Source organism: Microbacterium sp. MYb62, assembly GCF_002979475.1.
In the GTDB taxonomy this organism is placed as follows: domain Bacteria; phylum Actinomycetota; class Actinomycetes; order Actinomycetales; family Microbacteriaceae; genus Microbacterium.
Genome location: NZ_PCOY01000022.1, coordinates 1 through 55,807 on the forward strand (window position 1 = coordinate 1; position 55,807 = coordinate 55,807).

At 69.5% G+C, this 55,807-nt stretch carries 56 protein-coding genes and 1 tRNA gene (1 of these 57 cut by a window edge); 17 read left to right on the top strand and 40 right to left on the bottom strand.

Annotated features, from left to right (window positions below):
• Positions 1 to 97: 97 nt before the first annotated feature.
• Positions 98 to 778, top strand: a complete 681-nt coding sequence (locus CQ042_RS16675; RefSeq protein WP_105671578.1) for a YqaJ viral recombinase family protein — start codon at positions 98 to 100, stop codon at positions 776 to 778.
• Positions 779 to 803: 25 nt separating this feature from the next.
• On the opposite strand, the gene CQ042_RS16680 is transcribed toward CQ042_RS16675, so the two are convergent.
• Genes CQ042_RS16680 through CQ042_RS16700 form a run of 5 tightly spaced genes read right to left on the bottom strand, consistent with a single transcriptional unit; the run spans position 804 to position 3,819 of the window.
• Positions 804 to 1,301, bottom strand: a complete 498-nt coding sequence (locus CQ042_RS16680; RefSeq protein WP_105671579.1) for a hypothetical protein — start codon at positions 1,299 to 1,301, stop codon at positions 804 to 806.
• Positions 1,298 to 1,930 carry a hypothetical protein gene (locus CQ042_RS16685; protein ID WP_105671580.1) on the bottom strand — a complete coding sequence of 211 codons (633 nt, stop codon included), beginning with the start codon at positions 1,928 to 1,930 and terminating at the stop codon, positions 1,298 to 1,300. Before CQ042_RS16685 ends, CQ042_RS16680 begins: the two co-directional genes overlap by 4 nt.
• Positions 1,927 to 2,544 (bottom strand): signal peptidase I, encoded by a 618-nt coding sequence (locus CQ042_RS16690; RefSeq protein WP_105671581.1) that lies wholly within the window; start codon positions 2,542 to 2,544, stop codon positions 1,927 to 1,929. Before CQ042_RS16690 ends, CQ042_RS16685 begins: the two co-directional genes overlap by 4 nt.
• Positions 2,545 to 2,573: 29 nt before the next feature.
• On the bottom strand, positions 2,574 to 3,191 hold the full coding sequence (locus CQ042_RS16695; RefSeq protein ID WP_105671582.1) for a SipW-dependent-type signal peptide-containing protein: 618 nt from the start codon (positions 3,189 to 3,191) through the stop codon (positions 2,574 to 2,576).
• Positions 3,192 to 3,198: 7 nt separating this feature from the next.
• Positions 3,199 to 3,819, bottom strand: coding sequence for a SipW-dependent-type signal peptide-containing protein (locus CQ042_RS16700; protein WP_105671583.1), 621 nt, complete (start codon positions 3,817 to 3,819; stop codon positions 3,199 to 3,201).
• A 276-nt stretch (positions 3,820 to 4,095) separates the two neighbouring features.
• Here CQ042_RS16700 and CQ042_RS16705 point away from each other — a divergent pair, with 276 nt between their 5' ends.
• Together CQ042_RS16705 and CQ042_RS16710 are read left to right on the top strand one after the other, a co-directional pair.
• Positions 4,096 to 5,817 (top strand): MDR family MFS transporter, encoded by a 1,722-nt coding sequence (locus CQ042_RS16705; RefSeq protein WP_105671584.1) that lies wholly within the window; start codon positions 4,096 to 4,098, stop codon positions 5,815 to 5,817.
• A complete protein-coding gene (locus CQ042_RS16710) occupies positions 5,804 to 6,292 on the top strand; it encodes a MarR family winged helix-turn-helix transcriptional regulator (RefSeq protein ID WP_105671585.1) in 489 nt (162 codons plus the stop codon). Before CQ042_RS16705 ends, CQ042_RS16710 begins: the two co-directional genes overlap by 14 nt.
• Here CQ042_RS16710 and CQ042_RS16715 read toward each other — a convergent pair.
• Positions 6,231 to 7,172 carry a LysR family transcriptional regulator ArgP gene (locus tag CQ042_RS16715; protein ID WP_105671586.1) on the bottom strand — a complete coding sequence of 314 codons (942 nt, stop codon included), beginning with the start codon at positions 7,170 to 7,172 and terminating at the stop codon, positions 6,231 to 6,233. The genes CQ042_RS16710 and CQ042_RS16715 overlap by 62 nt on opposite strands.
• 70 nt (positions 7,173 to 7,242) lie before the next feature.
• Between CQ042_RS16715 and lysE the strand changes: the two genes are divergently transcribed.
• A complete protein-coding gene (gene lysE / locus CQ042_RS16720) occupies positions 7,243 to 7,905 on the top strand; it encodes an L-lysine exporter (protein ID WP_105671587.1) in 663 nt (220 codons plus the stop codon).
• Between the two features lie 5 nt (positions 7,906 to 7,910).
• Here the strand turns inward: lysE and CQ042_RS16725 are convergent, their stop codons facing one another.
• From CQ042_RS16725 to CQ042_RS16755, 7 genes are all read right to left on the bottom strand, one after another.
• Entirely contained in the window at positions 7,911 to 8,267 is a 357-nt protein-coding gene (locus CQ042_RS16725) for an iron chaperone (RefSeq protein ID WP_105671588.1), read from the bottom strand.
• 48 nt (positions 8,268 to 8,315) lie between these two features.
• Complete coding sequence (locus CQ042_RS16730) at positions 8,316 to 9,119, bottom strand: amino acid ABC transporter ATP-binding protein (protein ID WP_105671589.1); 804 nt, start codon at positions 9,117 to 9,119, stop codon at positions 8,316 to 8,318.
• Positions 9,106 to 9,771: an amino acid ABC transporter permease gene (locus tag CQ042_RS16735; RefSeq protein ID WP_105671590.1), complete on the bottom strand. Its 666-nt coding sequence runs from the start codon at positions 9,769 to 9,771 to the stop codon at positions 9,106 to 9,108. Before CQ042_RS16735 ends, CQ042_RS16730 begins: the two co-directional genes overlap by 14 nt.
• 3 nt (positions 9,772 to 9,774) lie before the next feature.
• Entirely contained in the window at positions 9,775 to 10,587 is an 813-nt protein-coding gene (locus CQ042_RS16740; RefSeq protein WP_105671591.1) for an amino acid ABC transporter substrate-binding protein, read from the bottom strand.
• A 171-nt stretch (positions 10,588 to 10,758) separates the two neighbouring features.
• Positions 10,759 to 11,448 (bottom strand): 50S ribosomal protein L1, encoded by a 690-nt coding sequence (gene rplA / locus CQ042_RS16745; RefSeq protein WP_046747865.1) that lies wholly within the window; start codon positions 11,446 to 11,448, stop codon positions 10,759 to 10,761.
• An 11-nt stretch (positions 11,449 to 11,459) separates the two neighbouring features.
• A complete protein-coding gene (gene rplK / locus CQ042_RS16750; protein WP_091027467.1) occupies positions 11,460 to 11,891 on the bottom strand; it encodes a 50S ribosomal protein L11 in 432 nt (143 codons plus the stop codon).
• Positions 11,892 to 12,013: 122 nt separating this feature from the next.
• Complete coding sequence (locus tag CQ042_RS16755; protein WP_308736987.1) at positions 12,014 to 13,021, bottom strand: WYL domain-containing protein; 1,008 nt, start codon at positions 13,019 to 13,021, stop codon at positions 12,014 to 12,016.
• Between the two features lie 79 nt (positions 13,022 to 13,100).
• Here CQ042_RS16755 and CQ042_RS16760 point away from each other — a divergent pair, with 79 nt between their 5' ends.
• Positions 13,101 to 13,499, top strand: a complete 399-nt coding sequence (locus CQ042_RS16760; RefSeq protein WP_105671593.1) for a VOC family protein — start codon at positions 13,101 to 13,103, stop codon at positions 13,497 to 13,499.
• A gap of 159 nt (positions 13,500 to 13,658) precedes the next feature.
• Here the strand turns inward: CQ042_RS16760 and nusG are convergent, their stop codons facing one another.
• The 3 genes from nusG to CQ042_RS16775 all read right to left on the bottom strand — a co-directional run bounded on the left by nusG (position 13,659) and on the right by CQ042_RS16775 (position 15,136).
• Entirely contained in the window at positions 13,659 to 14,702 is a 1,044-nt protein-coding gene (gene nusG, locus CQ042_RS16765) for a transcription termination/antitermination protein NusG (RefSeq protein ID WP_105671594.1), read from the bottom strand.
• A gap of 42 nt (positions 14,703 to 14,744) precedes the next feature.
• Positions 14,745 to 15,023: a preprotein translocase subunit SecE gene (gene secE, locus CQ042_RS16770; RefSeq protein WP_105671595.1), complete on the bottom strand. Its 279-nt coding sequence runs from the start codon at positions 15,021 to 15,023 to the stop codon at positions 14,745 to 14,747.
• 40 nt (positions 15,024 to 15,063) lie between these two features.
• A tRNA-Trp gene (locus tag CQ042_RS16775) sits at positions 15,064 to 15,136 on the bottom strand.
• Between the two features lie 172 nt (positions 15,137 to 15,308).
• Between CQ042_RS16775 and CQ042_RS16780 the strand changes: the two genes are divergently transcribed.
• Positions 15,309 to 17,153 (top strand): HSP90 family protein, encoded by a 1,845-nt coding sequence (locus CQ042_RS16780; RefSeq protein ID WP_105671596.1) that lies wholly within the window; start codon positions 15,309 to 15,311, stop codon positions 17,151 to 17,153.
• Positions 17,154 to 17,176: 23 nt separating this feature from the next.
• Positions 17,177 to 19,975: a hypothetical protein gene (locus tag CQ042_RS16785; RefSeq protein ID WP_105671597.1), complete on the top strand. Its 2,799-nt coding sequence runs from the start codon at positions 17,177 to 17,179 to the stop codon at positions 19,973 to 19,975.
• Between the two features lie 8 nt (positions 19,976 to 19,983).
• Here CQ042_RS16785 and poxB read toward each other — a convergent pair whose 3' ends face one another.
• The 8 genes from poxB to gabT all read right to left on the bottom strand — a co-directional run bounded on the left by poxB (position 19,984) and on the right by gabT (position 30,527).
• Entirely contained in the window at positions 19,984 to 21,708 is a 1,725-nt protein-coding gene (gene poxB, locus CQ042_RS16790; RefSeq protein WP_105671598.1) for a ubiquinone-dependent pyruvate dehydrogenase, read from the bottom strand.
• A gap of 64 nt (positions 21,709 to 21,772) precedes the next feature.
• The gene (locus tag CQ042_RS16795) at positions 21,773 to 22,210 is read right to left on the bottom strand and encodes a pyridoxamine 5'-phosphate oxidase family protein (protein WP_105671631.1); all 438 of its coding nucleotides are present in this window, start codon (positions 22,208 to 22,210) and stop codon (positions 21,773 to 21,775) included.
• A gap of 119 nt (positions 22,211 to 22,329) precedes the next feature.
• Positions 22,330 to 23,694, bottom strand: coding sequence for an NAD-dependent succinate-semialdehyde dehydrogenase (locus CQ042_RS16800; RefSeq protein ID WP_105671599.1), 1,365 nt, complete (start codon positions 23,692 to 23,694; stop codon positions 22,330 to 22,332).
• Positions 23,695 to 23,752: 58 nt separating this feature from the next.
• Positions 23,753 to 25,219 (bottom strand): NAD-dependent succinate-semialdehyde dehydrogenase, encoded by a 1,467-nt coding sequence (locus CQ042_RS16805; protein WP_105671600.1) that lies wholly within the window; start codon positions 25,217 to 25,219, stop codon positions 23,753 to 23,755.
• A 22-nt stretch (positions 25,220 to 25,241) separates the two neighbouring features.
• Positions 25,242 to 26,789: an APC family permease gene (locus CQ042_RS16810; protein WP_105671601.1), complete on the bottom strand. Its 1,548-nt coding sequence runs from the start codon at positions 26,787 to 26,789 to the stop codon at positions 25,242 to 25,244.
• A complete protein-coding gene (locus CQ042_RS16815) occupies positions 26,789 to 27,673 on the bottom strand; it encodes a universal stress protein (protein ID WP_105671602.1) in 885 nt (294 codons plus the stop codon). The genes CQ042_RS16810 and CQ042_RS16815 overlap by 1 nt, the downstream gene beginning before the upstream one ends.
• Complete coding sequence (locus CQ042_RS16820) at positions 27,673 to 29,055, bottom strand: NAD(P)/FAD-dependent oxidoreductase (RefSeq protein ID WP_105671603.1); 1,383 nt, start codon at positions 29,053 to 29,055, stop codon at positions 27,673 to 27,675. The genes CQ042_RS16815 and CQ042_RS16820 overlap by 1 nt, the downstream gene beginning before the upstream one ends.
• 107 nt (positions 29,056 to 29,162) lie before the next feature.
• Positions 29,163 to 30,527, bottom strand: a complete 1,365-nt coding sequence (gene gabT, locus CQ042_RS16825; RefSeq protein WP_105671604.1) for a 4-aminobutyrate--2-oxoglutarate transaminase — start codon at positions 30,525 to 30,527, stop codon at positions 29,163 to 29,165.
• A 97-nt stretch (positions 30,528 to 30,624) separates the two neighbouring features.
• Between gabT and CQ042_RS16830 the strand changes: the two genes are divergently transcribed.
• A complete protein-coding gene (locus tag CQ042_RS16830; RefSeq protein WP_181157607.1) occupies positions 30,625 to 32,133 on the top strand; it encodes a PucR family transcriptional regulator in 1,509 nt (502 codons plus the stop codon).
• An 18-nt stretch (positions 32,134 to 32,151) separates the two neighbouring features.
• Here the strand turns inward: CQ042_RS16830 and CQ042_RS16835 are convergent, their stop codons facing one another.
• Complete coding sequence (locus CQ042_RS16835; RefSeq protein ID WP_105671606.1) at positions 32,152 to 33,612, bottom strand: MFS transporter; 1,461 nt, start codon at positions 33,610 to 33,612, stop codon at positions 32,152 to 32,154.
• A 55-nt stretch (positions 33,613 to 33,667) separates the two neighbouring features.
• On the bottom strand, positions 33,668 to 35,008 hold the full coding sequence (locus tag CQ042_RS16840; RefSeq protein ID WP_105671632.1) for a M20/M25/M40 family metallo-hydrolase: 1,341 nt from the start codon (positions 35,006 to 35,008) through the stop codon (positions 33,668 to 33,670).
• 98 nt (positions 35,009 to 35,106) lie between these two features.
• Between CQ042_RS16840 and CQ042_RS16845 the strand changes: the two genes are divergently transcribed.
• From CQ042_RS16845 to CQ042_RS16860, 4 genes are all read left to right on the top strand, one after another.
• A complete protein-coding gene (locus tag CQ042_RS16845) occupies positions 35,107 to 35,847 on the top strand; it encodes an SDR family oxidoreductase (protein ID WP_105671607.1) in 741 nt (246 codons plus the stop codon).
• A gap of 108 nt (positions 35,848 to 35,955) precedes the next feature.
• Positions 35,956 to 36,351, top strand: a complete 396-nt coding sequence (locus tag CQ042_RS16850; RefSeq protein ID WP_105671633.1) for a hypothetical protein — start codon at positions 35,956 to 35,958, stop codon at positions 36,349 to 36,351.
• 70 nt (positions 36,352 to 36,421) lie between these two features.
• A complete protein-coding gene (locus CQ042_RS16855; protein WP_105671608.1) occupies positions 36,422 to 36,688 on the top strand; it encodes a thioredoxin family protein in 267 nt (88 codons plus the stop codon).
• Positions 36,689 to 36,781: 93 nt separating this feature from the next.
• A complete protein-coding gene (locus CQ042_RS16860) occupies positions 36,782 to 37,195 on the top strand; it encodes a VOC family protein (RefSeq protein WP_105671609.1) in 414 nt (137 codons plus the stop codon).
• A 12-nt stretch (positions 37,196 to 37,207) separates the two neighbouring features.
• Here CQ042_RS16860 and CQ042_RS16865 read toward each other — a convergent pair whose 3' ends face one another.
• From CQ042_RS16865 to CQ042_RS20760, 11 genes are all read right to left on the bottom strand, one after another.
• The gene (locus CQ042_RS16865; RefSeq protein ID WP_105671610.1) at positions 37,208 to 38,722 is read right to left on the bottom strand and encodes a CdaR family transcriptional regulator; all 1,515 of its coding nucleotides are present in this window, start codon (positions 38,720 to 38,722) and stop codon (positions 37,208 to 37,210) included.
• Entirely contained in the window at positions 38,719 to 39,747 is a 1,029-nt protein-coding gene (locus tag CQ042_RS16870) for a DUF917 family protein (RefSeq protein ID WP_105671611.1), read from the bottom strand. The genes CQ042_RS16865 and CQ042_RS16870 overlap by 4 nt, the downstream gene beginning before the upstream one ends.
• A gap of 10 nt (positions 39,748 to 39,757) precedes the next feature.
• Positions 39,758 to 40,876, bottom strand: a complete 1,119-nt coding sequence (locus tag CQ042_RS16875) for a DUF917 domain-containing protein (protein WP_105671612.1) — start codon at positions 40,874 to 40,876, stop codon at positions 39,758 to 39,760.
• A complete protein-coding gene (locus CQ042_RS16880) occupies positions 40,873 to 41,973 on the bottom strand; it encodes a DUF917 domain-containing protein (RefSeq protein WP_105671613.1) in 1,101 nt (366 codons plus the stop codon). The genes CQ042_RS16875 and CQ042_RS16880 overlap by 4 nt, the downstream gene beginning before the upstream one ends.
• Position 41,974: 1 nt before the next feature.
• Positions 41,975 to 43,522, bottom strand: coding sequence for a hydantoinase/oxoprolinase N-terminal domain-containing protein (locus tag CQ042_RS16885; protein ID WP_105671614.1), 1,548 nt, complete (start codon positions 43,520 to 43,522; stop codon positions 41,975 to 41,977).
• Between the two features lie 40 nt (positions 43,523 to 43,562).
• On the bottom strand, positions 43,563 to 44,900 hold the full coding sequence (locus CQ042_RS16890; protein ID WP_105671615.1) for a cytosine permease: 1,338 nt from the start codon (positions 44,898 to 44,900) through the stop codon (positions 43,563 to 43,565).
• Between the two features lie 216 nt (positions 44,901 to 45,116).
• Entirely contained in the window at positions 45,117 to 46,520 is a 1,404-nt protein-coding gene (gene thrC / locus CQ042_RS16895; RefSeq protein WP_105671616.1) for a threonine synthase, read from the bottom strand.
• 90 nt (positions 46,521 to 46,610) lie between these two features.
• A complete protein-coding gene (locus CQ042_RS16900; RefSeq protein WP_105671617.1) occupies positions 46,611 to 47,117 on the bottom strand; it encodes a methylated-DNA--[protein]-cysteine S-methyltransferase in 507 nt (168 codons plus the stop codon).
• A 39-nt stretch (positions 47,118 to 47,156) separates the two neighbouring features.
• On the bottom strand, positions 47,157 to 48,275 hold the full coding sequence (locus CQ042_RS16905; protein WP_105671618.1) for a hypothetical protein: 1,119 nt from the start codon (positions 48,273 to 48,275) through the stop codon (positions 47,157 to 47,159).
• Positions 48,250 to 48,852 carry an RNA polymerase sigma factor gene (locus tag CQ042_RS16910; protein ID WP_105671619.1) on the bottom strand — a complete coding sequence of 201 codons (603 nt, stop codon included), beginning with the start codon at positions 48,850 to 48,852 and terminating at the stop codon, positions 48,250 to 48,252. Before CQ042_RS16910 ends, CQ042_RS16905 begins: the two co-directional genes overlap by 26 nt.
• A 44-nt stretch (positions 48,853 to 48,896) precedes the next feature.
• Positions 48,897 to 49,835, bottom strand: a complete 939-nt coding sequence (locus CQ042_RS20760; protein WP_105671620.1) for a LysR family transcriptional regulator — start codon at positions 49,833 to 49,835, stop codon at positions 48,897 to 48,899.
• A 167-nt stretch (positions 49,836 to 50,002) separates the two neighbouring features.
• Between CQ042_RS20760 and CQ042_RS16920 the strand changes: the two genes are divergently transcribed.
• Positions 50,003 to 50,827, top strand: a complete 825-nt coding sequence (locus tag CQ042_RS16920) for an alpha/beta fold hydrolase (RefSeq protein WP_105671621.1) — start codon at positions 50,003 to 50,005, stop codon at positions 50,825 to 50,827.
• A 74-nt stretch (positions 50,828 to 50,901) separates the two neighbouring features.
• Here the strand turns inward: CQ042_RS16920 and erm are convergent, their stop codons facing one another.
• From erm to CQ042_RS16935, 3 genes are all read right to left on the bottom strand, one after another.
• On the bottom strand, positions 50,902 to 51,666 hold the full coding sequence (erm, locus tag CQ042_RS16925; protein WP_105671634.1) for a 23S ribosomal RNA methyltransferase Erm: 765 nt from the start codon (positions 51,664 to 51,666) through the stop codon (positions 50,902 to 50,904).
• A gap of 226 nt (positions 51,667 to 51,892) precedes the next feature.
• Entirely contained in the window at positions 51,893 to 52,495 is a 603-nt protein-coding gene (locus CQ042_RS16930; protein ID WP_105671622.1) for a response regulator transcription factor, read from the bottom strand.
• Positions 52,492 to 53,694, bottom strand: a complete 1,203-nt coding sequence (locus CQ042_RS16935) for a sensor histidine kinase (RefSeq protein WP_258132296.1) — start codon at positions 53,692 to 53,694, stop codon at positions 52,492 to 52,494. Before CQ042_RS16935 ends, CQ042_RS16930 begins: the two co-directional genes overlap by 4 nt.
• A gap of 156 nt (positions 53,695 to 53,850) precedes the next feature.
• On the opposite strand from CQ042_RS16935, the gene CQ042_RS16940 reads away from it, so the two are divergent.
• From CQ042_RS16940 to CQ042_RS16955, 4 genes are all read left to right on the top strand, one after another.
• Entirely contained in the window at positions 53,851 to 54,399 is a 549-nt protein-coding gene (locus CQ042_RS16940) for a small multidrug efflux protein (RefSeq protein ID WP_105671623.1), read from the top strand.
• A gap of 94 nt (positions 54,400 to 54,493) precedes the next feature.
• Complete coding sequence (locus CQ042_RS16945) at positions 54,494 to 54,829, top strand: helix-turn-helix transcriptional regulator (protein WP_105671624.1); 336 nt, start codon at positions 54,494 to 54,496, stop codon at positions 54,827 to 54,829.
• Entirely contained in the window at positions 54,829 to 55,491 is a 663-nt protein-coding gene (locus CQ042_RS16950; RefSeq protein WP_105671625.1) for a cation transporter, read from the top strand. Before CQ042_RS16945 ends, CQ042_RS16950 begins: the two co-directional genes overlap by 1 nt.
• Before the next feature lie 34 nt (positions 55,492 to 55,525).
• A protein-coding gene (locus CQ042_RS16955) for an SDR family NAD(P)-dependent oxidoreductase (RefSeq protein WP_105671626.1) crosses the window boundary here: on the top strand, positions 55,526 to 55,807 show its 5' end (the start). The gene runs 621 nt beyond the window's last position; the window shows 282 of its 903 coding nt (coding positions 1-282); its start codon is at positions 55,526 to 55,528; its stop codon lies beyond the right edge, outside the window.

Consider the following 55,807-nt stretch of genomic DNA (forward strand, 5'->3'; position numbering starts at 1 on the left):
GCGGACAGACCTCCTCCAGCACGGGTGGACGGACCGGAGGATCACCGCTGCGGTGCGGGAGGGAGGAAGGGTCGGCGGGCGGGGTTAGGGTCGAAGGGTGACCCCGGAACTCTCTGCACGCATCGTCGCGGACTCCCGCGACCGCGTCGCATGGTTGCGAGCGCGCTCGCGCGGGATCACCGCCACCGACGTCGCAGGACTCACCTCCGAGCGCTCGATCGCCCGGGCGGCGGACTCGAAACTCGGCGGCGGACCCCGATTCGGCGGCAACGCGTACACCGATCACGGGCGGCGGCGCGAGCCCGAGATCGCAGCCTGGGTTGCGGCGACACACGGCATCCTCCCCTCCTCCGCCCTGTTCCGGGCCGAGGTCGAACACCGCCACCTCGCCACCCCCGACGGCATCGCGGTGGACCCCGACGGGCGCGTGAAGCTCGCCGAGATCAAGACCACGAACAAGGCGTTCCGCGGCATCCCTCGCACGTACCTCCGTCAGGTGTGGTGGCAGCAGCACGTGCTCGGCGCCGAGCGGACGCTGTTCGTGTGGGAGGAGCACGTCGACTTCGCCCCGATCCACGATGAACCGCGCTGCGTGTGGATCGACCGCGACGACCGCGAGATCGCGAAGCTCGTCGGACTCGCCACCGACCTCATCGACGAGCTGTACCGACGCACCACCGGTCAGCAGATCCCGAGCAAGGTGATGGATGCCGCGGCCAGCCGCCGCGAGCAGCTCCGCGAACGCGACGCCTTCCGCGCGCTGGCACTCGCCGACTGACACGCCGCCGAGGCGGCGGCACTCCTCAGGTGCAGGTGTTGTTGCCGCCGAGCCCCAGGAGCCCGCCGACCGACAACGAGCGCGTCGCCGCCGGAGACACCCACGATGTTCCGGAGTAGACGGTCTCGACCTTCACCGCGTTGGTCGATCCGAGGAGACTCCCCAACAGGGTGTTCAGCAAACCCGAGCTGATGGTGGACGTGTAGGTGTACGGACCCGACCCGCTCTGCGTGACATTGGTGTTGTCCACGACGACGTTGTTGATGGAGAATCGCTGCTGCGCTTTCAGATAGGGCGACGTCCAGCTGATCGTGAAGCCGGTGAACGTCCCCAGGAAGCTCGTCACCGTGCAGGAGGTGACCACGGGGCTCGCCAGCGTCGACGCGGTGAAGGACCCCGCGGCGTACTCGCTGTCGGTGAAGGCGGCGTCGGTCATCTGCACGGCGGGCGATGTCGCGATTCCGACGAGCACCGCGAGACCGACCGCACCGGCGAGGATGCGTGCACGCGCGTGACGCCTCATCTCGCACCCTCCGCCGTGGACCCCGCACGTCGGCGACGGAGGAGCACCAGCGCCGTTCCCCCGACGACGAGCACGGTCCCGGCACCGACCGCCCAGGGCACGCCGAGCGGTGACCCCGTCGTCGCGAGCCCGCCGTCCGACCCGACGGACACGCTCTCCCCCGCACCCTGCGCGAGCACGCGGACGTCGGTACTGCCGGTCCCGTCCGCCGGATCCAGGAAGATGGCGAGCCGGAGGTGCGCCGTCTCGGTGTCGGCGATCTGCGTCAGAGGGATCTCCTCCCCGTCGCGCGGGATGCTCCAGCCCGTGCGCAGTTCGGTCGCACCCCCAGGGCACCCGCCGGCTGTCCAGGCCTGACGGCACATCGAGACATCGAGGAGCAGCTGCGCATCACCCGTCGCGCTGACCGCGATCTGCACGACTCCCGGATCCGGCGCGTCCGCGCTCACCGCGACATCCCACTCGACGGGCTGCCCTGGAAGCAGGCTGCCGGCCGCCGCCCAGTCCGCGACGGAGACGAGGCGCAGAACCGCCCCTTGGATGACCTGAGTCGTCGGCGCCGCCCACACGGCTGACGGCATCGCGACCGCGACGGCCGCGAGAAGCAGGGCGGCGAGCGCGCGTCTCATGGCCCGGTCCCCTCGACATCGTGTCCGGAGCGGCGCTGCCCGCGTGGCCAGAAGGCCCAGACGACCAGCGCCGTGGCCGCAATGGTCAGCGATCCGAGAACCACCGGGTTGCCCATGCCTGCGACGATCATGGCGATGCCGGGGATGGAGAACAGCACGGTCCGTACAGATGACACCGGGTACGGGAACGGGTCGTCCGCGGCGTTCGCATCGCCGCGCATAGTGATGATGCGCTCGTCCGCTCTCGTGCCGGCGGCGATCGTGGTGACTCGGTGGGTGACCGGCAGCTCTCCCTCACGGTCGACCGTCACGATGTCGCCGACCTCGATCTCGCTGGCGGGGACACGCTGCACCACGGCGACGGAGCCCGCAGGGATCGTCGGCGACATCGAGCCCGTGCGAAACATGATGAGCGTGATCTGCGCGGTGACGGCGAGCACGACGAGCAGGATGCAGACCGCGCCGGCCGCGGCGGCGAGCCAGAGCAGTGCGTCGCCGATGATCCGTCCCGGTCGAAACCGCGCACGCGCGGGGACGGCGACCGGGTGCCGATCGATCGCGTCCGACGCCGAGCCCGTTTCCCGTAGGCTCCGCCGTGTCGCCGGGGTCGTCATCTCGTCCTCCTCCCTGCCGTCCGCTCCTGTTACGACGATGTCCCCTGGATCTGCCAGGTCTGCGTCATCGTCAGCCCCTGCGCGGCGTTGGGTGCCGTCGTCGGGAGTGTGACCGCGAAGCAGTAGTTGACCTGCGCCCCGCCGTTCGCCGTCACGACCTGCGTCGCCGAACCGCCCGCCGTCAGCGCGGATCCGTCTGCGACGACCGCGGTGCCCGCCCCGTAGGTGGTCGCATTGCAGGTGGTGCCGGCGATCGTGCGGACGCCATACGTCAGATACGTCGCGAGACCCGTACCCCCGGGCGTTCCCGCACTCAGCTGCAGTGTCCCCGCGACCGAGGGGTTGGCGGTCTTCACACTGAACAGCGCATACGTGGAGTTCCCCGGCGCCATGGCGGTGGGGGCGAGCTGGAAGTTCAACGCAGCGGCGGCTCCCGTCGTCGCGTGGCTCGAGAACGTCGTCCCGTCGGTGGCGCCGACGATGTCGAACCTGCCGGCGGTGAAGTTCGCGGATCCGAACTCGGAATCGTTCCACGCGGCGAGGGTCGCCGCCATGCCGATGCCGAACACGAGCCCGCCCGCGAGGACGGCTCTCAGCCGACGGGAGCGCAGCCGCCGCCTCTCCCGCGCTTCGCTGCGGGTGACCATCGCATGCTCAGTTCGTCGACGTCGCCGTGAACTTCCACGTGGCGTTGGTCACTAGGCTCGGTTCGAGCGCGGCGTCCGCCGTCACCTTGAAGCACAGCTGCACGGCCGTGCCCGGATCGGTCGCCGTCGCCCCGGCCGTGAGCGGCACCGTGGTCACACCGGTCTGCGCTTCGAGTGTCGTGCCGGTGGCGATCGGCGTCCCCGTCGCCGACGCCGCGTCGCAGGTCGCGCCCGGTGCGAGCTGGTAGATCGAGTAGGAGAGGTGCTCGGAGTTCGAGCTCGCCGCGGGGTCGGCGGTCGCGCCGTCGGCGACGAGGTCCGCCCCGCTCGTGGTGCCGACGCCGAGGCGCACCCAGAACCCCGCGTACACGGAGCTCGTCGGCGACATGTTGCCCACGAGGCCCGCCGGCAGGGTGAAGGCGAGCGTCGCCGCGGTGCCGGCGGAGTCGTGGTCGGCGTAGGCGCTGCCGTCGGTCGATCCCTCCAGGTTGAACGCCCCGGCGGTGAACGTGCCGTTCGCGAACTCGGAATCGTTCCAGACGGCGAGTGTCACCGCGGTACCGACACCGAGCACGAGCCCGCCCGCCAGTACCGCCAGGATCTTGCGCTGGGTTGCCTTGGTTGCCATGTCGCTTCCCCCTCAGGAATTCGTGAACCACGGGAATGCCTGTGCTCCAGTCGCCCCTCAACGACCCGCATCCGCGCGTTTGCGCCATCCTCTCCTTGCCCCACCCGCAGAACAAGGCGATTTCGCGCAGGACATTCGCTCATCCCGCGCAGACCCGAAACCTCTCCTGAAATCGTTGACGTATATCAACGACCGGAGTATAGTTGACGCAGTTCAACCATCTTGCGCGCGCCAGAGCTGTCGCAGCATCTCCACACACTCTGCGAAAGGTCACGCATGACCACGGATTCCCCCGTCAAGATGACGCATCGCCAGGTGCTCGAAGCCCTCACCGGCCTCCTGCTCGGCATGTTCGTCTCGATGATCGCCACCACGGTGGTCTCCACCTCGATGCCCGTCATCGTGCACGACCTCGGTGGCGACCAGGCCGCCTACACCTGGGTCATCACCGCGACCCTCCTCACCACGGCGATCTCCACCCCGATCTGGGGCAAGCTCGCCGACCTGTTCAACCGCAAGCTGCTGATCCAGATCGCGATCGTGATCTTCGTGGGGGCTACGGCCGCGGCAGGTTTCGCGCAGGACACGAACACTCTCATCGCCTTCCGCGCCATCCAGGGCATCGGCGGCGGCGGGCTCGCCGCCCTCAGCCAGGTCATCATGGCCGACATCATCAGCCCGCGTGAGCGCGGCCGCTACATGGGCCTGTTCGGCGCCGTGATGGCCGTCGCCACCGTGGGCGGTCCGCTGCTCGGCGGATGGATCACCGACGTCGCGAACTGGCGCTGGAACTTCTTCGTCGCGCTCCCCTTCGCCGTGGCCGCACTGATCATCCTGCAGAAGACACTGCACATCAGCACCGAGCGCACCCGAAAGGTCTCGATCGACTACGTCGGCATCGTGCTGCTGTCCGCCGCCGTCTCGCTGATCCTCATCTGGATCACCAACGCCGGCTCCGCCTTCGACTGGTGGAGCACCGAGACGGTGCTCATGGTGGGCGGCGCGATCGTCTCGGCCATCGCCTTCGTCATCGTCGAGCTCAAGGTGCGCGAGCCGCTCATCCCGCTCACGCTCTTCCGCGGCCGCACATTCACACTGTCGGTGCTCGCCTCCATCTCCATCGGCGTCGCGATGTTCGGCACCTCGGTGTACCTCGCTCAGTACATGCAGCTCTCCCGCGGCGCCACGCCGACCGAGGCCGGGCTCATGACGCTGCCGATGATGGCCGGTCTGCTGATCTCTTCCATGGTCATCGGCCAGCTCGTCACCCGCTTCGGCAAGTGGAAGGGCTACCTGATCCTCGGCTCCGTGCTGCTGATCGCCGGTTCCGTGATGCTGTCGACGCTGCACTACGACACGAACTTCGTCCTGGTCTCGATCTACATGTTCGTGATGGGCGCCGGCGTCGGCATGACGATGCAGAACCTCGTGCTCATCGTGCAGAACGTCGCGAAGCCCAGCGAGATGGGTGTCGCGAGCTCGGGCGTGACCTTCTTCCGGAGCCTGGGTGGCACGGTCGGCGTCTCGGTCATGGGCGCCGTGCTCGCGAACAGCCTCACCGGGCTGTTCAGCGACGGCAAGGAACGCATCGGCGCCGCGATCGCGCAGCTCGGCGACAAGGGCGCCGAGGTCGCCGCGCAGCTCTCCAGCGGCACCTTGCCCGAGGTCCGGCTCCTCCCGGAGCCCGTGCGCTCGATCATCGAGGACTTCTACGCGCAGGCGATCTCCCACGCGTTCCTGATCGGCATCCCGCTGGCCGTGATCAGCCTCATCGCGATCCTGTTCCTGCCGAACCGCCCGCTCACGACGATGACGACGAGCGAACGCGCCCAGGCGGATGCTGCCGAGAAGAAGTCCGTCGACGGCACGGTGGACGATGCCGCCGACGTCGCGATCGCCGATGCGACGGCGATGTCGGGAGCGCCGACGACCGGCGCCGTGGCGGTGCCCGAACGTACGGGAGACCACGGCGATACGGCATCCGATGTCCGACGCTGACCACGTCACCGACACCCCGGAGGCGCGGGCCGCGGCGGTCCGCGCCCTCGAGGCGGAGTTCGGCGAGCTGATCACGCACTTCCGTCGCGTGATCACGGAGAACGCGAATCGAGTGAGCCCCGGCCTGCTCCCCGGCGCCTACAAGATCTTCACCACGATCGCGCGCTGCGAACGCGTGACGGTGTCGACCCTGTCCGAGCGGATGCTCATGGACAAGGGCCAGGTCAGCCGCACGGTGCGCGAGCTGGAGGACCTCGGGCTGATCGGACGTTCGCCCGACCCCTCCGATGGCCGCTCGTTCCTGCTGCAGCTCACCCCACAGGGCGAGGAGCGGCTCGCTGCGGCCAGACTGCCGCAGGAAGGCCGACTGCTTCGCACGCTCGAGGACTGGAGCCTCACCGACATCGGGAGCCTCACCCGGCTTCTGCACGCCCTCGCTTCCGGCGTGACGCCGGGTGCGAACGCGGACGACTGACCGACGCGCCGAGCACACGACGCGCCTCGGCGGCGATCTCCCCGGCGATCGTGTCGAGCAGCTCGGACCGCAGATTCCACTGCTGCCAGAAGAGCTGCACGCGAAGGGCCGGTCCGCCCAGGGGGACCAGGCCGGGCGCCTCCTGCAGCAGCGGCACCATGCCCCACCCGAGCCCGTGCCCGACGGCGAGGGCGTAGTCGTGCGATGCCGGGACGTAGTGGCGCGGCACTCCTTCCTGCCCGACGGCCATCGCTCGGAGCCACTCGTGCTGCAGAGTGTCCCTTCGATCGAAGTCGACGAACGGCGCCGCAGCCAGGGCGGTCGCGGTCACCCCGTCCGCGAACCAGCGCTGCACGAATCCCGGCTCGGCCATCGCCCGGTACTCGAGCACGCCCAGAGGAGACACCGAGCATCCGGAGACCGGCGCCTCCTCGCTCGTGACGGCCGCCATCACGGTGCCGGACTCCAGCAGACGCGCGGTGAAGTTCTGATCGTCGCGGTGCAGGTCGAAGTCGACGTCGTGGCGAGCCGAGAGCCGTGCGAGAGGGGCCAGGAACCACGTCGCCATCGAGTCGGCGTTCACCGCGAGGGGGATGCTGATGCGACGCGTGGCCCCGGCGTCATCGATCCCCACACCGACGAGCGCATCGTGTTCGAGAAGGGCGACCTGCCTCGCCAGACGCACGACCGCTTCTCCCGCTTCCGTCAACCGCGCGGGCTTCGTGCGCACCACCAGGATGCGACCGAGTTGCTGCTCGAGTGTCTTCAGCCGCTGACTCACCGCGGAGGGAGTGATCTGCAACCGCTTCGAGGCGGCGTCCAGCGTCCCCTCGTCGATGATCGCGGCGAGAGTCGTCGCCAGCTCCGGATCGATGCGCACATTAGCGATCCTAATGTCCCGGTAGGAATCTTCGCTTCCTTTCATCTTCTCCCATTCCTAAGCTGAATCCATGCTCACCGTTCTCGCCGGCCTCGGACTCGGCCTCTCCCTCATCGTCGCGATCGGCGCGCAGAACGTCTTCGTGCTGCGTCAGGGGATCCGTCGGGAGCACGTCCTCGCCGTCGTGATCATCTGCGCGCTCTCCGACGCGGCGCTGATCGCCGCGGGCGTCGCCGGGCTCGGCTTCGTCCTCTCCGCCGCGCCTTGGCTGGTGGTCGTCGCCCGCTGGGCAGGGGCGCTGTTCCTGTTGACCTACGGCATCCTGGCAGCGCGACGGGCATGGCGCGGTGGTAAGGAGCTCGACGTCGACACCGCAGACTCCCCCGGCTCGGGATCCATCGCCGCGGAGACCTCTACCACCACCCGGACCCGCACACGTCTGGCGCCCGTGATCCTGACCACGCTCGCGCTCACCTGGCTCAACCCACACGTGTACCTCGACACCGTGCTGATGCTCGGCTCGATCGCAGCCACCCACGGCGACGAGCGCTGGCTCTTCGCGGGCGGGGCCATCGCCGCCAGCCTCCTGTGGTTCACAGCGCTCGGGTTCGGCGCCCGCTACCTGGGCCGTTGGCTACGCACACCGCGGTCGTGGCGCATCCTCGACGCCGTGATCGCCGTGGTGATGATCGCGATCGCGATCAGCCTGGTCGCGCCGGTCCTGGGGGCCTGACGGCGTCAAGCCCCGTCGATCTGGGAGAGCCGGGCGCGGACGAGAGCTTCGAGCACATCGCTCGGGATCGGATGCTCAGGCTGGAACCGGATCGTCCCCTTGTCGACGCTGACACCGGGATGCCGCTCCAGGAGGCCGGCGACCGCGGAGACCGCATCCGGGCTGAACGGGTAGATGCCGATGTGCTTCTTGGCGCGCATCACCGAGAGGAGTGCCTTGCCGCCGTGCACGAGCGCGGGCATCCCATAGCCCTTGCCCTGCTCCGCGTCAGGCACCTCCTGACGCGCGACCGCGTAGACCCGGTCGATCGCCGCACGATCCGCCGGAGTGAGCCCTGACAGGTAGTCGTCGATGGTTCCCACGAGGGCATCCTGCCACCGATCCGCACGCAAGGCGAGGAGGGAGCAGGATCAGGCGCCGTCGAGCGGTCGCATGATGCGCGTGAGGAACCGCTGCGTGCGCTCATGCTTCGGCGCGCTGAAGAGCTCGGCCGGCGGCCCCTGTTCCACGACCACCCCGCCGTCCATGAACAGCACGTGGTCGGCCGCCTCTCGCGCGAAGCTCAGCTCGTGGGTCACGACCGCCATCGTCCAGTTCTCGTCCGCGAGTTCCTTGATCACGAGGAGCACCTCGCCCACCAGCTCGGGGTCGAGCGCGCTGGTCGGCTCATCGAACAGCAGCAGATCGGGCTTGAGGGCGAGCGCCCGCACGATACCCACACGCTGCTGCTGGCCCCCCGAGAGCTGATGAGGACGCGCGTGCGCCTTGTCCCCCAGGCCGACCCGGTCGAGCAGCGCGAGCGCCTCGGACACGACCTCGTTCTTCGGACGCCCCTGCACCCGCCACGGGCCCTCGATCACGTTCTCGAGGACCGTCAGATGAGGAAACAGGTTGTGGTGCTGGAACACCATCGCTGAGCGGTCACGGAGCGCGAGGCGCTTCTGCTTCTGCACCCGGGCCGAGGGCTTCGCCTCCGGGGCGAAGTCGAGGTCGGGCCCGCCGGCGACCACGATCGTCCCGGCATCCGGTGTCTCGAGGCCGTTGAGCGCGCGCAGCACCGTGGTCTTGCCGGAACCGCTGGGGCCGATGAGCACGACGACCTCGCCCCGGTGCAGCGTCAGGTCGATGCCGCGGAGGACCTCGTTGTCACCGAAGCTCTTGCGCAGCCCGCGGGCGGTGAGAAGTGCGTCGGAGGTGTTGTCAGTGGGCGACACGACTGTCGAGCCTCCTCTCGAGGGCGCTCTGGCCGAACGACAGCACCAGGCAGAACACCCAGTAGACCAGTGCTGCGGCGAGATAGACGACCATGAACTCGAGCGTCGTCGCCGCGATCTGCTGCGCCACCTTGAACAGCTCCGTCACCAGGATCAGCGAGGTGAGGGACGTGTCCTTGACGAGCGAGATGAATGTGTTCGACAGCGGAGGCACCGACACGCGCGCCGCCTGCGGCAGGATGATGCGGGTGAGCGTGCGGGTGCGGTTCATGCCGACCGTGTACGCCGCCTCCCACTGCCCCTTCGAGACCGAGAGGATCGCCGCACGCACGACCTCGGCGCCGTAGCCGCCGACGTTGAGCGACAGGGCGATGATCGCACTCGGCCATGGGTCGAGCGTGATCCCGATCGACGGCATGCCGTAGAAGATCACGAACAGCTGCACGAGCATCGGCGTGCCGCGGATCACCGAGATGTAGAACCGTGCGACGCCCGACACGACCGGGTGCACCGATATCCGCATCAGCGCGACGCCCACCGCGATGACGAGCCCCAGGACGAACGAGAGCAGCGCCAGAGGCACCGTCGCCGTCAGACCCGCCCAGGCGATCGGCCCGAGCGAATCGAAGAACAGCTGCCAGGGGCTCTCCATCGACTACTTCGTGACGTCTTCGCCGAAGTACTTCTCGCTGATCTCCGCGAGAGTCCCGTCGGCGCGGAGCTCCTCGAGCGCGCCGTCGACAGCGTCGACGAGCGCTTCCTTGTCCTTCGTGAACACGAAGGCCTGCTCGCCCGCCTCATCGGTCTCTGCCGCGATCTTGAGCCCGGTCGGGCTGTTGGTTGTCTCGTAGTCGAGGAAGGTCAGCTTGTCGTTCACGGTCGCATCCACGCGTCCCTGACGCAGCAGCTCGACGGCCTGCGCCCAGCCCTCGACCGCCTCGACCTTCGCGCCGGATTCGGTCGCCAGCTCGTACCAGTTGCTCGTGAGCGACTGCGCGGTGGTCTTGCCGTCGAGGTCGTCGAACGACGAGATCGAGTCGTCGTCTTCGGCGACGACGATCACGCCGGGCGAGACCGTGTACGGCGTGCTGAAGAGGTACTTCTCTTCGCGCTCGTCGTTGATCGACACCTGGTTCGCGATGACGTCGAAGCGCCCGGCATCGAGTCCGGCGAAGATCGCATCCCACTGCGTCTCCTGGAACTTCACCTCGAGGCCCAGCTTGTCGGCCACCGCCTGGATGATCTCGACGTCGAAGCCGGTGAGGTCACCCGAGCCGCCGTCGCCGTGGAAGCTGAAGGGACGGTAGGTTCCCTCGGTCGCGACCGTGAGCGTTCCGTCCTGCACGAGACCGAAGTCGGAGCTCCCGCCGGTGTCCGAGGTGCTCGCGGGTGTGCTCGATCCGCTGCAGGCCGTGAGCGCTGCAGCGGCGACGACGAGTGCGGTGACGGCGATGAGACGACGGGACATGAACCCTCCTGGGGTGTGAAGCGCGGTGCGAGTTTACGCGACCGTCGCGGGAACTCACCCACAGTACGCGGGGCGCGGCGGTTCGCCGCATCCGATGACGTTTCGTTTCGCGACGCCTCGGAGAACGCAGAAACGCCCCCGGGCGGACCGGGGGCGTTTCGGGAGTCAGACTCAGATGGCGTTGACGTCCAGCGGGATGCCGGGGCCGAACGTGGTCGACACCGCACCCTTCTGGATGTAGCGGCCCTTCGAGCTCGACGGCTTGAGGCGGACGATCTCCTCGAGCGCTGCGCCGATGTTCTCGTCGAGCTGCTCTGCGGTGAAGGATGCCTTGCCGACGACGAAGTGCACGTTGGCGTGCTTGTCGACGCGGAACTCGATCTTTCCGCCCTTGATCTCCTCGACGGCCTTGGCCGGGTTCGGGGTCACGGTGCCGGTCTTCGGGTTCGGCATCAGACCACGCGGTCCGAGCACCTTTCCGAGACGACCGACCTGGCCCATGAGCTCCGGGGTGGAGACGGCGGCATCGAAGTTGGTCCAGCCATCGGCGACCTTCTGGATGAGCTCGGCGCCGCCGACCTCATCTGCACCTGCGGCGATCGCTGCCTCGGCCGCGGGGCCGGTGGCGAAGACGATGACGCGGGCGGTCTTACCGGTGCCGTGGGGCAGGATGACGGTGCCGCGCACCATCTGGTCCGCCTTGCGGGGATCGACGGCGAGCTTCAGCGCGACCTCGACGGTCGAGTCGAACTTCGAGGAGCCGGTCTCCTTCGCGAGGGCGACGGCCTCGGTCGGGGTGTAGAAACGGTCTGCCTCGATCTTCTCGGCGGCAGCCTTGTAAGCCTTGGACTTGGTAGCCATGATTATTCTCCTCAGCCCTCGACCGTGATGCCCATGGAACGGGCGGTGCCGGCGATGATCTTCGAGGCGGCCTCGATGTCGTTCGCGTTCAGGTCGGCCTGCTTGGTCTCGGCGATCTGGCGGACCTGGTCCTTGGTGATCTTCGCGACCTTGACGGTGTGCGGGGTCGCGGAACCCTTGGGGACGCCCGCGGCCTTCTTGATGAGCTCCGCCGCCGGCGGGGTCTTCAGGACGAACGTGAAGCTGCGGTCCTCGTAGACGGTGATCTCGACGGGGATGACGTTGCCGCGCTGCGACTCGGTCGCGGCGTTGTACGCCTTGCAGAACTCCATGATGTTGACGCCATGCTGACCGAGCGCGGGGCCGATCGGCGGCGCCGGGTTAGCTGCACCGGCGTTGATCTGAAGCTTGATCAGGCCGGTCACCTTCTTCTTCGGTGCCATTCTCTTTCCTTTCATCGAATCGGATGCCGGAGCATCCGCTTCTCCCACGGATCCGGCGTTTCCGGAACGTGGTCGTCTCTGCGCACGCCGAAGCGCCGCACAAACCACACAAGTCTACCCGATCAGGAGGACTCCTGCGGACCGTGCCCGGCGTCGCGGTACCGGGACACGATCCGCTCACCGAGCTGCCGGAGGGCGACGCGCACGGCGGCAGGTTCGATGACCTCCGCCGCCCCCGTCCACCCGGCGAGCTGCTCGGCGAGGGCGTCGACGCGGTGCGCGCTGATCTCCATCCGCACGCGCCCCTCGCCGTCCGGCGCATCCGCGAGCATCCGGGCCTGCACACCGAACCGATCGCGCAGCGCCTTCACCGCCCAGGGTTCGACACCGACCACGGCCCGCACCGACCCTCGCATCTCCTCGACGCGCTCCACCATCTCCGACCACACCCGCGAGTGGTCGAAGCCCGCCGCGACCGAACCACGGGACGACAGCACGCGGACGTCGAGGATCCGATCCGCTCGATACGTGCGCAGCGCGGCCCCGTCGGCCACATCCGTCTCCGCGATCACGGGTGCGGCGATCAGGTACCAGCGCGCCCCTCGGCTGCCGACCATCACCGGCACCGCCTCGAATGCGGCCCCGGCGGACGCACCGTCGTAACGCAGCTCGACCCGGAAGCCGCCCGCGATCGCCCGCTGCAGCTCCGCGACCGCGGGCGGCACCGCGTCGGTCTCCGTCGCCCCCCAGGGGGCCTCGCGCACCGTCGTGGCGGCGACACGCTGCGCCCCCTCCCGGAACGGCTCGGGCACCGCGCGGATGAGCTTGCGTATCGCGGCGATCCGCTCGGGGGTCGCCGCGCCGCTCTGACTCAGCGCCACGAGCAGCGAGCTCACCTCGCCCTGTGTGAGCCCGGTGAGGTCGGTGCGCGCGCCGCCGATGAGCCTCCATCCCCCACCCCTGCCCCGGCTCGGATAGATCGGCACGCCCGACATCGCCAGCGCCTCGAGATCGCGGCGCGCAGTCGGCACCGAGACCTCGAGCTCGGCGGCGAGCTCGGCGGCCGTGATGTGCGCTCTGCCCTGCAGCAGCAGAAGCGCCTGGATGAGGCGGTCGGCGCGGATCGGAATCTCTTTTCTGAAGTGATCAGTAGGTGATCACTTCACCCGAAAGCATAGAAGAAACACCCCCACACAGAAGGAGAATCCGATGTTCCGTGGTCTCGCCAATCTCAACCTCGTCGCCGAGGACATGCCCGCCGCCGTCGCCTGGTACACCGCCGTCTTCGACTCGCCTCCCTACTTCACCCGTCCGGAGCAGGGACCGACGCAGTACGCGGAGTGGCGGTTCGGCGACGACGAGGACGAGTTCGCCCTGATGGATGCCCGCTTCCGCCCCGCGCTGGCGCAGCCCGGTGGCGCACTCGTGAGCATGCACGTCGACGACATCCGCGCCGAGGTAGCCAGGCTCCTCGATCTCGGCGCCACCGCGTTCGACCCGATCACGCAGCGCGGGGAGGGCTGGTGGTCGGCGTCGGTCAGCGATCCGTTCGGCAACCTGCTCGGACTCATCCAGAGCCCGCATTGGGCCGCACAGCACGCCGGGTGATCGTCTCGCATCGCTCCGCCCCCACTCCGGTCGCGATTGCGGCCGCCCAAAGCACGATTGAGCGACACCAAGTGCGACCGGAACCGAATCGACGCACGACGCCGGCACAACGCGAGAACGGCCGCCCCGAAAGGGGCGGCCGTTCTCGTGAGATATGTGTCAGACCATCTTGGTGACCTGGTCGAACGACAGCTCGACCGGGGTCTCACGCTCGAAGAGCGAGACGAGGACCGTGAGCTTGCCGCTCTCGGGCTTGATCTCGCTGATCGAACCGGGAAGACCCGCGAACGAGCCCTCCTTGATCGTGATGGTCTCGCCGACCTCGAAGTCGACCTCGGCCGGGAGCGGACGAGCGACGGCGACGCCGCCCTTCGACGCGATGTTCTTGGCCGTGGGGACGTCCTTGACCTCGACGAGCGACTTCAGCATGTTGAAGGCCTCCTCGAAGCGCAGCGGCGTCGGGTTGTGGGCGTTGCCCACGAAGCCGGTGACACCCGGGGTGTGACGCACGACCGACCAGGTGTCTTCCGTGAGCTCCATGCGCACCAGCACGTAGCCGGGGATGCGCACGCGGGTGACCATCTTGCGCTGGCCGTTCTTGATCTCGACCACGTCTTCCATCGGGACCTCGACCTGGTAGATCTCGTCCTCGACCTCGAGCGTCGACTTGCGCTGCTCGATGTTGGCCTTCACCTTGCGCTCGAAACCGGCGTATGAGTGGATGACGTACCACTTGCCCGGGAGCATGCGGAGGTCGAGGCGGAAGGCCTCGTACGGGTCTTCCTCCGCGTCCTCGTCGTCTTCGTCGGCGGAGGAGTCCTCGCCGCCCTGCGCGTCATCAGCACCGAGGTCGGGACCGTCGTAGGGGGTGACCTCTTCGGCCGCAGCCGCGTCGAGGTCGGCGGCCTCTTCGGCCACAGATTCGTTGAGGACCTCAGCGGCAGCCTCAGACTCAGCCGCTTCGTCCAGGTTGAGAGCGTCGTTCACGATCGCGTCCGCCTCCGGGTCGTCGATGTCGATGTCGATGTCTTCCGTGCCGTCGTCTTCGTCGTCTTCGCCTTCGACGTGGACGGCGACGTGCTCAGCCGAGGTGACCGAGAGCTCTTCCTCGGCGAGGACGTTGCCCTCCTGGGCTTCGTCCTCTTCGCTGGACTGCTCTGCAGCGGTCGCCCAGTCGGCGTCGTCGGAATATCGTTCAGACACGTTGCTTCTTCTCCATAGCTGCGGCGCGAGCCGCGGGCGTCATCAGCGAGGGTCAGGGATCCCGAACACCCAGTGCGTCATGAGCCCGAAGGCGAAGTCCAGACCGTAGACGATTCCCATCACGATCAGAACGAAGACGAGCACCACCCCGGTGAACTTGAACAGCTCCTTGCGAGTCGGGGTGACGACCTTGCGGAGCTCGGCGATGACCTGGCGGATGAACAGGGCGATGCTCCCGAAGAACCGGGAGAAGGGGTTGCCCCTCTTCTCGCGGGTGGCGCCGGCCGCGACGACCTCGCCGCGCGGTTCGTCCTGATCCATCCTGAATGTACCTTTCGTGTGTCAGCGTTGCGCTGACGCGCAGGGCGGACAGGAATCGAACCTGCAACCTGCGGTTTTGGAGACCGCTGCTCTGCCAATTGAGCTACCGCCCTAGAGACCTGGAGGCCTCGGGGTGTCTTCTCCACCCTGTCACGATCCCGCGGCGCGTGGCCCCAGGCATGGCGAAAGAATGCAGAAAACAACTGCCCCACAAGCATACGGCATCGATCCGGTGGCGCCGAACCGGGATCGCGAACGCGTGTTCTTGTTAGGCTCAGCGAGCGTATGCAGCAGGAGGGAGCGCCGGTGAGCGCTGATGTGCAGCAGTTCCAGGTGGACCTGCGCGGTGTCGTGGATCTGCTCAGCAGGCACATCTACTCCAGCCCCCGGGTGTATCTGCGGGAGCTGCTGCAGAACGCCCGGGATGCGATCACCGCCCGCCGCGAGGTGGACGGCGGGGGCGGACGCATCCGGATCACTCCCCTGACCGCGGAGACCGGCGAGTTCGTGCTGCGCGACGACGGCGTCGGTCTCACCGCGACGGAGGTCGCCGACCTGCTGGCGACCGTCGGCCGCAGCTCCAAGCGCGACATCTTCGACCTCCCCCGCAGCGACTACCTCGGGCAGTTCGGAATCGGCCTGCTCAGCTGCTTCATGGTCGCGGACACGATCGTGATCCGCTCGCGCAGTGCGCGGGGAGGCGCTTCGGTCGAGTGGACGGGCAGCGCGGACGGCACCTTCCAGGTCGCCGAGATCGACGAGGAGCTGCCGATCGGCACCAGCGTGCACCTCGTGCCGCGATTCGACGCCGATGAGCTGCTGCGCCCGGCTGCCGTGCACGAGCTGGCGACGACCTTCGGCGAGTTCCTCCCGGTGCGAGTGACCGTCGACACGACCGCCGGCGACATCGACATCACCAGGGACCCCCCGTTCCTCGATGCCGCCCAGGACCCCGAGCGGGCCCTGGAGTACGGGAGGGATCTGCTCGGCGCCGCTCCTCTCGACGTGATCGAGCTGAACGAACCGGCCACCGGCACCCGCGGCCTCGCGTACGTCCTGCCTTACGCCCCGCCTCCCGGCGCACGCCAGGCGACGCGCATGTACCTGGGTCGCATGCTGCTCTCCGAGCGCGTCGACGACGTGCTCCCCGACTGGGCGTTCTTCGTGCGCGCCGTGATCGACTCCACCGGTCTCGCCCCCACCGCGAGCAGGGAATCGCTGGTCGAGGACGCGGCGCTCGAACGCGTGCGCGAACAGCTGGGTGCCGGCATCCGCCGCTGGGTGCTCGAACTGGGACTGCGCGAACCGCACCGCCTCGCGCAGTTCGTCGCGGTGCACGAGGTCGGACTCAAGTCGCTGGTGCGCCATGACGAGGAACTGGCCCGCTTCATCTCCCGCTGGCTGACCGTCGAGACCACGCACGGCACACTGCGGATCGGTGATCTCGTCGAGCGGTACTCGCACGTCCGCTATGCGCAGACCGTGGACGAGTTCCGACAGGTCGCCGGCATCTCCCCCGCCGACGAGGTGCTCGTGAACGGCGGATATCTCTACGACGCCGACCTGGTCCGGATGCTGCCCGACCTCTACCCGCACGTCACGGTCGAGCAGGTGGACGTCACGGGCGAACTCGACCGCCTCGACCCGCCTCCCCTCGACGACCGCGACGCCGCGGTGGCCCTGGAGGCGCGTGCGGGGGCCGTTCTCGCCGCCTCCGACTGCGCCGTCGTGGTCCGGTCCATCGACCGTCCCGACCTGGCCGGGCTCTACGTGGCCGACCCCGAGGTGCTGCGCGCGATCGATCGCGGACGCACCAAGGGCATCACCGGCGCACTGTGGGGCGGCGTGCTCGACCGCATCGACAAGACGCTGTCCTCGGCACGAGAGGACGACCTGAGCGCACGTCTCTGCCTGAACTGGTCGAACCGGGTCGTCCGCGCCCTCGTGCGCGTGCAGGACGAGGCCGTCTTTGCCCGCACGGTGCAGCTCCTCTACATCCAGGCACTCCTCGCCGGGCACCATCCGCTCGCCGACGCCGACCGGGCGCTGATGACCAGCGCGCTCGCCGACCTCGTCTCGCTCTCGGCCGGCCTGGAGGGGGACACCATCCCCTTCGGCGACGCCCGCTGACACCTCACCGAAAGGTTCCGTCCATGGCACGTCCGAAGAAGCGCTTCCAGCAGCTGATCGAGGAGATCGACCGCACGCCGTGGGGGCACGCTGAGCAGGCCCTCGTCTCCGAAGCCGTGGCCCTGGCCGTCGAGATCGGCGACGAGCGCCTGGAATACGAGGCGCGCATGCGGCAGACCGCGTCGGCCAACATGAACGGCGCGACCGACGTCATGCTCAACTCGTTCGCCTGGTGCCTCGCCCATCACGACGCCGACCCGCAGCGTTTCCCCGCCGACCTCGACAACGGCGGCGCCGACCTGATGTGGCAGTTCAAGTGGATGGCATCGTCGCTGCGGTCCTCCCCCGCGTTCTCGCAGGACCAGATCGCTGCCGTGCTCGACGACATGGAGTCGCACTACCGCGCGGCGGGCCTCGGCGTCAGCGGCGTGCTCACCGCCCGCTTCGAGGACGCCTGGGATGCCGGACGCATGGATGAAGCCGAGAAGCTGCGGGCGCAGTTGGAGGGCACACCACGCGACGACCACAGTCACTGCGATGCCTGCGGACGCAGCCAGATCGCCGGCTTCTTCGCGGACACCGACCGCGAAGCCGAGGCGATCGTGCTCGTCGAGGAGATGATCGAGGGCGGCTTCTCCTGCGGCGAGGAGCCGGAGCACGCCCTGTCGCGCGTGCTGCTCCCCTACCTGCGCGCCGGACGCCTCGACGAGGCGAAGACCGCGCACCTGCGCAGCTACCGGCTGGCGAAGGACAACCCCGACAACCTGCGCATCGTCGCCAACAACATCGTGTTCGCCGCCCTCACCGGCAACGAGGCCCGCGCCCTCGCGCTGGTCGAGAAGCACATCGCCTGGCTCGCGCACGACGGGCTGAACGTCGACGCGCACTTCGCAGCACTCGCCGCCCTCGCCGTCGCGTTGGACCGGGTCACGGCCGCAGGCCACGGCGACACCCCGGTGCGCGGTGCGGACGCGCCCGCCCTCGTGGCGTTCTTCGGCGCGCACGAAGGCCCCTGGAGCGCATCCGAACTCGCCGCGTCCGCATGGACGGCAGCGGAGCGCATCGGCGCCGGATTCGACGGTCGCGACGGCACCGACGGTCATGCGCGCAGCCTGGAGCGGATGCGGGCGCTCGCGGGCGAGCAGTACGACGTGCCGATCCGTTCGGACGCGTTCGTCGCCCCCGTCCCCTCGCTCACGCCGGTCGATGCGGACGCATGGTTCGAACGCGCCATGCAGCTCGCGCAGTTCGGGGCGGAGCACGAGACGCTCGACGCCCTGCCCCGTGCCCTCGAGGTCGAAGACCCCGCGAAGCGCGCCCAGCTGCTCTCGATGCGCCTGGGCATCCTCATCGCGCTCGACCGCGCCGACGAAGCCCTGCAACTGCTGCCCGAGCGCGTCGCCGCGCTGAGGGCGGCCGGACGAGACGTGCAGGCCGAGCTCGAGGAGCGCATCGGTCTCGCCACCTTCGGTCTGAACACACCCGAGACGACCGCCGCGCTGGAGGAGGAGATCGCCGCTTCGGACGGGCTCCCCGCCTGGACTCGAGGCGACCTCGCGATCAGCCGCGCCGCCCTGCACCTGCAGTCTGGCGAGCCGGATGCCGCCCTGGATCACGCCGAGGTGGCCGCCCGGTCGTTCACCGAAGCCGAGGACACCCGGCTGGCGAACACCACGACGCTGCTGGCGATCTCGGCCGTGCTGAGCAAGGGCGACCTCGAGGCCGGGAGCGCGCTGCTGGACCGCTTCCTCTCGCAGGACGACCTCAGCACCGGCCACCGGGCACAGGCGCTGCAGACCCGCGCCCGCGTGCGCGGCGGCGGCAGCACCTATGTCGAGGGCGCGACCGACGCCGACGAGGCCTGTCGACTGCTCGCCGAACTCGGCGCGACCCGTGCACTCGGCGACGCCCACCTGCTCGCGGGCGCCCTCTGGGAAGATGCCGACGAGCCCGAGAAGGCGGTCTCCCGTTACCGTCTCGCCGCACGGCTGGGCGGTGAAGCCGGTGGCGACACGACCGGCGTCGACTTCCGCCTCGCCCGCGTCATGCTGCGCGTCGGCGATGCGGAAGAGGCCGCGGAGCTCTTCGGCGACGTGCTGCAGCGCGAGGAGGAGGCCGAGATCCCGGCCGGCTCTCGCGCCATGACGGCGTCGATGCTGGCACGAGCCCTGAGCGCGGCCGGCGAGTTCGGTCAGTCGGTCGGCGCGCACGGCTACGCCTCCGAGCTGTTCGGCCAGGCCGAGGAGCACGCGGATCAGGCGATGTCGATGACGGAGCAGGCCAAGATCCTCGCCCGCTTCGATGAGCACGACGACGCGATCTCTCTGCTCGAGTCGGCGGCCGAGATCGTGCGGCGCGCCCCCGACGCCGTCGGCGCGCTGACCGAGGTGCTGCACAGCCTCGGTCAGGCCTACGGCGGGCGCGGCGACGAGCGCGCGTTCGGCCTCTTCGACGAGGTCGCAGCGCTCGCACAGCAGCACGAGGCCGAGTGGCTGCTCGCCGACGTGACCGACTCGCGCGCACGTGCCCTGGCCGAGCTCGGCCGTGTCGATGAGGCGGTGTCGGCCGCGCTCACCGCGGCCGACGGCTTCGCGGCGATCGGTGACCTGGGCTCCGCCGGAGGCTCCGAGCTGTTCGCCGCGCGGGTGCTCGCGGGCAACGACCGCTCAGCCGACGCCGTACCCGTCTACCGCAGCGCGATCGAGCACGCCGCCGGCCACCCGCCACTGCTGCAGGTGGCCGCCCTCGAGCTCGGCAACGTGTTCGAGGCGCTCGGTCGACACGGCGAGGCCGCCGAGGTCCGCGCGCATCTGGAGAGCTGAGCGCCCGCTCAGAAGAGCTGGCGCCAGTTCGCCTTCGCGAGGTCGAGGAGCTCGTCACCGCGCCCGGACATGACCGTCCGGATCGCGTAGAGCGCGAAGCCCTTGACCTGCGCGGCCTCGATCGCCGGCGGCATGGACAGCTCCTGCCGCTCGGTGACCACGTCGAGCAGGGCGGGACCGTCGTGGGCGAGCACCTCGCGCACGGCATCCGGGAGGTCTTCGCTGCGCTCCACCCGGCGCGCGAAGATCCCCATCGCCTCGGCGATCGCGGCGAAGCTCGGGTTCTCCAGCCCGGTCCCGTACGTGACGAACCCGGCGGCCTTCATCTCGAGTTCGACGAAGTTCAGCGACGAGTTGTTGACCACGATCGTCTTCACCGGCAGCTTGTTCTGCGTCAGGGTGAGCAGCTCGCCGAGCATCATCGACAGTCCGCCGTCGCCGGCCAGCGCGACGACCTGTCGGCCCGGGTGCGCGACCTGCGCTCCGATGCCGTGCATGAGCGCGTTCGCCATGGAACCGTGGGTGAACGAGCCGATCAGACGACGGTTCTCGGTCATCGAGAGGTAGCGCGCCGCCCACACGGTCGGCGACCCCACGTCGGCGGTGAATATCGCGTCGTCCGTCGCATACTCGTCCAGGAGCCGGGCGAGGTACTGCGGGTGGATGGGACGCTTGCCCTTCGCCGGCACCGCCAGCTCGTCGAGCTTCTTCCTCGTCTTGCGGTAGTGCGCGGTGGCGTCATCGAGGTGGCCGCGGTCCTCCTTCCGCGCCACGCGTGGCAACAGCGCCTCGGCCGTGGCCCGCACATCGCCGACCAGGCCCAGATCGAGCGGATGCCGCTTGCCGAGCTGTGCACCGCGGATGTCGACCTGGATCGTCTTGGCGTTGTCGGGGTAGAACTGCTCGTACGGGAAGTCGCTGCCCAGCACCAGCAGGGCATCGGCAGCCTCCATGGCGCGGAAGCCGGAGGCGAAGCCGAGAAGCCCCGTCATCCCGACGTCGAAGGGGTTGTCGTATTCGATGAACTCCTTGCCACGGAGCGCGTGCACGATGGGCGCGCCCAGTTTGTCGGCGAGCGCGATCACCTCGTCGTGCGCGCCTTCGACACCGGCACCGGCGAGGATCGTGACCTTCTTCGCCGCGTTCAGCAGCGTCGCTGCCTTCTCGAGCTCCGCACCGTTGGGCACGACCACGGGGCGGGCACGCTCGATCACGACGGCACGGTCGTCGGCGATGTCGGCGAGGGCGACGTCCCCGGGGATCACGAGCACGGCGACGCCGCGCTGCTCCACGGCGGCGCGCATGGCGATCTCCAGCAGCCTCGGCATCTGCTTCGGGTCGGCGACATACTCGACGTAGACGCTGCACTCGCGGAAGAGATCCTGCGGATGCGTCTCCTGGAAGTAGCCCGTGCCGATCTCGGTGGTGGGGATGTGCGCGGCGATCGCGAGCACGGGGACGCGCGAACGATTCGCGTCGTACAGGCCGTTGATGAGGTGCAGGTTGCCCGGGCCGCAGGATCCGGCGACGACAGCGAGCTCGCCGGTCGTGGCGGCATCGGCCGCGGCGGCGAAAGCGGCGGCCTCCTCGTGCCGCACGTGCACCCAGCGGATCGTGCCGTCCTTGCGCAGCGCGTCCGTGAAGCCGTTCAGCGAGTCCCCCGGAATGCCGTAGACACGGTTGATCCCGTTGGCGTGCAGAGTCTTGACGATGTTCTCAGCGACGTTGGCCATACTTCGACCCTACGCCCGGGGCAGGGGACGAGGCGCGTCGGCGGCCCCCGGCCGGGAGGGCGGTTCAGTACTCCTGCGCGCCGTCCCGCTCCGGCTCCGGGCTGCGACGGAACGCCCGTCCCGAGACCGAGGCCGGTGCGATGCGGACGTAGACGCGCTTGAGCGTGGGGATCCAGGGACGAAGGCCCGCGGCATCCGCACGGTGCACGTCGGCGTCCGCCTCCAGAGCGGTCGCGTGTCCACGGATGATCACGCTCCAGGCATCGGTGTCGGTGTGGTCGTCGACCTCGAACAGCACGTCGGTGTTCACCGTCAGCTCGAACAGCTTGCTGCCCGGGGCGGTGCGGAACAGGATCCCGTCGCCGTCGACCACGTAGTTCACGGGGAAGATGTCGATCGTGTCGCCGACGTGGGTGACCAATCGCCCCAGCTCCTGGGTGCCGAGCCGCTCCCAGCTCTGGTCGGAGGTCAGCGTCTCGATGGGGTCGGTGTGCGCGCTCATGCCGCCATTGTCTCCCACGCGGGTGTCCGTGGGCACGAGATTCCGTTCCGGGCGCAGTTTCCGTCTGCTGCAGCCGCGGCGAGCGACAGAAAGTGTGACCGGAACGGAATCCGTGGGACTCAGCCGATGCGGATGAGCTTCTTGTTGACGAACTCGTCGGCGGCGAGGTGGCCGAGCTCACGGGCGGTGCCGCTGCGCTTGATCCCGCCGAACGGCAGCTCCGGGCTGTCGGCCAGCACCAGGTTGACGTAGACCATGCCGGCCTCGATCTTGTCGGCCACGCGCTCAGCCTGCGCGGCATCGGTCGTGAAGACATAGGAGCCGAGGCCGAAGGTCGTGTCGTTCGCGAGTGCGACCGCCGCGTCCTCATCCGCCACCCGGTAGACGACCGCAGCCGGACCGAAGAGCTCCTCGTGATAGACGTTCATCTCCGGTGTGACGTCGGCGAGCACGGTCGGCGCGAAGAACGCGCCATCGCGGGTGCCACCGGTGAGCAGCGTCGCGCCCTGCTCGACGGCCTGGTCGACCTGCTTCTGCAGGTTGACCGCAGCGGTCTCGGACGACACCGGCCCGAGGACCGTGTCGTCGAGCATGGGATCCGTCGCCTCGACGTCCGCCATCTTCTGCGTGAACTTCTCGACGAACGCGTCGTACAGCCCGTCGACGACGATGAAGCGCTTGGCGCCGTTGCAGGCCTGGCCGTTGTTGTCGAGGCGCGCATCGACGCCGGCCTGGACGGTGGCATCGAGGTCGTCGGTCGAGAGCACGATGAACGGGTCGGACCCGCCGAGCTCGAGCGCGACCTTCTTGAGGTGCCGTCCGGCGATCTCGGCGACTGCGGCTCCAGCGCGCTCCGAGCCGGTGAGCGAGACGCCCTGCACCCGGGGGTCGGCGATCATCGTCGCGATCTGCTCGTTCGTGGCGAGCACGTTCTGGTAGGCGCCCTTCGGGAAGCCGGCGTCGTGATAGATCTTCTCGATCGCGGTCGACGACTCCGGGCACTGCGGTGCAGGCTTGAGCAGGATCGTGTTGCCCACGATCAGGTTCGGCGCCGCGAAACGCACGATCTGGTAGGCCGGGAAGTTCCACGGCATGATGCCGACGAGCGGGCCGAGCGAAGAGCGGCGGATGACGGCCGACCCCTCCCCCATGATCGCGATCGGCTGGTCGGCCATGATCGCCTCCGCCTGGTCGGCGTAGTACTCGGCGATGTCGGCGGCGAAGTCGACCTCTCCGAGCGCGGCTTCACGGGGCTTGCCCATCTCACGCACGAAGATGTCGGCGAGCTCCTCACGACGCTCGCGGTGCAGCTCGGCCGCACGGCGGACCAGGGCGGCACGCTCGGCGACCGTCGAGGAACGGGACCACTCGCGGTGCGCCGCATCGGCCGCGGCGACGGCCTCGTCGATCTGGGCGTCCGTGAAGGTGTCGAAAGACGCCAGCGTCTCTCCGGTGGCGGGGTTGATGACGGCGTAGTCGGTCATGACATGTCCTCTCGTGTGTGGTGGTGCGGGGTCCGACGACGCGGGCCCCGCACCGGAATCAGGAGACCGGGATCAGCGTGTACTTGGTGGACAGGTACTCGTGGATGCCCTCGAGCCCGCCCTCGCGGCCGACGCCGGACTGCTTGACGCCGCCGAAGGGCGCGGCCGCGTTGGAGACCACGCCCACGTTGAGACCCATCATGCCGGTCTCGAGCTTGTCGATCATCCGCTGGCCGCGCTGGAGGTTCTCGGTGAAGACGTAGGAGACGAGTCCGTACTCGGTGTCGTTGGCGAGGCGCACGGCCTCGTCCTCGGTCTCGAACGTCGCGATCGCGAGCACCGGGCCGAAGATCTCCTCACGGAGGATCGCGCTCCCGGCGACGACGTCGGTGAGGACGGTGGGCTCGTAGAACGTGCCCGTGCCCTCGACTGCCTTGCCTCCGGCGAGCAGGGTCGCACCGCGGCCGACCGCGTCATCGACGAGCTCGCCCGCCTTCGCGACGGCGTTCGCGTCGATGAGCGGACCGATCGCGACACCCTCCTCGGTGCCACGGCCGATCTTCATGCCGTTGACGCGCTCGGTCACGCGACGCCCGAACTCGGCGGCGACGTCCTTGTGCACGATGAAGCGGTTCGCGGCGGTGCACGCCTGCCCGATGTTGCGGAACTTCGCGGCGAGCGCACCGTCCACGGCCTTGTCGAGGTCGGCGTCGTCGAACACCACGAACGGGGCGTTGCCGCCGAGCTCCATCGACACGCGCAGCACGCCCTCAGCGGCCTGGGCGATGAGCTTGCGGCCGACCTCGGTCGACCCGGTGAAGGACAGCTTGCGCAGACGCGGGTCGGCGATGATCGGCGCCGACAGTGCGCTCGACTTCGATGTCTGCACGACGTTCACGACGCCGGCGGGGAGACCCGCCTTCTCGAGCAGGGACACGAAGAACATCGTCGTCAGCGGAGTGAGTGCCGGGGGCTTGATCACGACGGTGCAGCCGGCGGCGAGGGCGGGCGCGATCTTGCGCGTGGCCATCGCGAACGGGAAGTTCCACGGCGTCACGAAGAACGACGGGCCGACCGGACGCTGCGACACGACCATGTGGCCGGTGCCCTCGGGGTTGATCCCGTACCGACCGCTGATGCGCACGGCTTCCTCGCTGAACCAGCGCAGGAACTCGCCACCGTAGCCGACCTCTCCGCGCGCCTCGGCGAGCGGCTTGCCCATCTCGAGCGTCATGAGCAGCGCGAGATCCTCCTTGTGCTCCTGCACCAGATCGAACGCCCGGCGGAGGATCTCGCTGCGCACGCGCGGCGCCGTCGCGGCCCACCCGTCCTGCGCGGCCACCGCGGCGTCGAGGGCGCGGACACCGTCGCCCGGCGTCGCGTCCGCGATGGTCCGGATCACGGAACCGGTCGCGGGATCCTGCACGTCGAAGGTGCCGCCGTTCTCGCCGTCGATCCACCGGCCGCCGATGAAGAGGCCGGTGGGGATGCTGTCCAGGAGCGCCTGTTCGGTCTGAGTGCTCATGATTCTCTTTCTGTGAGGAGGGCTAGGAGCGCTTGCGACGGCTGGGCGGTGCGTCGATGCCCAGCGTCTGTCCGCGGAAGAACGCAGGCCGTCGAACCGCGTTCCAGATCATGACGACGATGCCGACGACGATGATCAGCATGCCGAGGATGAAGACGATGCCGACTCCGCCGATCTGCGAGCCCGAGCCGTAGGCCGGATCCATCGAGTCGATCAGTGTGGTGAAGAACAGCACCGCGAGGATCGCGCCGCCGACGAGCGGGAACAGGAACGTGAAGAAGAAGTTCCGCGTCGAGTCGAACCACTGCTTGCGGAAGTACCAGACGCACGCGAAGGCGGTGATCCCGTAGTAGAAGCAGATCATCATGCCGAGCGTGAGGATGGTGTCCCACAGCGTGTCCTCGCTCACGATGCGCATCACGGCGTAGAAGGCCGATGCCACGATGGCGGAGACGATGGTCGCGTACCCCGGCGTGAAGAACCGCGGGCTGACCTTCGCGAACGATTTGGGCAGGGCGCCGTAGTGACCCATCGCCAGCAGGGTGCGCGCCGGACCCACGAACGTGGACTGCAGCGACGACGCCGAGCTGGTCAGCACCGCGAGCGAGACGAGGAAGGCGAGCGGGCCGAGGATGGGGCCGGAGAGGTGGAAGAACACGTTCTCCTGGATGTCCTCGTTGCCGAGGCCCAGCGCCCCCGTGCCGACGCCCGCGAACATGATCATCGCGACCGCGAGGAGCAGGTAGAGCGAGACGATCATGAGCACAGTGACGGTGGCGGCCCGGCCGGGAGTCTTCTCCGGATCCTTGGTCTCCTCGTTCATCGTGAGCGTGACGTCCCAGCCCCAGAAGATGAAGATCGAGAGCGAGAGGCCGGCGGCCACGGCGCTGAACGACGAGATCGCGAACGGGTTGAACCAGTTCAGGTCGAACGGCTGGTAGTCGAATCCGTTTCCGCTGACGGCCTGCACGATCGCCGCGCCCGCGAAGAAGAGCAGCACGATGATCTGGAAGCTCACGAGCCAGTACTGCAGCTTCTGGGTCGTCTGCATGTCGCGGTACGAGATCCACGTCGCCCCGAGCATGAACAGCAGACACACCCCGATGTTGATCCAGGTGACGCTCGCGAGGCTGGCGATGTCCGGATTGCCGGTGATCTGCGAGATCAGCAGGAAGAGGAAGTCGACCGCGATGCCGGCGAGATTGGAGAGCACCAGGATCGTGGCGACGACCAGACCCCAGCCCGCCATCCAGCCCACCCACGGGCCGAAGGCGCGTGCCGCCCAGGTGAACGACGTTCCCGAGTCGGGCATCCGGTTGTTGAGCTCCCGGTACCCGAAGGCGACCAGGAGCATCGGGATGAAGCCGACCAGGATGATCGCGGGGATCTGCGACCCGACCGTCGAGGCGACGGGCCCGACAGCGGCCGTGAACGTGTAGGCGGGGGCGATGCACGAGATGCCGATCACGACCGCGCCGATGAGGCCGACCGTTCCGGCGCTCAGGCCCTTGGTGGAGATGCCGGTCGTGACACCGGATTCGGGCTCCGTCGCCCGGTTGGTGCTGCTCATCAGCGTTCTCCTGCTTCGTTGCGGGTGCGCGGGACGACGATCATGGGGACGGGCAGCTCGTGCAGCATCTTCGCTGCCGTGGAGCCCAGGAACAGGCGGCGGGGCTGGGCCAGCCGACTGGAGCCGACGAGGACGACTTCGCCGGGGAGCCAGGAGAGATGCGCGACGGCGTCCTCCACGGAGTCGCCGGGTGCTCTCTCGACCGCGGCGGTGCGACCGTCCGGCAGCAGCTCGGTCGCCACTGCGAGGACCTCCTGCGCATGCTCGTCACCGACCGTGCGGATCGCGCCGGTGTCGAGACCGGGCGGCACGTCGAACGGCACGAGGGACACGAGTCGGAGGTCGACGTGGCTGTCGCCGGCGAGGGCCACCGCCTCGTCGAGCAGGGCCTCGGCACCGGGGCGGGAGCCGACGGCGACCGTGACGCGCGGGATGACGTGGTCGTCCTGCTGCGCCGTGCCCACGGGTGCCAGCGCCACCGGGATGGTCGAGGAGTGCAGCAGCTCCGACGCGACGCTGCCGAGACGGTGACGTCCGAAGATGCCCCCGCCCGCTGCGCCGATCACGATCACGCGGGCACCGAATTCCTCGCCGGCGGCGATCAGCCCCTCGGCGAACGATTCGGAGAAGCGCACATGACCGCTGCGGGTCAACTCCTGCGGCAGCCGGACGACCGCATCGCCCAGCCACTTCTTCGCCTGCGCCCTGATGTGCTCCTCGTAGGCGCGCTCCGGCGGGACCGCGGCGTTGCGCGTGCCCTCGTTCGGCAGCACGATCACCAGGTGCAGCGTCGCACCGAGACTGCGGGCGAGCCGCGCACCGAGCGCCGCGGCATCCGCTCCCGCATCCGTCGCCGTGTATCCCACGACGACCGAGCCGGTCATCAGCTGCCGCTCTCGACAGCGCCGGCTTCGCGACTCGCGTCGACGATGTTCGAGGCGACGAGGCGTCCCATCCGGATCGCGCCGTCGACGTGCTGGTACCCGGCGCCCGCCATGTCGCTGCAGGCGAAGTGGATCGGGCCGACCGCGGTGCGCAGGTCGGCGCCGTAGCGGTGCAGTCCGCCCATGTCGAAGCTCGCGGCGTAGGCACCGCGCGTCCACTCCTCGCTGCCCCAGTCGCTCTCGTAGTAGACGACCGGATTCTTCGCCTCCGGGCCGTAGTAGTGCGACAGCGACTCGAGGATGCGCTCCTTGCGCTCCTCGGCGGACAGCTCGAACACGCCGTCGGCGTTGGCATCGGAGACGAAGCCGACCAGGGTGCCGCGCTCATCGCCGTGGTTCGTGTTGTCGTAGGCCTCGTGCGAGAGCTCGTACGGGCTGAACGCGGTGCCGCTGAGGCCCTGCTCGCGCCAGAACGGCCGGTCGTAGACCGCGTGCACCTTGATGACGAATCCCATCGAGAGGTGCTGGTGCAGCTGGTGCTGACGACGCGGGAGCGGCGGGACGAACGAGATGCGACTGTAGAGCACGGGTGCGTGCGCGAGGATCGCGTGGCGGGCGCGGACCGTGAGCTCGTCGGTGGTGGCGACGACCCCCGCATCCGACCACTCGAGGCTGCGGACGGGCTGGTTCAGCAGCACGTCGTCACCCAGGCGCTCGGCCAGGCGCAGCGGCACCTGCTGCAGGCCGCCGACGACGCGCTTGTCGAGGATGAAGTCGGCGTCGACGAGGTTCGAATAGGAGCCGGCGGATGCCGCCATCAGCAGCGACTGCAGCAGCGAGAACGAGTGCGTGGGCTTGGTGAGCATCGCGGACCCCGTGGCGAAGGCCAGGTTGCGCACGGCCTCGTCGTCGTCGGTCTGCTGGCGCAGCCAGGCGTCCCAGGTGATGGAGTCCCAGTCCTCGGCGCTCGGGTGCGCCCAGGGGCGGTCCGGGTCGATCTCGGCGACCAGGGCGTCGAGGATGTCGGTGATCCGAGCGATCTCCGCTTCGGTCTCGGGGGCGACGGGGAACATCTCGCCTGTGAAGCGGTGCACCTTTCCATCGGGCCCGACGTAGACGCTGTCGCCCTCGCGATAGCGGCTGTAGGTCTCGAGCCCCAGCTCCTCGATCGTGTCCTTGAGCGCGTCCTGATCGGGCGAGACCCACTGGCCGCCGATCTCGAGCATGGCTCCGTCGATGACGTCGGTCCAGAGGCGACCGCCGACGCGGTCGCGCGCTTCCAGCACAGCGACCGACAGACCGGCCTTGCGCAGGTCGTTCGCGGCCGTGAGCCCTGCTGCTCCGGCGCCGATGATCAGCACGTCGCGGGTGATCTCAGACATCTGCAACTCCTTCGTTGGGTGAAGTAGTGCCGGTCGCGACCCGAAATCCCCCGATTGGGGTCGCGACCGGACAGGGGGTCAGGCCACGCGGGAGCGCGGCCTGCACGTTACTCGGTCGCGGCGAGAGCCGCGGCCACGATGTCGATTCCTTCGTTCAGCAGTTCGTCGCCGATCGAGAGCGGAGGGAGGAAGCGGATGACGTTGCCGTAGGTGCCGCAGGTGAGGACGACGACGCCCTGCGCGATGCACGCCCTGGCGACGGCTGCCGTGAGGGCGGCGTTCGGCGCCTTGGTCTCGGGGTCGACGAACTCGGCGGCGATCATCGCGCCGTGGCCGCGGACGTCGCCGACGCGGGGGTCGTCCTGCTGGATCGCGGTGAGCCGCTCGGTGAGGATCGTGCCGATCTCGCGTGCCCGCTCGATCACGCCGTCGTTCTCGAACACGTCGATCGAGGCGAGAGCTGCGGCGCAGGCGATCGGGTTGCCGCCGTAGGTGCCGCCGAGGCCGCCGGAGTGCGAGGCGTCCATGATCTCGGCACGGCCGGTCACGGCGGCGAGCGGAAGTCCGCCGGCGATGCCCTTGGCCGTCGTGATCAGGTCGGGCTCGATGCCGAAGATCTCGCTCGCGAACATGCGCCCGGTGCGGGCGAACCCGGTCTGCACCTCGTCGGCGATGAAGACGACGCCGTTCGCGCGGCACCAGTCGACAATCGCCGGGAGGAAGCCGTCGGCCGGGACGATGAAACCGCCCTCGCCCTGGATGGGCTCGATGATGACCGCGGCCAGGTTGTCGGCGCCGATCTGCTTCTCGAGCTGCAGGATGACGCGGGCCGCAGCCTCACGACCTTCGAGCCCGTCGCGGAAGGGGTACGACATCGGCGCCCGGTAGACCTCGGGAGCGAACGGTCCGAACCCGCTCTTGTACGGCATCGACTTGGCGGTGAGCGCCATGGTCAGGTTCGTGCGGCCGTGGTAGCCGTGGTCGAAGGCGACGACCGCCTGGCGACCGGTGTGCTTGCGGGCGATCTTGATGGCGTTCTCGACGGCCTCGGCACCGGAGTTGAACAGAGCGCTCTTCTTCGCGAAGTCACCCGGAGTGACGCGGTTGAGCGCTTCGGCGACGCCGACGTAGGACTCGTACGGCGAGACCATGAAGCAGGTGTGCGTGAACTGCGCGGCCTGCGCCGCGACGGCTGCGGCGACCTTGGGGTGCGCGTTGCCGACCGTGGTCACCGCGATGCCCGAGCCGAGGTCGATCAGCGAGTTCCCGTCGGCATCCACGATGACTCCTCCGCCGGCCGCGACGGCGGCGATCGGCACGGTGTGACCGACGCCCGCGGCCACGGCATCCGCCTTGCGCGCGAGGATCTCGGCCGAGCGGGGGCCGGGAAGGTCCGTGACCAGGCGACGCTCCTGCGGGAGGTCGGGTCCGCCGAGGGGGACTGCGGGGGCTGCGGTGTCGAGGAGTGCCATGTTCGCGAGCGTACGGCGACGGAGGACGCGTCTGCACTCACCGCTCTGTACAATCTGGAGAAGCATTTCGCCCGCATGTACAAAGATGGAGGTCGCCGTGGCTGTCACCGCCCAGCCGACGTTGCGCGCCCTGCTGCGACGCCGCGATCTCGGCCTCGCCCTCATCTCCCGCGAGGCCGCCATGCCGCCGGGAGCGCTCGACCGTCCCCTGCGCTGGGTGCACAGCTCCGATCTCGCCGATCCCACCCCGTTCCTCTCGGAAGACCTGGCGCTGCTGACCACCGGAACGCAGTTCGACGAGGCCGTCGGCATCGACACCTACGTCGGACGCCTGGCCGACCGCGGCGTGCTCGGCCTCGGCTTCGGCACCGAGGTGCACCGCTCCGGCATCCCCGAGGAACTCGTCGTCGCCTGTGCCGATCACGGGATGCCGCTTTTCGAGGTCCCTTACCGCACGCCCTTCATCGCGGTGGCCCGCGCGCACTCCGAAGCCATCGCCGCCCAGGCGTACGCTCGCCGCTCCTGGGCGCTGGACTCGCAGCGCGCCCTCGCGCTGGCGGCGCTCCGGCCGCGGGGTCTCGATGCGACAGTCGCCGAGCTGGGCCGCAGACTCGACGTCTGGGCCGGGATGTTCGATGCCGCGGGGGCGCTGTTCCTCTCCCACCCTCGTGACGGAGTGGCCCGGCGCGTTCTCGAAGAGCTCGGCGAACGTGTGCGGGAGATCCTCGACCGTGGACTCGAAGCCGGACAGTCTCTCCGCATCGAGGAGCACTCGTTCATGCTGTTCACCGTCGGCCGGGGCGGACATCTGCGCGGGGTGATCGCCGTGGCCGTCGACACGCTCGACCCGGAGGCACGGTCGGTCGTGACCTCGGTCATCGCCATGGCCGGCCTCGCGATGGAGCAGAGCGAGCAGCTCGCCCGCAGCCGTCGACGCCTCCACACCCAGCTGCTCGGATCGCTTCTCACCGACGATCCCACCCTCGCCAGGCGGGTACTGGGCGGCCTGCCCCCCGCACCGGTGGTGGTGGCCGTCGCGGGCGACGCCCAGGTGGGGCCCGTCTCCGACTGGTGGGAGCGGCATCGCACCGAGCACGGGACCGCCGTGTTCCTCGCCGAATCGGAGGACGGCCTCACGATGTGCGTCTCCGCCGAGGACGATCCGCTGCTCGACGAGGTGGCCACACGGTTCGGCATCCGCATCGGCGTCTCCGAGCCCGAGAACTACGACACGTTCGCCCGGGCGCATGCGCAGGCTCTCACGGCGCTGCGCCAGCAGGGGACGCACGGTGCCGCACGGTACGCCGACACGGTCGGCTCGAGCATCCTTTCCGCGCTCGCGACCGACGAGGCCCGCCTGGTCGCCGAATCGCGCCTCTCCCCGGTGCGCGAGCACGACGCCCGCACCGGCGCCGACCTCGAGCACTCCCTGCGCACCTGGCTGGAACACGACGCCAGGGCCGAGTCCGCCGCCGCCGCCCTCGGCGTCCACCGACACACGCTCCGTTCCCGGATCGCCCAGGCCGGCGCCCTGCTCGATGTCGACCTGTCGACGTTCCCCGCCAGAGCCGAGCTCTGGACGATCCTCCAGACGGCCCGCGACTGATCGGGTCCCGGCTGCCGGTCAGATCGCCGGAGCGGCCTCGACCTCGACCGAACGATCGGTGAAGGCGTTCTTGGGGACGAAGACGAGGATCACGGCGGCGGCGAGCGCCGTGACTCCGCAGACGATCCACACCGTGAAGTAGCCGGCGAGCGAGCCCGCGGTCCCCTCGGCGCCTCCGGCCGCGCTGGTCACGCCGTGCAGCAGCGCGATGCCGAACACGCACGAGGCGATCGCCCCTCCGACCGTCTTGACGGAGTTGGTGAGACCGGTCGCGACTCCGGTCTGCGACGCGGGGGCCGCGGATGCGGCCGCAGCAGGAAGAGCGGCGACCAGTGCGCCCGAGCCCAGGCCGACGACGACCATGTTCGTGATGACCTGCGCGTAGGTGTCGTGGAACGGCAGGAAGAGGAGGAAGCCGATACCGACCAGCACCGAGGCGCCCATCAGCGTCAGCCGCGGCGTGGCCGCCCGTGCCACCGTCGGGAACAGCAGCGCTCCGGCGATCATGGCGATGAGGTAGACGCCGATGATCAGCGAGGTCGCGAATCCGCTCGTGCCGAGCCCGTAGCCGTACACCGACGGATCAGTGCGGGCGAACGTCGACAGCGGCGCCTGCGCACCGAGCACGCTGACGCCGAAGAGCCCGGCGGTCAGGAAGACAGGGCCGAGCGCGGGAGAGCGGAACATGCGCACGTCGATCAGCGGATCGTCGCAGCGCAGCTCCCAGAACACGAAGGGGATCACCAGCAGGACGCCGAGCACCACCACGGCCCACGACCACGGGTTCGTCAGGCCGCCCTCCAGGCGGAGCAGGCTGAGACCGCCGGTGAAGCAGACCAGGGCGAGGGAGATCAGCACGAGCCCGACCGTGTCGAAGATGCCGCCGGTGGGCTCCGGCGACTCCTTGACCCCGAACAGGATCACGAAGAAGCAGATGACGATGAGCACGGCGGGCACCAGCAGGACGATCGTCAGCGGCAGCACGTCGATGAGAGCCCCACCCACGAGCGCGCCGATGATCGCGCCGCCTTCGAGGGCGGCGACGAGGAGTCCGGCCGCCTTCGCCGTGATCGAGGAGCGCCCCTCCATCCGCCGCGAGCGGGACCAGATCAGGGCGATCTCGAGCGGGAGCCAGACGACGTAGAAGCCCATCAGCGCCCAGGCCGCGAGGAAGACGCCGAAGGAGTCGGTGAACGGCAGCACCAGGGCCGCCGCCGCCGTGACCGCGGTCGAGATCAGCAGCATCCGCTTGTGGCCGACCATGTCGCCGAGCTTCGCGAAGGCCGGCACGACGAGCGCCGACAGCATCAGCTGCGTGCCCTCCAGCCAGTTCACGTCGGCGTCGTGGATGCCGAGGTTGCGGGCGATGTCGGTGAGCATGGGCGTGTAGTACCCCTGCAGCACACCGCTGGTGAACTCCACGAAGGCGAGGAAGCCGACGACGACGGCGAGGGTGCCCAACGTGCGGGTGCGCGTCATCGCGTCTCCTGCTTCTTGTCCGGATTCTCCCGCGCGAGGCAGGAGGAGGGTGAGATCACCCTAGCCGTTCGAGGAGCGCGCGATGGAATCGCTCCCCGCGCTCCAGGGCGGCGATCTCGACGCTCTCGTCGACCCCGTGGATCGACGCGCGCTGCGCGTTCGACATGTCCAACGGCGCGAAGCGGTACACGGCGGGCGAGAACCGGTGGAAGTGCCGCGAGTCGGTGGCCGCCATCATCACGTAGGGCACGGCGGGGACGCCGGGATGGGACACCTCGAGCGCGGCGGCGAGCAGCGCGAACGGGGCGTTGTCGGTGGGCGACTCCGGCGACGGCTCGCTGGCCTCGACCACCTCGACGGCGATCAGCGGGTCGCGGATGCGTCGCCGCACACGGTAGACGGTCTGCTGCGTCGTCTCGCCCAGCGCGATGCGCAGGTTGACCGTGGCAGAGGCCTGCGAGGGCAGCACGTTCGCCGCCGTGCCGCCGGTCTGCATGGTGGGCGCGACCGTGGTGCGGACGAGTGCCGCCGGCTCCCCGCCGAGCGCGGCGAAGACCTGGGCGGTCAGCAGCGGCGTCGATGCGAGGAGCCGCAGCAGGTGGCGGGCGGGCCCTGACGTCTGCGCCGACAGCTGCGACAGCATCCGGAGGATCGCCTTCGAGGCACGGGGACGGAAAGTCCTCGGGCCGAGTCGGTCGACCGCCCTGGCGACGCGCCGTACCGCCGTCAGCGACGGCGGTGCCGATGCGTGTCCGCCCTCCCCGCGCGCCGACAGCCTCACCGTCATCACGCCCTTCTCGCCGACGCCGATCATCGCCGCGCGGCCGGGGACGAAGGGCAGGGGTGCATCGACGACGGCGCCCCCCTCGTCGACGACGAGCCATGGCACGATGCCGCGATCGCGCAGCACCCGGGCGATCTCCTCGGCCGCGCGACCGTAGGTCTCCTCGTTGCCGCCGAAGGAGAGGTACACGTCACGAGGAGGGACGAAGCCGTCGGCGAGCAGATTCTCGACCGCCTCGAAGACCACGATCAGAGGCCCCTTGTCGTCCAGGGCGCCGCGCCCGTAGACCGAGCCGTCGGCGATCACCCCCGCGAAGGGCGGATGGGTCCAGTCGTCGCTCTCGTCGACCGGGACGACGTCGTAGTGCGCCATCAGCACCACAGGTCCTCCGGATGCCGCACCGCTTCCCGCCCAGTGGAACAGGAGCCCGAAGTCGGTGTGCCGTTCGAGGTGGAGCTTCGCGTGGGTGAGCGGATACAGCTCGGCGATCAGTGCCACGAACGCCTCGAACGGAGCCGTGCCGCGTTCGTCGAGCTCGGCCGAGACCGTCGGGATCCGGATCATCTGCGAAAGCCGTTCGGCGATGCCCGAGCGCACGGTCGATGTGGTCACAGTCGACATCGTACCGAGCCTCGTCGCCCGCATCTTCGCCTGCGCTTGCTCGTCCGATCCGCGAAGGAGAAGGATGTACCGAGACGAAGGGGCAGCACATGAGGATCGCCGTGGCAGGAGGAACCGGAACCGTCGGTCGACCCACCGTCGAGGCGGTGCGGGCGGCGGGGCACGAGGCGGTCGTCCTCAGCCGGTCGCAGGGGGTCGACCTGGTCACCGGGCAGGGCCTGGACTACGCCCTGGCGGGAGCCGACGCCGTGATCGACGTCGCGAGCGTCGAGACGCTCAAGGCGAGCGCGGCGGTCGAGTTCTTCACCGCCGCGACCGGGAACCTCGTGTCGGCGGCAGCGGATGCGGGCGTCGGGCACGTCGTTCTGCTGTCGATCGTCGGGATCGATCGCATCCCCTACGACTACTACGCCGGAAAGGTCGCCCAGGAGAAGATCGTCGAGGCGTCGCGCGTGCCCTGGACCATTCTGAGGGCGACGCAGTTCCACGAGTTCGCCGGCCAGATGTTCGCGCGCGCGAAGCTGGGCCCGCTGCACGTCGCCCCGAACGCCCGCACGCAGCCCGTGGCGGCCGGGGAGGTGGGCGAGCGCCTCGCGACTCTCGCCTCAGGAGTGCCGCAGGGTCGCGTGCGCGACCTCGCCGGTCCTCGCGAGGAACGGCTGGCGGAGATGGTGCGCGCGTTCGCCCGGCGCGAGGGGTACCGCGGATGGGTACCGGCGCTGAACGTTCCGGGTCCGCAGATGGCGGGGATGCGGGCCGGGCACGCTCTCCCCGGCCCGGATGCGGACCTCGGTCGGCAGACTTTCACCGAGTGGCTCGCCGCGAGCTGACCACTTCGAGTTCCCCTCCACAGAGCGCTCAAGAACAGGGTTCTCCCCACTCACTGCAACCGCGTTCCCGCCCTTGGCAGGATGGAATCGGCCGACGAGAATGAGAGCGTGATCACCGTGACCGAGCCGCAGATCTGGACCATGATCGGCGCTGTCATCGCGCTGATGTTCGGCATGCTCACCGCGGTCTCGACCCTCTTCGTCCGCGTGCTCCGCGCCGAGATCGGTGCGGTCGAGACGAAGATCGGCGCAGTGGAGACGAAGATCGAGACGAAGATCGGCGCAGTGGAGACGAAGATCGATGTGGAGATCGGCGGGCTGGAGACGAAGATCGATGTGGAGATCGGCGGGCTGCGCAGGGAGATGATCCAGCGCTTCGAGGCCGTCGATGCACGATTCGACGCCGTCAACACTCGCATCGATGCGGTCGGCTCCCGCATCGACGGCCTCGACCGGGATGTGCAGGCGCTGGTGAAGCGCACGTTCGGCCTCGACCGCGGGTAGCGCCCCGGGGAACAGGTCGGCATGCTCGACGGTTGCACCCCGGAGACGACGCTAATCCGAGGAGGAGCGCATGGAGCTGACCCTGGTGTCATCGTCGTTCTGCGGTGCCTGTGCACGGACGCGGACGGTACTCGCCGAGGCCGCGCGATTCCTCCCGGATGCGACGGTCACCGAGATCGACGTCGCACAGGATCCGGATGCCGCCGAAGAGCTCGCCATCGCATTCACCCCGACCGTGATCATCCGTGACTCCGACGGTGCCGAGGTCTTCCGCGCGACCGGCGTGCCCACCGTCCCGCAGGTGCTCACCGCCGCGGTCAAGGCGCTCCCGGTCTGACGCTCCCTCCCTCTTGCGGACCCGCCGGGCGCGGCGCAGACTGAGCGTCAGCGGTGCCGGTCGTGACACCTCTCACCCATTCCTGGAGTCCTCATGCCTGCTCTCAACCCGTACCTCTCCTTCCGCACCGAAGCCCGCCAGGCGATGGAGTTCTATCAGAGCGTCCTCGGCGGCGAGCTCGTCATCAACACCTTCGGGGAGTTCCCCGACATGGTGCAGGATCCGAGCCAGAAGGACCTCGTGATGCATGCCCAACTGGATGCTCCGGATGGGCTGGTGCTGATGGCCTCCGATTCTCCCGATGGGATGCCGTACGAGAAGCCGCAGGGCTTCTCGGTGTCGCTGAGCGGCAACACGCAGGACACCACCCGCGCTGTGTGGGCGAGGCTGTCGGACGGCGCGACGATCACGATGCCGCTCGATGTGCCGCCATGGGGCGGCCTCTTCGGGATGCTGATCGACCGCTTCGGCATCCCGTGGATGCTGCACGGCGACCCGGAGGACTGAGCCGGGATCGGGTCAGCGCGGCTGCACCGCACGGCAGGCGAGGTGCAGGGCGAGACGCGCCTCGGGGTCGGTCATGTCGATCCCGAGAAGTTCCTGCACCCGGCGGATCCGCACCGTCACGGTGTTGCGGTGCAGACCGAGCGCGGCTGCGGTCGCGGCGATGCCCGACTCGTGGTCGAGGTACGCGGAGAGCGTCGCGAGCAGCTCGCCTCCTCCCTCCCGCAGCGGGGCGAGGAGCGACTCGGCCGCAGGGACGAACGTGTCGTTCCCGGTCCACGCCAGCAGGAGCTGCTCCAGACCGAGGCTGTCGACACGCACGAACCATCCCGTCGTCGAGCGCGATGCCGCGATCCGCGCCGCATCGCCCGCCTCGTCGAGGGTCGTGGCGAGGCCCTCCGATCCTCCCTGCAGCGAGCCGACTCCGGTCGCGACCGCGAAGTCGCGCAGCACGCCGAGATGCAGATCGCGAAGCGAGGCGACCGCACGCTCCACGCGATCGGGGTCCGGCGGCTCCGGGAATGTCAGCCAGCCGCTCAGGCCACGACCGGCGGTCGTCGCATGCGCTTCGCCGTCGATCGCGCTGAGTCCCGCGCTGACCGACCGCAGCAGCGAGAAGGAATCGAGTCGGCCTCTCGCCACCATCCGGAATCCCAGGTGATGACCGCCCGTGCGCCAGCCCCGCTCGAGCATCCGCCGCTCGACATCGGCGTCTGCAGCCCCGTGCAGATCGACGAAGTCCCGCAGCAGCCCGGAGGACACCGCGACGTCGTTCACGGCCGCCACCTCGTCGATCAGGATGCGCGCCGCCACCGCGGGCATCGCCACCTCGGCGGCGACGGAGAGCGACAGCAGCTGCGCCTCGCCGAGTCCCTGCCCGAAGAGCACGAGTCGCAGACCGCTGCGCCCTGGGCTGTCCACGCGTACCGATGCAGCCGACGCGGTGCCCACCCTCGCGCGATCGAGCCACGAGTCGAAGCCGATCGCGGCGTGCAGGCGCTCGTCGAGATGCGCACCCGCTTCCTGCAGCACCCCGGACGAGTCGATCAGTGCGGCACCGACGCCGAGGTTCGCGGCGATGTGCCCCAGCAGGTCGGCGAGGTCGTCGGCGGCGTACTCGAAGGACTGCGCGACCTTGCGTACCTGACTCAGCGTCAGGGCGTCGCGGGCCTCGATCAGCATCCAGCAGGCTTTCGCGAGCTGGATGGGGCGCTCGACGTCGAGCAGGCACAGGCCGATCCGGTCCGCGAGGCGCAGAGCCCCCGCGTCGAACGCCGCGGCGCCGGAGAGCGCCAGTCCGGTGTACCCGCGATCGCGCAGCCGACGCAGCAACGCGTCCTGCTGCCAGGTCGACGTCGGAGCCGCCGACGTGACGATCGCCAGCCGGTCGGGGCCGCTCTCGGTCAGCTCGGTTTCTCCCGCTCCGACCGCGACCGCGACCCACGCCGTGTCCGCCGGCCCGGCGACCCGCCGCAGGCCGCCGTTCTCGGCGTGGGCGAGCAGCGCACGCAGCTGCAATGTCTCGTTCACGCCGCGTCCAGATCGTCGAGGCCGTATGCGGAGGGGATTACCTTCGCGCGCCGATCGGGCCGGGCGTTCCACCATTCCGGTGCGGGGATGGCGAGCACCGCGACGTTGCGCGCCAACCGCAGCTCCGTGGCCTCGAGGATCTCGCGCGACACCGCGTCGACGACGACGATGATCGTCGGCGCGGATGCCACGAGCCGACCGTCGGTGAGCACGGCCAGCGTCTCGGAACGGCTGACGACCCGGTGCACCGCTCCGGCGAGCCCGCTGATCTCGACCGCGTTGACATGAGGATCCCGCGCAGACGGAGCGACCGAAACGATCCGCCCCTCGGCCAGCAGTTCCGCGCCCAGGGCATCCGCCAGGAGCGGGAGGGGTGCGGCGGCGGACGCCAGGTAGGCCCTGCCCAGTTCGAGCGCGTGCGCGAGGTGGCCGCCGATCGCATGCTCCCTCAGGTCGCCGACGGTGAAGCCGCCCAGCACGGCGCAGCCGACCCCACCGGCTTGGATGACCGCCGAGCGCACGACCCTCTCGGCGTCGATCGCCCGGTGCGCCTCGACGAGTGCGACCCCGTCGGCACCGGTGTCGCACGCGAAGACGAGACCGGGTATCCGATCCACGAAGAGCGACATCTGATCGAGCCCCGGCAGGGCGCGCCCCGTGCAGTCCGCGTCGACCACGACGTGCGTCCCGGCAAGGGTCAGCGGTGCCAGGCCGTTCATGCCGCCCCCTTCGAGGGAGCAGACCGCGGGCACCGGATGTCCGATCCATCGTTCGACCGCACTGAGGAGCCGGGAGAACGGCTCCAGTCCCGGAAGCTTCTCCCCGAGCAGCATCGTCGACCCGACGAAGGCGACGCCGAGGCAGGGCGTGGCCGGGTCGAGCGACGAGATCGGCGTGACCTCGATGGGCCAGTCCCCGGCACCGGCGAGCATCAGTTCGAGCATCGTCGTCGAGCCGCCCCCACCGGAGCCGAGCAGGGCATAGCCGCGGGCGAGCGCCGTGAGGTCGTCGCGCTGCAGCATCATGCGCTCCAGCCTAGGGAGAAACGCCTTCGGAGGCGGCGAGCGTCTCGACGGGGACGAACTCGGACGCGAGGCCGAACGCCGAGGGACCGAAAGCGGAGAGGGCTTCCGGAGTGCGCATCATCTCGGGCGTGGAGATGCCGAGCACCCGCACGCGCTGTCCGTAGCGGAGCCCTTCCGTCGTGATCGGCTCGGCCGTCTCGTGATCGACCACGCAGATGAGGTCGGGCACGATCGCCACCAGCGTCTCCCCGCGCCGGGCGATGAGGTTCTCGTTCTGGAACGAGATCTCGAACGTGTCGCCCTCGTCCGCCCCGAGCGGTGCGATGACGGCACGCCCCTTGGCGAAGCCCTCGGTGGTGCGCCGCTCGACGTCGATGACCTTGCCGACGCAGAGCTCGCGCAGGTGCGGGTAGAGGGTGGTCGAGAGCGTCTGGGCGATCGCCTCGAACGGCGAGTGGTGCTCCTCACGGGCGACCCTGATGGCGCGGCCGAGCGCGAGGGCCATCGAGATCGTGCGGGGAACGGCGGTGCGTCGGACGTCGGCTCCGGTCATCGCGTACTCGGCGATGTGCCCGACGCCGCCGAGACGGATCGTGATGCCGCGGGCGAGCCATTCCATCTGCCGGTCGTCGTCGCCCGTGTCGATCACGACCTTCTCCCCGCGTTCTCCGGCGAGCGCGAGCGGGGAGCCGTGCACGCCGTACACCGCGAAGGTCTCCATCGACAGCTCGGGGAACGCGCGCCCCATGCCGTCGGCGTCGACCACGGGCAGACCCGTCTCGGCGGCGACGATGAGGGGGATCATCGAGTTGATGCCGCCGCACTCGATCGGCATCGTCGCATCGGCTTTCCGTCCGAGGTGCTCCTCGAGCGTGCGCAGCGCGAGAGTGGGCTCGGTGCCGGCGGGGATCTTCTCGATCATCACGGTCGGCGCGCCCATCTGCGCGGTCGGGATCACGAACAGGTCGTCGGCGAGCTCGTCCGGGTCGAGGATCGTGATGCTCCCCTCCCCCAGCACGCGCTCGACCAGCATCTTGCCGATGTACGGATCGCCTCCGCCACCGGTGCCGAGGAGCGTCGCGCCGCGGGCGAGGTCGGGGAGATCGGCCGCGGTGAGTTGCCAGCTCATGCCGCGGCTCCGGTCGAGACGGTCCCGGTCGAGATGCTGCCGTCGAAACGGTGTGCCGCCATGTCGTAGCCGAAATAGCCGGGGCCGACCATCGCGAGCGCCGCCTCCGAGTGCCAGCGCTCATCGGCCGGCGCCGCGATCACCCGCACCCGCTGCCCGTAGCGCAGGCCCTCGGTCGTGATGGGCTCCCCGGACTCGCCGTCGAGCACCATGATGAGGTCGGGGGTGGTCGCGAGGACCGCGCCATCGGCCTCGGCCACCAGATGCTCGTTCTGGAACTGCAGGGTCAGCGTCGCTCCGGCGTCTCCAGCGATGCGCGCACGTCCGCGCGCGAAGCCGGTGGTCGTGGCCCGATGCACGTCGACGACCTTGCCGTCGAACAGCTCACGCCCCCCGAGGAGGTCGACGACGGCATCCACCGGATCGGTCTTCGCCTCGCGCGCCGTGGCGATGCGCTTCCCGATCTCGATGCAGCGGGACAGCGAGCCCGAGACCAGCGATTCCCGCGCGGCGGTGCCGGACATGGAGAAGCCGGAGATCATGACCGAGCAGCCCATCTCGACGCAGGCCACGCGAGCGATGCGCTCGGTCCACGAGTTGTCTGCCGTCTGCAGGACACCGGTGTTGCCCTTCTCGTCGCTGAATGCGAGAGGCGAGGCCGTGACGCCGTACAGCGTCGGGAGCACCATCTGCAGCTCGGGGAATGCACGCCCCATGCCGTCGGCGTCGACCAGCGGCAGTCCGAGCGCCGCGGCTGCGGCGATCGGGATCGTCGAGTTCACCCCGCCCACCTCCGCGCAGGCGATGTGGGTGACGGGGCGGCCGAGATGGATGCTGAGCGCCTTGACCGGCTCGATCACCTCGGCGAGACTCGGGAGCTTCTCGACCATGACGGTCGGCGCTCCCATCATCGCGACGAACAGCACGAGCGCGTCGTCGGGGACCTCGTCGAGTCCGACGACCGTGACGTCGCCGGAAGTGAGCGCCTGACGAGCGAGGAGGGCACCGATGTAGGGGTCCCCTCCGCCGCCGGTGCCGAGCACGGCGGCACCGCGGGCGAGTCCGTCGATGTGTGCGGGGGTGATGGTCCAGCTCATGTCACACCGCCATGTCGAGGTCGCCGACCGCCTTCACGCGGATGCGTGTGGCGTTGCCGGGGAGGTACGGGATCGGCACCTCGTCGAAGTCGATGATCGACACGGTCGACGGCTTGGCGCCGGCGGCGATCGCCTTGTCGACCGCCTCCGCCCGCACCTCGGCGAGGGTCTCGTCGCGACGACCGGGCTCGATCGCGTACACCTTGTCGATCTCGCCGCCCACCTGCGCGATCGAGGCGCCGATCGCGTTCGCGACCGCATAGTTCTCGGGACGGTGCACGGTACCGAACAGCGGCAGCTCGTCCGGGAGCAGGATGGATCCGCCGCCGACCGCGACCACCGCGATGGGCTCCGGCGAGGTGCGCATCCGGTCGACGGCCTCGGACACGCGCTCGGCGATGCGGGCGAGCACCCGCTCGACGAACACCGGGTCGAGGTGCGCGACCTTGCCGGCGTCACCCACCTGTGCGCGACCTGCGGCGACCGCGATGTCGGTGGCGGTGAGGGTCGAGCCGCCGAAGACCAGAGCCTCCGTCGTCAGCTTGTACCCGACCGATGCCGGTCCGACCTCGGCTGTCTCCTCGTCGACGATGCTGCCGCCGCCGATGCCGAGCGAGAGCACATCGGGCATCCGGAAGTTGGTGCGGATGCCGGCGACCTTGACCTCGTTCGCCGTCTCGCGCGGGAAGCCGTTGATCAGCAGTCCGATGTCGGCCGTCGTGCCGCCCACATCGATCACGGCGCAGTCGTCGAGACCGCTCGTGGCGGCGGCGCCGCGCATCGAGTTGGTCGGCCCCGAGGCGAACGTCGCGACCGGGTAGCGGCGCACGTATTCCTCATCCATGAGCGTGCCGTCGTTCTGGCTGAGGAAGATCGGCGCTTCGATGCCCTGGGCCCGCACGGCCGAGGTGAGCCCGTCGACGATCTCGGACGCGAGTTCACGCAGCGCGGCGTTAATGATCGTCGCGTTCTCGCGCTCCAGCAGGCCGATGCGTCCGATCTCGTGCGAGAGCGAGATCGCGGCATCCGCTCCCAGCACCTCGGCGACGATCTCGGCCGCCCGCACCTCGAGGTCGTGGTTCACCGGGCTGAACACCGAGGAGATCGCCACCGAGCGGATGCCGTGCGCCTTCATGTCCTCGGCGTGCGCCCTGATCTCGTCCGGGTCGAGCGGCGAGATCGGTCGGCCGTCGAACTCGTAGCCACCGTGCGCGAGGTAGCTGCGGGCCTGCGTCGCCTCGACCAGGACCTCCGGCCAGTCGATCAGCGGCGGCAGGGCGCGCGTGGCGGGGAGGCCGAGACGGAGCGCCGCGACAGGGGCGAGACGGCTCGCCTGTACGAGCGCGTTGATGAAGTGCGTCGTGCCGATCATGACGGCATCGATGTCGACGCCCTCGAACGCGTGACCGGCCCGCAGGTCCTCGATCGCCTGGATGATGCCGCTGGTGACGTCGGGGGTGGTCGAGTGCTTCACCCCTGCCAGCGTGCGGGTGCCGTCCATGAGGACGGCGTCGGTGTTGGTGCCGCCGACGTCGATGCCGATGTGCATGATTCTCGCTTTCCTGGGAGGGGTGTCTGTCTCGGGCGGCTCAGGCCGCTGCTGTCTCTTCGACCGGGGCGGCCTGCCGCGTGGTCGCGACTCCGACGCCGCGCACCCAGCCGAGCTTGCCCGCCACGATGTACAGCACCATCGAGAGGAAGAGGCTGAGCAGCGACGGGATGCCCCACGTGACGAAGTAGCCGACGAGTGCGGAGACCAGCCACACGACGATCGTCGCCGGGACGATGCGCGGAGCGGTCGCCGGGAGCGTGCCCGCCTCGCGGGTGGCGTCGAGGTCGGGACGCCAGCGGCGGACCACGTAGTACTCGGCGACCATGATGCCGGCGATCGGCGGGAACGCGACGCTCAGCACGATCAGGAACTCGGTGAACTGGCCGAGGATGCCGACCGCGGCGAGCACCGACCCGACGACGCCGAGCACGATCGTCGTGGTGACGCGGTGCAGGTTCTTCCCGAACGCGGTGGAGATGAAGTTCACCAGGCCCAGGGTGGAGGAGTACAGGTTCCAGTCGTTGATCTTCAGCGTCCCCGTCAGGACGATGAACAGCCCGATGAAGCCGACCGACGAGGTCACGATGGCGACGATGTCGCCGCTGGCGGCCGCATGCGCGAGCAGCACGCCGGCGAGGCCGATCACGAACTCGCCGAGCGAGACGCCGACGACGGTCTGCTTGATCACGTCGGCACGCGAGCGGTTGAAGCGGGTCATGTCACCGGTGATGATCGCGCCGACGATGAGGCCGCCCGCGACGATGCCGGTACCCGCCCAGACGCTCATGGTGGGCCCAGGGGCCGGGCCGGTGAGCAGTTCGCCGATGTCGTGCCGGGTGAGCTCTGAGATGACCGACCAGCCGACGAGGATGAGGAACAGCGGAACCGTGATGTTCGCGAGCCACTGCATCCCGACGAACCCGAAGGCGACGATCGCGGTGACGGCGAGACCGAAGATGAGGCTCCAGGCCCAGACCGGCAGGGCACCGGGCATGAGGGCGTCGAGCGACTGCGCCGAGATGGCCGACTGGATACCGAACCAGCCGATCAGGCTGATGCCGATCGCGAGTCCGACCAGGGAGGCGCCGATCTCGCCGAAGCCGGTCCACCGTGCGAGGAGTGCGGTGTTGAGGCCCTCGCGCTGGCCGATGAAGCCGACCACGCACATGATCACCTCGAGGATGAGCGAGCCGAACAGGAAGGCGAGGACGGCCTCGCCGAAGGTCATGCTGTAACCGAGGGTCGCGCCGAGGAGGAACTGGGAGAGCGCCGAGACCTGCCCGAATCGCTGCACGGCGATTCCGAACCAGGGTCTGCGGGCCTCGGGAGTCACTCGGGAGAGCGCGAAGTCGTCTGCGTGCGCCGTGCGTGCCATGAGGATCCTTCGGGAGGAGGGAGCGGGTTGTGCGCCAGAGTATCGACGCGGTCTTCTCCCACGACATGTGCATATCGCACGAACATCACTCCGGGATGTGCACATCGCACACGGATGATCATGGCATCGAGACACACCATCAACGCCGAAACCCATCCCCGCCGACGTCGGCAGGAATGGGTCTCGGTTCGAGCGTGGGTCTCGGCGACTGCAGGGTCAGTGCAGCGCGTTCGTCTCGATGAAGGCGCGCAGCGCGTGCTCGTCGTCGGCCATCTCGGTCACGTGCTGCGGCGCATCGAGCATCTCCTGCAGCTCCGGTGCGTAGCCGAGCTCGACGCCGATCGCCTCGTGGATCGTCTCGGCGAACTTCTCCGGCTTGGCGGTCTCGAGCACCAGCATCGGCACGCCGGGCTCGACGTACTCGCGCGCGACCTTGACGCCGTCGGCCGTGTGCGGGTCGATGACCTCGCCCGTCGCCTCGTACACCGAGCGGATGGTCGCCAGCCGATCCTCGTGCGTCGAGGTGCCGCTGACGATGCCGAACTCCTCGAGGAAGCGCTCCTGCTCGGCGGAGAAGTCGAAGTATCCCTGCGCCTCGAGGTCGTCCCAGGCGCCGACGACGCGGGCGGGGTCTCGGTCGACCAGCTCGAAGATGAAGCGCTCCAGGTTCGACGCCTTGGAGATGTCCATCGAGGGGCTCGAGGTCGCGAGCGTCTGGGCGGCGCTGCGGGGGCGGTAGACGCCGCTGCGGAAGAACTCGTCGAGCACGTTGTTCTCGTTGGCCGCGAGCACGAGGCGGCGGATCGGAAGCCCCATCTGCTTCGCGAAGAACCCGGAGAGGATGTTGCCGAAGTTCCCGGACGGCACGGTGAACGACAGCTCGGTCCAGCCGCCGGCGTCGGTCGCCCGCAACCAGGCCCAGAAGTAGTAGACGGTCTGCGCCGTGATGCGCGCGAGGTTGATGGAGTTCACCGCGCCCAGGTGCTGGGACCGCTTGAACTCGAGGTCTCCGGCGAGCTTCTTCACGAGGTTCTGGCAGTCGTCGAAGACGCCCTCGACCGCGATGTTGTGCACGTTCGCGTCGTCGAGTGAGAACATCTGCGCCCGCTGGAACGCGCTCATGCGCCCCTGCGGCGACAGCATGAACACCGCGACCCGCGCCTTGCCCCGCAGCGCGTGCTCGGCTGCCGACCCGGTGTCGCCCGAGGTGGCGCCGAGGATGTTGAGCACCGCGTCGTTGCGCTCCAGCGTGTACTCGAGCACCTGGCCGAGGAACTGCATGGCCATGTCCTTGAAGGCGAGCGTCGGGCCTTCGGAGAGGCCGACCAGGGTCAACTCGTCGTCGATCGCCCGCAGCGGCACCACGCCATCGGGGAAGTCGGCGTAGGCAGCATCCGTCATCCGCGCCAGGTCGGCGCGGGGGACGTCCGTCGCGAAGAGGCCCAGCACCTCCGCCGCCAGCTGCGGGTACGTCAACGCTCGCCAGCGCTCGAGCGTCTCGGCATCGACGCTCGGCATGACCTCGGGCACCGCCAGCCCGCCGTCGGGCGCGAGGCCCTCCAGCAGCGTCTCGCTGAACGACTGCGGCTGCATGCCGCCGCGGGTGGAGATGAACTGCACGTTGGCTCCTCGGCTCGGGACTCGGCACGTCCATTCTCGCAGGGTGTTCCCGGTGGAGATGACGGGATGACGGATGCCGCACACTCCCCCTCAGAACAGCGAGGTCGGAAGCGCCCCTTCGTGCTCCAGCAGCCAGCGTTTGGTCTCGAGCCCGTGCCCGGCGTCCCCACCGGAATACCCGCCGAGTCCGTCTCCGGCGACCACGCGGTGACAGGGCACGATCAGCGGGACGGGGTTCGCGCCCATGATCGAACCGATCCCCCTGGCCGGCACCTCGGTGCCGCTGCGGGCGGCGAGCCCGCCGTAGGTGATCGTCTCGCCGTGCCCGACGGTTTCGTGCAGCGCCGTGAGAACAGCCCGCGTCGCCACGGTCTGATCGCCGAGGTCGACCGGCAGGTCGAACCGACGCAGCGCGCCTGCGAAGTAGGCGCGCAGCTGCGCGAGCGCCTCGGCGAGCAGCGGTTCGGCCGCCGGGTCTGAGAAGACGATGCTTCCCTCGGGCGGAGTGGATCGCCAGGCGACGCGGGTGATCGCCGCACCGTCGCTCACGACGCCGATCATCCCGACCGGCGACGTGAGCGTGGCGAAGGCGGACATGCGTCGAGGCTACCCCCGCCCTCGGACAGCGGCGCGCTCTCAGGGCTGCGGGGCCTCGTCGACCACGCTCACCTCGATGACCCAGCCGGCCCAGGGCAGGCCGGCGGGCAGCAGTTCCGTCGACCGGTGCGGGTACGACTCACGGATGCCCACGATGCGACCGGTGGCGGTGTCGATGTCGATCGCCGACACCAGCAGATCGCCGAATCCCGACCCTTCGCCGATGTCCGTCCGCAGCACCAGCGTGGTGACGGCACCCTCGGTGCGTTCCACCTCGACGCCGCCGAGCAGACCCAGCACCCGCAGCGAGGCGGCACGGAGGTCGGCGGGCATGAGGTCGGTGCTCAGGTAGCGACCGATCGCCGAGAACAGATACGAGTCCTCGTCCGACGTGCTCAGGTGCTCGCGGTACCAGCCGAGCAACGCGGCGGGATCACGAGGCATCTCGTCGTAGAACTCACGGAACGGGTCGTAGTACGCATCGTCGTCGGCGTACTCCGGATCCCACGTCTGCAACCCACCGGGAAGCCGTTCGATCCCGCCGGGGTCGGCGTCCCGCTCGGGAGCGACCTTCACCATGCGCTCGTAGGCGGGAAGAGTCGCGGGGTCGCCGAACACGTCGACGACCTCGTTCACGAAACGGTCGTCGAGGATCCAGTCCTCCGAGCGGTCGCCCGGCACGTACAGATCTCGGATCCCTCGCGTGTGCACGGCCCCCTCCGAGGTGGGCAGTGCGGACGTGTTGAACCCGGCGATGCCCTCGTCCTCCGGCGCCGTCCCGGAGTCGGCATCGGCGTCCCACAGCGATACGACGTCGTACGTCTCGCGGATCCGAAGGTACTGACCCGGAGCGAGGACCGGATCGAGGCCGTCGACCACGAGGTCCGCTGCGCCGTTCAGCACGGCGACGGCCGCCGCCGAGGCCGGCGGTGGGGCGACCGGTGCCACCGCGCCGGCGATCACGATCGTCGCCACGACGGCAGCGGCGGACACCGTCCCGATGACCGCGGATCCACCCCAGACCCATCGGCGTCGCACACGGCTCTTCCGCTGATCGGCGATCGCCGAGACCAGCCGCGCCCGTGATCGACTGATCCTCTCGGGAGCGTTTCCGTCCGGTGCGCTCTCGATCTCACGCACGAGTTCCGACACGTCCATCTTCGATCTCCTTTCCGATCCAGGTGAGCCGAGTGACCTGCGATCCCGGAGGTGCGAGTTTCCGTCGCACCCGATTGAGCCGGGACCCGACCGTGCCGACGGGCACGCCCAGAGCCTGCGCGATCTCGTCGTGCGAGAGGCCACCCCAGGCATGGAGCAGCAGCGTCTCGCGGTCGCGTGCCGACAGCGCCGCGATGCGCGGCGCCAGTTCCCTGATCGCCGCCGCCGCATCCACCCGGCCACCGGCCTCGTCGATGCCGCCACCGGTGGAGTGCTCGCCGGCCCCCGCGGATGCGGCGACCGCTCGCCAATGCTTGGCCTCGGTCGTCCGGTGCCGCGCGGCGACCCTCGAGGCGATACCGAGCAACCAGGGCCGCGCCGATTCCCAGGCGTGATCGAACGATCCGCGCCGGCGGAAGGCGATGAGGAAGGTCTCGCTCAGCGCGTCCTCCGCCGCGTCGGCGCCGAGACGCCGCCGCAGGAAAGCCTCCACGGAGACCGCATGCCGATCGAACACCTCGGCGAAGTCCTGCGGCGCGCGCTCCGACCGGCGGATGATGTCGCTGTCTGTGCTCACACTGGGTATTCCTCGTTCGGGCGGATCGCCTTCACGTTTTCTTCTCACGGGGCCGACAACCCTCGGCTCTCCGGCGACGGTACCCACGCGTCGTCCGGCATCTCGAGCCAGCCGCGCTCCTCCGACAACACGGCGGCCGTCGCTCGCAACTCCTGCAGGGCCGGGTGCGCGAGGCCGGAGCGCCAGACCATCGCCCAGGGGAACAGAGGGACCGGATCGACGACGGGACGAATCACCGCGCCGTCGACCGGCGGCTGCGACACGAGCGTGAGGATGGGGGCGCTGCGCAGGCGCAGATGCTGCGCGAGCTCCTCCCCTCCTGGCACGATCGGATGCCCGATGGCGGGGTCGATGCCGAACGGAGCGAGCAGCTGGGCGGTGGCATCCAGCCACCCCGGCGTGACCTGCGCGCCGGCGCGGGAACACACCCTGGTCTCCCGCAAGGCCTCGAACGGCACCGCATCGCGATCAGCCAGTGGATGCCCCTCGAGTATCAGCACGGCCAGAGGTTCGTACCGCACGAGCTGGGAGGAGACCCCGGCCGAAGCCCTGGCCAGACGGTCGAAGACCACGTCCGAGGACGGACCGGACGGGACCGGGCCGCCGGGAGCGCCGAAGCGCGCGAAGAACTCCCGATCCGGTGCGCGGTGCCGGGCCGCGTCCAGCACGATCGCGGGCGTCAGGGCGGGGTCGACGACGTCGACGATCAGCGGCTCCTCCTCGAGGACCTCCTTCAGCGCGAGGTCGTGCAGCGCGAGCATCTCCTTCGCCCGCGGCAGCAACCGACGCCCGGCCTCGGTCAGCTCGACGCTGCGCGTGGAGCGGCTCAACAGCGGCACCCCGAGCCGATCCTCCAGGCGGCGGACGTCACGGCTCAGAGCCTGCTGGGCGATGAAGAGCCGGTGGGCGGCGCGGCTGAAGTGCAGCTCCTCCGCCACCGCCACGAAGTGCCGCAGCAGACGGTGTTCCAGCTCATCGGCCATGCCTTCGTTATACCCGATTCACAACAGGGACGCGTCAATCGAGAATCAGAAGGTGTTGGCGTCGCGATGCCCGTCGGGGCGAACCTGGATGCCTGGACACGTTCGGCGGACGACGACGGATCATCACGATCCGTCATGGTCTGACCGCCGAGGACAAGGAGCACCCCATGAGCACGACGACGTCCGCACTCGATCTCCCCGACGCGCGACTGCACTACGAACTCCGCGGCGACGGACCGCTGCTCGTCCTGATCGGCGCCCCCATGGACGCCGACGCCTTCGCCCCGTTCGCGGACGAGCTCGCCGCCGAGCACACCGTGCTGACCACCGACCCGCGCGGGATCAAGCGGAGCGTCCTGCCTGACCGCTCCCAGGGCTCGACGCCCGAGCGGCGCGCCGCCGACCTCGCCGCGCTCATCGAGCACGTCGACCGCGGCCCCGCGACCGTCTTCGGCTCGAGCGGCGGCGCCGTGACCAGCCTGGCGCTCGCGCAGACGCACGCCGATCTCGCCCCCACGGTCATCGCGCACGAGCCGCCGCTCCTCGAACTTCTCCCCGACCGCATCGCGCAGCGCCGCCGGACCGACGAGCTCATGACGGCAGCCCTCTCGGGTGATCGGATCGGCGCGTGGCGCCTGTTCTTCGCACAGGCGAACATCCCGATGCCGGAGGAGATGCTCATCCAGTGGTTCGGCGGCGAGGTCGACCCGCAGAGCCACGCCGACGAGCAGTTCTGGTTCCGGTACGAACTGCCGGCGAGCGTGCGCTGGGAACCCGATGTCGAAGCGCTTCGCGCACGCGCCGGCCACCTCGCACTCGGCATCGGCGAAGAATCGGTCGATCAGCTCTGCGAGCGCACGACGACGGCGCTCGGCGCGCAGCTCGGCATCGAGCCGGTCCGCTTCCCCGGCGACCACACCGGATTCGTCGACCACCCGGCGGCGTTCGCGGTCCGGCTGCGGGAGGTTCTCGCGCAGCTCGGAACGCGCTGACCACGGGGCGGGCACGATCCGCATGACCCCGACGAGACCGTCGACGCGAAGAGGCTGCGCGACGGTTCCGCGGGTCACCGCGAACCGACCTGCCTCCAGAGCGCCGCCCAGTGCTCCGGACGCAGATCACGCGGAAGCCGCCGGTCGGCCGCTCCAGCCGCGGCCACCGCCTGCCGAGCGCGCGGCATCGGGATGCGCGCCGCACCTGCCACCACCGCAGGCAGGGTGGAACCCCGCCCCGTGAACATCGCGCGGGCGAACGCCTCGTACGCCTGCCGATCCGACGCGGGCACGAGCGGTGAGCCTCGGCGGGTGATCGACAGCACGCCGCCGTCCACGCTGGGCTGCGGCGCGAAACCCCAGGCCGGAACGCGCCCTTCGAGGGCGAACTCGAACCACGGCGCGGACTGCGCCGTCATCATCGTGCCACCCCCGACACCGGCGCGCTTGCGCGCCACCTCCCATTGCGTCAGCAGCACCGCCTCGTTCCACCGCCCCCGCGACAGCAGGCGGCGAAGGATCGGCGTCGTCACATGGAACGGGATGTTGCCGACGACGACCTCGGCATCGAGCGGATGGCGCGTCGCGTCGGCGACCTCGACACGCACGCCGGGAAGCGATCTCCGCAGCCGGTGCACGCGGTGTTCGTCGACGTCGATCGCCGTGAGCGGTCGACCCAGTTCCGCGAGCACACGGGTCAAGGCGCCGTCACCGCAGCCGAGTTCGAGGATCGACCCCGATGTGCGCTGCACGAGCGCAGTGATCCGGGTGAGGGTCGGACGATGGGTGAGGAAGTTCTGGCCGAGTTCGTGACGGCCGCCATGGATTGAACGAGGCATGAGTGCGCTCCAGAAGAAGAATCGGAGCACCTCGAAGGAGGGGAGGACGCGGAAGAGGCGTCAGTCGATGCTGCCCGTCCCGAGGTGCGATGACATCTCGGTGGACGGCGCGCAGATGCGTGCGAAGAGCGAGCGCGCCGTCAGGCGCGGCGGTCGCGGATCGCGTAGGTGCACGCCATCATGGGCGCGGCGCATATGATTCCCATGCCTGCCAGCATATCGGCAGTCAGATCCATCCACGCTCCTCGGCGATGAGCACGGCCTGCTGCCGGGTGGCGACGGCGAGTTTCCCGAGGATGACCGAGATGTGGTTGCGCACCGTGCCGGGAGCGAGGGCGAGGGCTCGCGCGATCTGCCCCGTCGTCTCGCCCCGTCGACCGGCACGCAGCACGTCGAGCTCGCGGTCGGTGAGCGGCGAGCGCTCGTCGCTGAGCGCATCGGCCGCGATCTCCGGGTCGACATAGCGCGCACCGGCGGCGACCCGACGGATCACCGCAGCGACCTCGTCCGCCCCGCGGGACTTCGGCAGGAAACCGGACACACCGGATGCCAGGGCCCGACGCAGCACGCCGGGGCGCGCATGACGGGTGACGACCACGCAGCGCGTCGCGATAGCCCTGTTCAGCTTCTCGGCCACCTGCACACCGTCGAGCCCGGGCATCTCGAGGTCGAGCAGGCACACGTCGGGTTGCAGGCGCAGCGCCTCGGCGACGGCCTGCTCGCCGTCCGCGCATTCCGCGATGACCTCGATGTCGTCCTCCAGCCGCAGCAGCGCGGCGAGCGCGGATCGGATCATCGCCTCGTCGTCGGCGAGCAGCACCCGGATCATCGTGTCCCCTCCGTCCGCGCGGGAACCGTCACGACGACCACGAACTCCTCCGCGTCACGCCGCACCTCCAGCGAGCCGTCGGCCTCGTCGATCCGCCGCCGCACACCCTCCAGTCCGGAGCCGTCATGCTCGACCTGGACGCCGGGCACCGCGTCGTTCGCGATCTCGTAGCGCCACGCATCCGGAATCCGTGTGAGCACGAGGCGCGCGCGACGGCCGCCGCCGTGGCGCAGCACGTTCGTGGTCGTCTCCCTGATCACGGGGCCGAGAGCAGATGCCGGTGCGGCGTTCGCCTCCGCATCGATCGTCGCCTCCACATCGAGGCCCGCCGCCGTGAGCAGGTCGCGGGCGTTGGCGAGTTCATCCCCCAGCGGCACCGAGCGGAATCGTGTCGCCAGGTCTCTCGTCCCCTGTCGCGCCTCGTCGACGCTGACCCGTGCGGCGCGGAGCTGCTCCATCCCGGCATCGGCGTCGGCCGGCAGCAGGCGCTCGGCGAGTTCCAGCTGCAGCGCGATGACCTGCAGGTGGTGGCCCTGCAGGTCGTGCACGTCGGTCGCCACTCTCAGACGCTCCTGTGTCGCGGCGAGCTTCGCCTCGGACGCGCGAGCGCGGTCGAGGGTGACGAGCACATCCCACCACCACAGCGAGCTCACCGTCATCGCGGGGAAGAGCATCGTGTAGATCATGGCCGCCCACCACGGGAACGCCGATCCGAAAGCACCCGAGGACGAGTCGATGACGGTCAGCACCAGGAGGAGGAGCGTGCCCGCCACGACGACGCGGACGCGGATGCCGCGCGGCCAGTTCAGAAGCACCACCGATTGCACCATCGGCATCGCCACGAGCTGCCAGCTCCCGACGAGCGACCCCGCCGCGATGCCGTATGCGGCGGCGACGAGGAGCGGAACGGCGATCCGCCTCCAGCGGACGCCGGGCTCGGCATCGACGCGGTGGCGGTAGTCGAAGAGGAGCATCACCGTCGAGGCGCACCACAGCAGGCCACCACCCGCCGTCGCGAGGATCAGGAGGCCACGCAGATCATGCGCGGCGACGATTCCCGTCCATGCGAAGACCAGCATGAGCTGCAGGAACATCACGGCGGTCACCGTGTACCACCACGTCGCCGTGATGCCTCGGGAGAGCTGACGCGCGCCCGGACTCGGTTCGACGGGGGCGACGGGCTCGGCGCTGCTGCTCACGCTCCCCACGATACGGGCGTGACAGATGTCACGGATGCCGCGTGCGATCCACCCGGAAAGCGGTGACGGCCCGACACTGCCGCCGCGGACGAGTGTCGGCTGGACTGGAGTCATCGCGGCGGAGACTCCGTTCGCATCGACATCCGGGAGCATCCCATGAACCTCATCGAGACCTTCCAGGACCTGGTCGCCCAGGTGCCCGAACTCGTGCAGCCGCTCATCGTCGCCCTCGCCGGCGCGATCCCCTTCATCGAGGGCGAGGGCGCCGTCAGCATCGGCATCATCGGCGGCATCCCGCCGGTGGTCGCCGCCATCGCCGCGATCGTCGGCAACTTCCTGTGCGTCGCGGTGCTGGTGCTGGTGAGCTCGGGCGCCAGGCGGAGCGTGGTCAATCGCTCGAAGGCGCGCCGGGTCGCCGTCGTCGGTGGCGGAACCGGCGCGGAGGCCTCTGGTTCCGCCGACTCCGCCGACTCCGGCCGCAACACCGGTCGGTGGGAGAAGTTCCAGCGCGCCTTCGACCGCTACGGCGTCCCCGGAGTGAGCCTGCTGGGTCCTCTCGTGCTGCCGACGCAGTTCACCGCCACGATGCTCGCCGCATCCGGTATCGCCAAGGGACGCATCCTGTTCTGGCAGGCGCTGGCCATCATCGGCTGGACCACCATCATCGCCGTCATCGTCGGCAGCGCTGTCTACGCGATCCGCTGACCCACCCGGCGGGGAGCACGACAGGTGATCGCGCTCCCCACCCGTTCCTTAATTCAGGGTTTCTTGAATTCACCATTTTCTGTACAGTGAAGCCGTGACCACCGCACTCGCCTCCCTGACCCACACGGCCGCCGTCGCCCGACTCGGACATGCGCTGTCCGATCCCACTCGCGCCGGGGTCCTGCTCGCGCTGCGAGAAGCACCGCGCTACCCCGCCGACCTCGCCGACGCCCTCGGCGTCTCGCGCCAGGCGATGTCGAACCACCTCGCATGCCTGCGCGGGTGCGGACTCGTCGAGAGCGTCCCCGACGGCCGCCGCAGCAGCTACCGACTGGCGGACCGCCATCTCGCGCCCGCTCTCGACATGCTCATGCGGGTCACGCTCATCGTCGAGCCGGACTGCTGCTCGGGTGAAGGATGCACCTGCTGATGACCGCCACAGCGACCGCGCAGCGCCGTGACGTCCTCCACCGCCGCATCCGCCTCATCGTCGGCATCACGATCGGGTACAACCTGATCGAGGCGGTCATCGCGATCGCCGCCGGATCCGTCGCCTCCTCGGCAGCGCTGATCGGCTTCGGACTGGACTCCACGATCGAGGTCCTGTCCGCCGCCGCCGTCGCCTGGCAGTTCACGCGCCGCGACCCCGAGCGCTGGGAGAAGCCGACCCTGCGGGTGATCGCCGTGGCCTTCTTCGCCCTCGCGATCTACGTCACGGCGACATCCGTCACGGCCCTGATCACCGCGGAGCGCCCGGAGCACAGCACGATCGGCATCATCCTGACCGCCGTGAGCGTCGCGGTCATGCCCTTCCTGTCGTTCGCCGAACGTCGCGCGGGTCGAGAGCTCGGATCGGCCACGGCGGTCGCCGATTCGAAGCAGACGCTCATCTGCACCTACCTCTCCGCCGCCGTGCTGGTCGGCCTGGTCGCCAACTCCCTGCTCGGCTGGTGGTGGGCCGACGCCGTCGCCGGACTCGTGATCGCCGCCTTCGCGGTGCGCGAGGGGATCGAGGCCTGGCGGGGCGATGCGTGCGCGACGTCGGTCGGGATGCTCCTCGAGGACGACGTCGACGATCACCACGATCATTGACGCCACCGGAGTCCGGTCCCTCTAGGTTGGGGGAATGGATGCCCCACGCCGGACACGCGACCTTCGCGGCCGCACGACCCTCGTCACCGGGGCGAACGCGGGAATCGGGTACTGGTGCGCGGAGCAGCTCGCTGCGCGCGGCGCACGGGTGCTCCTCGGCTGCCGCTCCCCCGAGCGCGCCGATGCGGCGGTCTCCGCGATCAGGAGCCGGGTGCCGGACGCCGACCTCCGCATCCTCCCCCTCGACCTCGGCGCTCTCCCGAGCATCGCCACGGCGGCATCCGGCCTCGACGAACGACTCGACGCGATCATCTGC

Excerpts from the sequence above, each read along its gene's own strand:
- CQ042_RS16680 (WP_105671579.1), bottom strand. The coding sequence starts at position 1,301 with ATGAGGCGTCACGCGCGTGCACGCATCCTCGCCGGTGCGGTCGGTCTC.
- CQ042_RS16685 (WP_105671580.1), bottom strand. The coding sequence starts at position 1,930 with ATGAGACGCGCGCTCGCCGCCCTGCTTCTCGCGGCCGTCGCGGTCGCG.
- CQ042_RS16690 (WP_105671581.1), bottom strand. The coding sequence starts at position 2,544 with ATGACGACCCCGGCGACACGGCGGAGCCTACGGGAAACGGGCTCGGCG.
- CQ042_RS16695 (WP_105671582.1), bottom strand. The coding sequence starts at position 3,191 with ATGGTCACCCGCAGCGAAGCGCGGGAGAGGCGGCGGCTGCGCTCCCGT.
- CQ042_RS16700 (WP_105671583.1), bottom strand. The coding sequence starts at position 3,819 with ATGGCAACCAAGGCAACCCAGCGCAAGATCCTGGCGGTACTGGCGGGC.
- CQ042_RS16705 (WP_105671584.1), top strand. The coding sequence starts at position 4,096 with ATGACCACGGATTCCCCCGTCAAGATGACGCATCGCCAGGTGCTCGAA.
- CQ042_RS16710 (WP_105671585.1), top strand. The coding sequence starts at position 5,804 with ATGTCCGACGCTGACCACGTCACCGACACCCCGGAGGCGCGGGCCGCG.
- lysE (WP_105671587.1), top strand. The coding sequence starts at position 7,243 with ATGCTCACCGTTCTCGCCGGCCTCGGACTCGGCCTCTCCCTCATCGTC.
- CQ042_RS16735 (WP_105671590.1), bottom strand. The coding sequence starts at position 9,771 with ATGGAGAGCCCCTGGCAGCTGTTCTTCGATTCGCTCGGGCCGATCGCC.
- CQ042_RS16740 (WP_105671591.1), bottom strand. The coding sequence starts at position 10,587 with ATGTCCCGTCGTCTCATCGCCGTCACCGCACTCGTCGTCGCCGCTGCA.
- rplA (WP_046747865.1), bottom strand. The coding sequence starts at position 11,448 with ATGGCTACCAAGTCCAAGGCTTACAAGGCTGCCGCCGAGAAGATCGAG.
- rplK (WP_091027467.1), bottom strand. The coding sequence starts at position 11,891 with ATGGCACCGAAGAAGAAGGTGACCGGCCTGATCAAGCTTCAGATCAAC.
- CQ042_RS16760 (WP_105671593.1), top strand. The coding sequence starts at position 13,101 with ATGTTCCGTGGTCTCGCCAATCTCAACCTCGTCGCCGAGGACATGCCC.
- secE (WP_105671595.1), bottom strand. The coding sequence starts at position 15,023 with ATGGATCAGGACGAACCGCGCGGCGAGGTCGTCGCGGCCGGCGCCACC.
- CQ042_RS16780 (WP_105671596.1), top strand. The coding sequence starts at position 15,309 with ATGCAGCAGGAGGGAGCGCCGGTGAGCGCTGATGTGCAGCAGTTCCAG.
- CQ042_RS16785 (WP_105671597.1), top strand. The coding sequence starts at position 17,177 with ATGGCACGTCCGAAGAAGCGCTTCCAGCAGCTGATCGAGGAGATCGAC.
- poxB (WP_105671598.1), bottom strand. The coding sequence starts at position 21,708 with ATGGCCAACGTCGCTGAGAACATCGTCAAGACTCTGCACGCCAACGGG.
- CQ042_RS16795 (WP_105671631.1), bottom strand. The coding sequence starts at position 22,210 with ATGAGCGCGCACACCGACCCCATCGAGACGCTGACCTCCGACCAGAGC.
- CQ042_RS16800 (WP_105671599.1), bottom strand. The coding sequence starts at position 23,694 with ATGACCGACTACGCCGTCATCAACCCCGCCACCGGAGAGACGCTGGCG.
- CQ042_RS16805 (WP_105671600.1), bottom strand. The coding sequence starts at position 25,219 with ATGAGCACTCAGACCGAACAGGCGCTCCTGGACAGCATCCCCACCGGC.
- CQ042_RS16810 (WP_105671601.1), bottom strand. The coding sequence starts at position 26,789 with ATGAGCAGCACCAACCGGGCGACGGAGCCCGAATCCGGTGTCACGACC.
- CQ042_RS16815 (WP_105671602.1), bottom strand. The coding sequence starts at position 27,673 with ATGACCGGCTCGGTCGTCGTGGGATACACGGCGACGGATGCGGGAGCG.
- CQ042_RS16820 (WP_105671603.1), bottom strand. The coding sequence starts at position 29,055 with ATGTCTGAGATCACCCGCGACGTGCTGATCATCGGCGCCGGAGCAGCA.
- gabT (WP_105671604.1), bottom strand. The coding sequence starts at position 30,527 with ATGGCACTCCTCGACACCGCAGCCCCCGCAGTCCCCCTCGGCGGACCC.
- CQ042_RS16835 (WP_105671606.1), bottom strand. The coding sequence starts at position 33,612 with ATGACGCGCACCCGCACGTTGGGCACCCTCGCCGTCGTCGTCGGCTTC.
- CQ042_RS16845 (WP_105671607.1), top strand. The coding sequence starts at position 35,107 with ATGAGGATCGCCGTGGCAGGAGGAACCGGAACCGTCGGTCGACCCACC.
- CQ042_RS16855 (WP_105671608.1), top strand. The coding sequence starts at position 36,422 with ATGGAGCTGACCCTGGTGTCATCGTCGTTCTGCGGTGCCTGTGCACGG.
- CQ042_RS16860 (WP_105671609.1), top strand. The coding sequence starts at position 36,782 with ATGCCTGCTCTCAACCCGTACCTCTCCTTCCGCACCGAAGCCCGCCAG.
- CQ042_RS16870 (WP_105671611.1), bottom strand. The coding sequence starts at position 39,747 with ATGATGCTGCAGCGCGACGACCTCACGGCGCTCGCCCGCGGCTATGCC.
- CQ042_RS16875 (WP_105671612.1), bottom strand. The coding sequence starts at position 40,876 with ATGAGCTGGCAACTCACCGCGGCCGATCTCCCCGACCTCGCCCGCGGC.
- CQ042_RS16880 (WP_105671613.1), bottom strand. The coding sequence starts at position 41,973 with ATGAGCTGGACCATCACCCCCGCACACATCGACGGACTCGCCCGCGGT.
- CQ042_RS16885 (WP_105671614.1), bottom strand. The coding sequence starts at position 43,522 with ATGCACATCGGCATCGACGTCGGCGGCACCAACACCGACGCCGTCCTC.
- CQ042_RS16890 (WP_105671615.1), bottom strand. The coding sequence starts at position 44,900 with ATGGCACGCACGGCGCACGCAGACGACTTCGCGCTCTCCCGAGTGACT.
- CQ042_RS16900 (WP_105671617.1), bottom strand. The coding sequence starts at position 47,117 with ATGTCCGCCTTCGCCACGCTCACGTCGCCGGTCGGGATGATCGGCGTC.
- CQ042_RS16905 (WP_105671618.1), bottom strand. The coding sequence starts at position 48,275 with ATGGACGTGTCGGAACTCGTGCGTGAGATCGAGAGCGCACCGGACGGA.
- CQ042_RS20760 (WP_105671620.1), bottom strand. The coding sequence starts at position 49,835 with ATGGCCGATGAGCTGGAACACCGTCTGCTGCGGCACTTCGTGGCGGTG.
- CQ042_RS16920 (WP_105671621.1), top strand. The coding sequence starts at position 50,003 with ATGAGCACGACGACGTCCGCACTCGATCTCCCCGACGCGCGACTGCAC.
- erm (WP_105671634.1), bottom strand. The coding sequence starts at position 51,666 with ATGCCTCGTTCAATCCATGGCGGCCGTCACGAACTCGGCCAGAACTTC.
- CQ042_RS16930 (WP_105671622.1), bottom strand. The coding sequence starts at position 52,495 with ATGATCCGGGTGCTGCTCGCCGACGACGAGGCGATGATCCGATCCGCG.
- CQ042_RS16940 (WP_105671623.1), top strand. The coding sequence starts at position 53,851 with ATGAACCTCATCGAGACCTTCCAGGACCTGGTCGCCCAGGTGCCCGAA.
- CQ042_RS16950 (WP_105671625.1), top strand. The coding sequence starts at position 54,829 with ATGACCGCCACAGCGACCGCGCAGCGCCGTGACGTCCTCCACCGCCGC.